The sequence below is a fragment of the Halolactibacillus alkaliphilus genome (genome assembly GCF_900115465.1).
GTDB lineage: Bacteria > Bacillota > Bacilli > Bacillales > Amphibacillaceae > Halolactibacillus > Halolactibacillus alkaliphilus.
In genome coordinates, this window is the sequence record NZ_FOWN01000015.1 from 1 (window position 1) to 57284 (window position 57284).

The 57284-nt window shown below is 40.0% G+C and carries 71 protein-coding genes, 1 pseudogene, 1 riboswitch and 1 other annotated feature (1 of these 74 running past the window's edge); of the genes and pseudogenes, 1 reads left to right on the top strand and 71 read right to left on the bottom strand.

The genetic code is table 11. The features are described 5' to 3' along the window. Together BM163_RS07440 and BM163_RS13770 are read right to left on the bottom strand one after the other, a co-directional pair. Positions 1-197 (bottom strand): hypothetical protein (locus BM163_RS07440; RefSeq protein WP_143088197.1); only part of this gene is annotated, 197 nt, incomplete at its 3' end. A 122-nt stretch (positions 198-319) separates the two neighbouring features. Further along, a complete protein-coding gene (locus tag BM163_RS13770; RefSeq protein WP_177200257.1) occupies positions 320-466 on the bottom strand; it encodes a hypothetical protein in 147 nt (48 codons plus the stop codon). Between the two features lie 239 nt (positions 467-705). On the opposite strand from BM163_RS13770, the gene BM163_RS07445 reads away from it, so the two are divergent. Then, positions 706-948 carry a hypothetical protein gene (locus tag BM163_RS07445; RefSeq protein ID WP_089801765.1) on the top strand — a complete coding sequence of 81 codons (243 nt, stop codon included), beginning with the start codon at positions 706-708 and terminating at the stop codon, positions 946-948. Between the two features lie 148 nt (positions 949-1096). Here the strand turns inward: BM163_RS07445 and BM163_RS13880 are convergent. From BM163_RS13880 to BM163_RS07785, 69 genes and pseudogenes are all read right to left on the bottom strand, one after another. Beyond that, positions 1097-1207 (bottom strand): annotated as a pseudogene (locus tag BM163_RS13880) (ATP-binding protein); the annotation flags it as partial. A gap of 232 nt (positions 1208-1439) precedes the next feature. Next, positions 1440-1832: a 30S ribosomal protein S9 gene (gene rpsI, locus BM163_RS07450; protein WP_089801767.1), complete on the bottom strand. Its 393-nt coding sequence runs from the start codon at positions 1830-1832 to the stop codon at positions 1440-1442. Positions 1833-1852: 20 nt separating this feature from the next. Beyond that, entirely contained in the window at positions 1853-2290 is a 438-nt protein-coding gene (gene rplM / locus BM163_RS07455; protein ID WP_089801769.1) for a 50S ribosomal protein L13, read from the bottom strand. Positions 2291-2486: 196 nt separating this feature from the next. Beyond that, positions 2487-3236, bottom strand: coding sequence for a tRNA pseudouridine(38-40) synthase TruA (gene truA / locus BM163_RS07460; RefSeq protein WP_089801772.1), 750 nt, complete (start codon positions 3234-3236; stop codon positions 2487-2489). Positions 3237-3255: 19 nt separating this feature from the next. Continuing rightward, a complete protein-coding gene (locus BM163_RS07465) occupies positions 3256-4041 on the bottom strand; it encodes an AAC(3) family N-acetyltransferase (RefSeq protein ID WP_170243684.1) in 786 nt (261 codons plus the stop codon). Positions 4042-4167: 126 nt separating this feature from the next. Next, positions 4168-4965, bottom strand: a complete 798-nt coding sequence (locus BM163_RS07470) for an energy-coupling factor transporter transmembrane component T family protein (RefSeq protein WP_089801776.1) — start codon at positions 4963-4965, stop codon at positions 4168-4170. Beyond that, positions 4965-5828 (bottom strand): energy-coupling factor ABC transporter ATP-binding protein, encoded by an 864-nt coding sequence (locus BM163_RS07475; RefSeq protein ID WP_089801778.1) that lies wholly within the window; start codon positions 5826-5828, stop codon positions 4965-4967. Before BM163_RS07475 ends, BM163_RS07470 begins: the two co-directional genes overlap by 1 nt. Beyond that, the gene (locus BM163_RS07480; RefSeq protein ID WP_089801780.1) at positions 5804-6640 is read right to left on the bottom strand and encodes an energy-coupling factor ABC transporter ATP-binding protein; all 837 of its coding nucleotides are present in this window, start codon (positions 6638-6640) and stop codon (positions 5804-5806) included. The genes BM163_RS07475 and BM163_RS07480 overlap by 25 nt, the downstream gene beginning before the upstream one ends. A 263-nt stretch (positions 6641-6903) precedes the next feature. Next, complete coding sequence (rplQ, locus tag BM163_RS07485; RefSeq protein WP_062321816.1) at positions 6904-7257, bottom strand: 50S ribosomal protein L17; 354 nt, start codon at positions 7255-7257, stop codon at positions 6904-6906. A 42-nt stretch (positions 7258-7299) separates the two neighbouring features. Then, positions 7300-8244, bottom strand: a complete 945-nt coding sequence (locus BM163_RS07490) for a DNA-directed RNA polymerase subunit alpha (RefSeq protein WP_089801781.1) — start codon at positions 8242-8244, stop codon at positions 7300-7302. A 221-nt stretch (positions 8245-8465) separates the two neighbouring features. Then, positions 8466-8855 (bottom strand): 30S ribosomal protein S11, encoded by a 390-nt coding sequence (gene rpsK, locus BM163_RS07495; protein ID WP_089801783.1) that lies wholly within the window; start codon positions 8853-8855, stop codon positions 8466-8468. Positions 8856-8880: 25 nt separating this feature from the next. Further along, positions 8881-9246, bottom strand: a complete 366-nt coding sequence (gene rpsM / locus BM163_RS07500; RefSeq protein ID WP_089801785.1) for a 30S ribosomal protein S13 — start codon at positions 9244-9246, stop codon at positions 8881-8883. Between the two features lie 24 nt (positions 9247-9270). Then, positions 9271-9384 (bottom strand): 50S ribosomal protein L36, encoded by a 114-nt coding sequence (rpmJ, locus tag BM163_RS07505; RefSeq protein ID WP_017473641.1) that lies wholly within the window; start codon positions 9382-9384, stop codon positions 9271-9273. 33 nt (positions 9385-9417) lie between these two features. Next, positions 9418-9636: a translation initiation factor IF-1 gene (gene infA, locus BM163_RS07510; RefSeq protein ID WP_062321807.1), complete on the bottom strand. Its 219-nt coding sequence runs from the start codon at positions 9634-9636 to the stop codon at positions 9418-9420. Next, entirely contained in the window at positions 9614-9949 is a 336-nt protein-coding gene (locus BM163_RS07515) for a KOW domain-containing RNA-binding protein (protein WP_089801787.1), read from the bottom strand. Before BM163_RS07515 ends, infA begins: the two co-directional genes overlap by 23 nt. A gap of 272 nt (positions 9950-10221) precedes the next feature. Continuing rightward, positions 10222-10872: an adenylate kinase gene (locus BM163_RS07520; RefSeq protein ID WP_089801789.1), complete on the bottom strand. Its 651-nt coding sequence runs from the start codon at positions 10870-10872 to the stop codon at positions 10222-10224. A 46-nt stretch (positions 10873-10918) separates the two neighbouring features. Next, positions 10919-12214: a preprotein translocase subunit SecY gene (gene secY, locus BM163_RS07525; RefSeq protein ID WP_089801791.1), complete on the bottom strand. Its 1296-nt coding sequence runs from the start codon at positions 12212-12214 to the stop codon at positions 10919-10921. Then, positions 12214-12651 (bottom strand): 50S ribosomal protein L15, encoded by a 438-nt coding sequence (gene rplO / locus BM163_RS07530; RefSeq protein ID WP_089801793.1) that lies wholly within the window; start codon positions 12649-12651, stop codon positions 12214-12216. Before rplO ends, secY begins: the two co-directional genes overlap by 1 nt. 25 nt (positions 12652-12676) lie before the next feature. Beyond that, entirely contained in the window at positions 12677-12862 is a 186-nt protein-coding gene (gene rpmD, locus BM163_RS07535) for a 50S ribosomal protein L30 (RefSeq protein ID WP_089801795.1), read from the bottom strand. A 13-nt stretch (positions 12863-12875) separates the two neighbouring features. Beyond that, positions 12876-13379 (bottom strand): 30S ribosomal protein S5, encoded by a 504-nt coding sequence (rpsE, locus tag BM163_RS07540; protein ID WP_089801796.1) that lies wholly within the window; start codon positions 13377-13379, stop codon positions 12876-12878. Between the two features lie 21 nt (positions 13380-13400). Continuing rightward, positions 13401-13763: a 50S ribosomal protein L18 gene (rplR, locus tag BM163_RS07545; protein WP_089801798.1), complete on the bottom strand. Its 363-nt coding sequence runs from the start codon at positions 13761-13763 to the stop codon at positions 13401-13403. A 65-nt stretch (positions 13764-13828) separates the two neighbouring features. Next, on the bottom strand, positions 13829-14365 hold the full coding sequence (gene rplF / locus BM163_RS07550; protein WP_089801800.1) for a 50S ribosomal protein L6: 537 nt from the start codon (positions 14363-14365) through the stop codon (positions 13829-13831). A 34-nt stretch (positions 14366-14399) separates the two neighbouring features. Next, complete coding sequence (gene rpsH / locus BM163_RS07555; protein WP_062321788.1) at positions 14400-14798, bottom strand: 30S ribosomal protein S8; 399 nt, start codon at positions 14796-14798, stop codon at positions 14400-14402. Positions 14799-14827: 29 nt separating this feature from the next. Beyond that, positions 14828-15013, bottom strand: coding sequence for a type Z 30S ribosomal protein S14 (locus tag BM163_RS07560; protein WP_089801802.1), 186 nt, complete (start codon positions 15011-15013; stop codon positions 14828-14830). 30 nt (positions 15014-15043) lie between these two features. Next, positions 15044-15583, bottom strand: coding sequence for a 50S ribosomal protein L5 (gene rplE / locus BM163_RS07565; protein ID WP_089801804.1), 540 nt, complete (start codon positions 15581-15583; stop codon positions 15044-15046). A gap of 26 nt (positions 15584-15609) precedes the next feature. After that, entirely contained in the window at positions 15610-15921 is a 312-nt protein-coding gene (gene rplX / locus BM163_RS07570; RefSeq protein WP_089801806.1) for a 50S ribosomal protein L24, read from the bottom strand. A gap of 63 nt (positions 15922-15984) precedes the next feature. Beyond that, on the bottom strand, positions 15985-16353 hold the full coding sequence (gene rplN / locus BM163_RS07575; protein ID WP_089801808.1) for a 50S ribosomal protein L14: 369 nt from the start codon (positions 16351-16353) through the stop codon (positions 15985-15987). Between the two features lie 46 nt (positions 16354-16399). Next, positions 16400-16663 carry a 30S ribosomal protein S17 gene (gene rpsQ / locus BM163_RS07580; protein WP_089801809.1) on the bottom strand — a complete coding sequence of 88 codons (264 nt, stop codon included), beginning with the start codon at positions 16661-16663 and terminating at the stop codon, positions 16400-16402. 26 nt (positions 16664-16689) lie between these two features. Next, positions 16690-16890, bottom strand: a complete 201-nt coding sequence (gene rpmC / locus BM163_RS07585) for a 50S ribosomal protein L29 (RefSeq protein ID WP_018934219.1) — start codon at positions 16888-16890, stop codon at positions 16690-16692. Beyond that, complete coding sequence (gene rplP / locus BM163_RS07590) at positions 16880-17314, bottom strand: 50S ribosomal protein L16 (RefSeq protein WP_089801812.1); 435 nt, start codon at positions 17312-17314, stop codon at positions 16880-16882. Before rplP ends, rpmC begins: the two co-directional genes overlap by 11 nt. Positions 17315-17331: 17 nt before the next feature. After that, positions 17332-17973, bottom strand: a complete 642-nt coding sequence (gene rpsC / locus BM163_RS07595; protein ID WP_089801814.1) for a 30S ribosomal protein S3 — start codon at positions 17971-17973, stop codon at positions 17332-17334. 3 nt (positions 17974-17976) lie between these two features. Further along, positions 17977-18318, bottom strand: a complete 342-nt coding sequence (rplV, locus tag BM163_RS07600; RefSeq protein WP_089801816.1) for a 50S ribosomal protein L22 — start codon at positions 18316-18318, stop codon at positions 17977-17979. A gap of 20 nt (positions 18319-18338) precedes the next feature. Continuing rightward, positions 18339-18617 (bottom strand): 30S ribosomal protein S19, encoded by a 279-nt coding sequence (gene rpsS / locus BM163_RS07605; protein ID WP_089801818.1) that lies wholly within the window; start codon positions 18615-18617, stop codon positions 18339-18341. A gap of 57 nt (positions 18618-18674) precedes the next feature. Then, complete coding sequence (gene rplB / locus BM163_RS07610; protein WP_089801820.1) at positions 18675-19505, bottom strand: 50S ribosomal protein L2; 831 nt, start codon at positions 19503-19505, stop codon at positions 18675-18677. Between the two features lie 31 nt (positions 19506-19536). Next, positions 19537-19830, bottom strand: a complete 294-nt coding sequence (gene rplW, locus BM163_RS07615) for a 50S ribosomal protein L23 (protein WP_089801822.1) — start codon at positions 19828-19830, stop codon at positions 19537-19539. Further along, positions 19830-20453 (bottom strand): 50S ribosomal protein L4, encoded by a 624-nt coding sequence (gene rplD, locus BM163_RS07620; protein WP_089801824.1) that lies wholly within the window; start codon positions 20451-20453, stop codon positions 19830-19832. Before rplD ends, rplW begins: the two co-directional genes overlap by 1 nt. Before the next feature lie 21 nt (positions 20454-20474). Beyond that, a complete protein-coding gene (rplC, locus tag BM163_RS07625) occupies positions 20475-21110 on the bottom strand; it encodes a 50S ribosomal protein L3 (RefSeq protein WP_089801826.1) in 636 nt (211 codons plus the stop codon). A 28-nt stretch (positions 21111-21138) separates the two neighbouring features. After that, positions 21139-21447, bottom strand: coding sequence for a 30S ribosomal protein S10 (rpsJ, locus tag BM163_RS07630; RefSeq protein WP_089801828.1), 309 nt, complete (start codon positions 21445-21447; stop codon positions 21139-21141). A gap of 1240 nt (positions 21448-22687) precedes the next feature. Further along, positions 22688-23878, bottom strand: a complete 1191-nt coding sequence (gene tuf / locus BM163_RS07635; RefSeq protein WP_089801830.1) for an elongation factor Tu — start codon at positions 23876-23878, stop codon at positions 22688-22690. A gap of 116 nt (positions 23879-23994) precedes the next feature. Continuing rightward, positions 23995-26073 (bottom strand): elongation factor G, encoded by a 2079-nt coding sequence (gene fusA, locus BM163_RS07640; RefSeq protein ID WP_089801832.1) that lies wholly within the window; start codon positions 26071-26073, stop codon positions 23995-23997. 84 nt (positions 26074-26157) lie between these two features. After that, the gene (gene rpsG / locus BM163_RS07645; protein WP_089801834.1) at positions 26158-26628 is read right to left on the bottom strand and encodes a 30S ribosomal protein S7; all 471 of its coding nucleotides are present in this window, start codon (positions 26626-26628) and stop codon (positions 26158-26160) included. 42 nt (positions 26629-26670) lie between these two features. Continuing rightward, a complete protein-coding gene (gene rpsL, locus BM163_RS07650; protein ID WP_062321752.1) occupies positions 26671-27090 on the bottom strand; it encodes a 30S ribosomal protein S12 in 420 nt (139 codons plus the stop codon). Positions 27091-27198: 108 nt separating this feature from the next. Further along, positions 27199-27450, bottom strand: a complete 252-nt coding sequence (locus BM163_RS07655) for a ribosomal L7Ae/L30e/S12e/Gadd45 family protein (RefSeq protein ID WP_089801835.1) — start codon at positions 27448-27450, stop codon at positions 27199-27201. A 161-nt stretch (positions 27451-27611) separates the two neighbouring features. After that, positions 27612-31232 carry a DNA-directed RNA polymerase subunit beta' gene (gene rpoC, locus BM163_RS07660; protein WP_089801837.1) on the bottom strand — a complete coding sequence of 1207 codons (3621 nt, stop codon included), beginning with the start codon at positions 31230-31232 and terminating at the stop codon, positions 27612-27614. A 71-nt stretch (positions 31233-31303) separates the two neighbouring features. Continuing rightward, positions 31304-34840, bottom strand: coding sequence for a DNA-directed RNA polymerase subunit beta (rpoB, locus tag BM163_RS07665; protein ID WP_089801839.1), 3537 nt, complete (start codon positions 34838-34840; stop codon positions 31304-31306). A gap of 102 nt (positions 34841-34942) precedes the next feature. Then, a complete protein-coding gene (locus BM163_RS07670) occupies positions 34943-35161 on the bottom strand; it encodes a hypothetical protein (protein ID WP_089801841.1) in 219 nt (72 codons plus the stop codon). A gap of 157 nt (positions 35162-35318) precedes the next feature. Then, positions 35319-35918: a class I SAM-dependent methyltransferase gene (locus BM163_RS07675; RefSeq protein WP_089801843.1), complete on the bottom strand. Its 600-nt coding sequence runs from the start codon at positions 35916-35918 to the stop codon at positions 35319-35321. Between the two features lie 134 nt (positions 35919-36052). After that, on the bottom strand, positions 36053-36415 hold the full coding sequence (gene rplL / locus BM163_RS07680; protein ID WP_089801845.1) for a 50S ribosomal protein L7/L12: 363 nt from the start codon (positions 36413-36415) through the stop codon (positions 36053-36055). A gap of 58 nt (positions 36416-36473) precedes the next feature. Next, entirely contained in the window at positions 36474-36974 is a 501-nt protein-coding gene (gene rplJ / locus BM163_RS07685; protein WP_089801847.1) for a 50S ribosomal protein L10, read from the bottom strand. Between the two features lie 51 nt (positions 36975-37025). Next, positions 37026-37173 (bottom strand) — a sequence feature (ribosomal protein L10 leader region). 40 nt (positions 37174-37213) lie between these two features. Beyond that, a complete protein-coding gene (gene rplA, locus BM163_RS07690; RefSeq protein ID WP_089801849.1) occupies positions 37214-37909 on the bottom strand; it encodes a 50S ribosomal protein L1 in 696 nt (231 codons plus the stop codon). Between the two features lie 177 nt (positions 37910-38086). Then, positions 38087-38512: a 50S ribosomal protein L11 gene (gene rplK / locus BM163_RS07695; RefSeq protein ID WP_062321740.1), complete on the bottom strand. Its 426-nt coding sequence runs from the start codon at positions 38510-38512 to the stop codon at positions 38087-38089. Positions 38513-38674: 162 nt separating this feature from the next. Then, positions 38675-39211 carry a transcription termination/antitermination protein NusG gene (nusG, locus tag BM163_RS07700; RefSeq protein ID WP_089801851.1) on the bottom strand — a complete coding sequence of 179 codons (537 nt, stop codon included), beginning with the start codon at positions 39209-39211 and terminating at the stop codon, positions 38675-38677. Between the two features lie 191 nt (positions 39212-39402). Then, positions 39403-39582 (bottom strand): preprotein translocase subunit SecE, encoded by a 180-nt coding sequence (gene secE / locus BM163_RS07705; RefSeq protein ID WP_089801853.1) that lies wholly within the window; start codon positions 39580-39582, stop codon positions 39403-39405. Positions 39583-39626: 44 nt separating this feature from the next. Beyond that, complete coding sequence (gene rpmG / locus BM163_RS07710; RefSeq protein WP_258390166.1) at positions 39627-39788, bottom strand: 50S ribosomal protein L33; 162 nt, start codon at positions 39786-39788, stop codon at positions 39627-39629. A gap of 69 nt (positions 39789-39857) precedes the next feature. Further along, a complete protein-coding gene (sigH, locus tag BM163_RS07715) occupies positions 39858-40517 on the bottom strand; it encodes an RNA polymerase sporulation sigma factor SigH (protein ID WP_258390167.1) in 660 nt (219 codons plus the stop codon). Between the two features lie 74 nt (positions 40518-40591). Continuing rightward, on the bottom strand, positions 40592-41101 hold the full coding sequence (locus tag BM163_RS07720) for an NYN domain-containing protein (RefSeq protein ID WP_089801858.1): 510 nt from the start codon (positions 41099-41101) through the stop codon (positions 40592-40594). Continuing rightward, on the bottom strand, positions 41101-41850 hold the full coding sequence (rlmB, locus tag BM163_RS07725; protein ID WP_089801860.1) for a 23S rRNA (guanosine(2251)-2'-O)-methyltransferase RlmB: 750 nt from the start codon (positions 41848-41850) through the stop codon (positions 41101-41103). Before rlmB ends, BM163_RS07720 begins: the two co-directional genes overlap by 1 nt. After that, positions 41847-42254, bottom strand: a complete 408-nt coding sequence (locus tag BM163_RS07730) for a Mini-ribonuclease 3 (RefSeq protein ID WP_089801862.1) — start codon at positions 42252-42254, stop codon at positions 41847-41849. Before BM163_RS07730 ends, rlmB begins: the two co-directional genes overlap by 4 nt. Before the next feature lie 3 nt (positions 42255-42257). Further along, complete coding sequence (gene cysS, locus BM163_RS07735; protein WP_089801864.1) at positions 42258-43649, bottom strand: cysteine--tRNA ligase; 1392 nt, start codon at positions 43647-43649, stop codon at positions 42258-42260. Further along, a complete protein-coding gene (cysE, locus tag BM163_RS07740; RefSeq protein WP_089801866.1) occupies positions 43630-44298 on the bottom strand; it encodes a serine O-acetyltransferase in 669 nt (222 codons plus the stop codon). Before cysE ends, cysS begins: the two co-directional genes overlap by 20 nt. Before the next feature lie 291 nt (positions 44299-44589). Next, positions 44590-46062: a glutamate--tRNA ligase gene (gene gltX, locus BM163_RS07745; protein ID WP_089801868.1), complete on the bottom strand. Its 1473-nt coding sequence runs from the start codon at positions 46060-46062 to the stop codon at positions 44590-44592. A gap of 162 nt (positions 46063-46224) precedes the next feature. Next, positions 46225-47325 (bottom strand): PIN/TRAM domain-containing protein, encoded by a 1101-nt coding sequence (locus tag BM163_RS07750; protein WP_089801870.1) that lies wholly within the window; start codon positions 47323-47325, stop codon positions 46225-46227. 112 nt (positions 47326-47437) lie between these two features. Beyond that, positions 47438-48805 (bottom strand): DNA repair protein RadA, encoded by a 1368-nt coding sequence (radA, locus tag BM163_RS07755; RefSeq protein ID WP_089801872.1) that lies wholly within the window; start codon positions 48803-48805, stop codon positions 47438-47440. A gap of 164 nt (positions 48806-48969) precedes the next feature. Beyond that, positions 48970-50604 (bottom strand): AMP-binding protein, encoded by a 1635-nt coding sequence (locus BM163_RS07760; RefSeq protein ID WP_307725327.1) that lies wholly within the window; start codon positions 50602-50604, stop codon positions 48970-48972. A 25-nt stretch (positions 50605-50629) separates the two neighbouring features. Further along, on the bottom strand, positions 50630-51352 hold the full coding sequence (locus BM163_RS07765; RefSeq protein ID WP_089801874.1) for an ABC transporter ATP-binding protein: 723 nt from the start codon (positions 51350-51352) through the stop codon (positions 50630-50632). Further along, the gene (locus tag BM163_RS07770) at positions 51349-52185 is read right to left on the bottom strand and encodes an ABC transporter permease (RefSeq protein WP_089801875.1); all 837 of its coding nucleotides are present in this window, start codon (positions 52183-52185) and stop codon (positions 51349-51351) included. The genes BM163_RS07765 and BM163_RS07770 overlap by 4 nt, the downstream gene beginning before the upstream one ends. Before the next feature lie 12 nt (positions 52186-52197). Further along, the gene (locus BM163_RS07775) at positions 52198-53172 is read right to left on the bottom strand and encodes an aliphatic sulfonate ABC transporter substrate-binding protein (RefSeq protein WP_089801877.1); all 975 of its coding nucleotides are present in this window, start codon (positions 53170-53172) and stop codon (positions 52198-52200) included. A 54-nt stretch (positions 53173-53226) separates the two neighbouring features. Further along, complete coding sequence (locus tag BM163_RS07780; protein WP_089801892.1) at positions 53227-55005, bottom strand: PLP-dependent aspartate aminotransferase family protein; 1779 nt, start codon at positions 55003-55005, stop codon at positions 53227-53229. Positions 55006-55105: 100 nt separating this feature from the next. After that, a riboswitch (SAM riboswitch) is annotated at positions 55106-55213 on the bottom strand. A gap of 159 nt (positions 55214-55372) precedes the next feature. Next, positions 55373-57284, bottom strand: partial view of an ATP-dependent Clp protease ATP-binding subunit gene (locus BM163_RS07785; RefSeq protein ID WP_089801879.1) — the 3' portion only. 518 nt of this gene lie beyond the right edge of the window; only the last 1912 of its 2430 coding nucleotides appear in the window; its start codon lies beyond the right edge, outside the window; the stop codon is at positions 55373-55375.

Consider the following 57284-nt stretch of genomic DNA (forward strand, 5'->3'; position numbering starts at 1 on the left):
TAGGCGCAGTAAAATAAGCGTGTGTAGCACTTATATGTCACAACAAAAAAGGCCCCTTTTTGTTGTTCAGGTGACGTCTTATTAAACGTCGGTGTTCCTTTGACAAAAGAGCCTTTTATTTTTTGAAGGGTCGTCAAGCGCGCCTTCGTCGCTTTTATTTTTTTAACGGCGCTGATTTGTTCTTTTTTATTACGCATGTGCATGTTCTTCAATTCATTTTGCGCGGATAAAAGGGCGCGTCCTTGTTGAACCGCACTGTTCGCATAATAATCATTTAATCCGTAACGTTGCTTTAACCGTTGATGGATGGAGACGGAGCTTAGCCCCTAAGCTCCCGGACCTCCGCTTGATAGCGAAAATGTTTGGCTTGATTAAACACCCGGAGGGTGTGATCCATGGACATAACAAAATCAGGATCAATTTTATGATTATATAAGCGATTTGAAAAAATAGCCTTCATGCCCATGATACCCACCCTCCATTTGTTTTCTGGCGGTCACTGTTGTTGCTTTAATTATAACGTGCAGAATATACGTTTTCCACTTCAAAAATATTCAAAATAAGCGATTCGTCACCCACCTAGTGCTAACGCACTTGAGGAAGGTGTCTTCTCGCTCTAAAACGGTAAAAACAAGTTTTTATTTCAAATATATTACAATTAGGGTATAGTCATAATATGTTCGAAAAATAGGAGGCGTTCTATCAATGAAAAAAGCAAGTTTAATTCCAACAAAAGCCACTATGTTACCTAATTTACGACTTGAAATAACATTTAACAATGGCGAAAAAAAATCCCTTTCAATTTATGACGAAAATATGGTTGCTGGCCCAATTGCCAACACTTGGATTGGTTCAAAGGTAGAGATAAATAAAGATGGCTCCATTCAAGTAAACGATACGCTATTTTCTCTTGAATACGTCCTAGAAAATACAACGACTGAAATCTAAAAATTAAAAACTAAACAAATTTAATTTATTAATAAATAACCTTACATACAACAAAAAACTCTAAATTAGAGTTTTTTGTTGTATGTAAGGTTATTGTCACTGCCAAATACTTTTGAACAATTTGCACTTATTAATTTTGAACAGTTTTTTAGTCACATAGGGGATCACGGTATTTCAAACGATGGCTCTTACCTTGGAATTGAATGGCCTCTGAACGACGGAAGAGTCGATCAAGGATTGCCATTGTAAAGCTTTGGTCACCTAATAAACGTACCTTTTCAAATAATTTATATTAATCGGGTAGGAAGTGGTGATTGGTTCACCTACCGACGCCTCACACCGCTTCTCCCTCACGGAAGACACCCTTGCCATTCGCAAACAGTTTCTATTACCAAGCCTGTAGTGGACCTTCACCACCAAGTTACTAATCATGCCGGGCGCACAAAAAAAGAACCTCTTCGAAAAGAGATTCTTTTGATATTCGCAAAATATTAACGTTTTGAGAATTGTGGTGCACGACGAGCGCCTTTAAGACCTGGCTTCTTACGCTCTTTCATACGAGCGTCACGTGTTAGGAATCCAGCACGCTTAAGCGTTGCACGGTATTCTGGATCTGCTTCTAATAATGCACGAGCTACACCATGACGGATTGCTCCAGCTTGACCTGTGAATCCACCACCATGTACGTTAACTAATACATCGTAAGTACCTTCTGTTTCAGTTGAAACTAAAGGTTGTTTAATGATTGTACGTAATGTCTCATATGGGAAATAGCTTTCCGCATCACGTTTATTTACTGTAATTTGACCAGTCCCAGGTACTAAACGTACGCGAGCTGTTGAACTTTTACGGCGTCCGGTACCGTAGTATTGTACTTGTGCCACTATTCGTTACCTCCTTTAAATTATCCGCGAAGTTCGTAAACTTCTGGTTTTTGTGCTGCATGATTGTGTTCTGCTCCACGGAATACGTGTAGCTTTTTAGCCATTTTACGACCTAATTTACCTTTAGGAAGCATACCTTTGATTGTTAATTCTAACATTTTCTCAGGTTTCTTCTCACGCATTTCACCTGCAGGTACACTTGTTAGACCACCTGGGTGATTTGAGTGACGGTGATACATTTTGTCTTGAAGTTTGTTACCAGTTAATTCGATTTTTTCTGCGTTGATGATAATTACGTGATCACCAGTGTCAACGTGTGGTGTGTAAGTTACTTTATGCTTACCACGTAGTAGTGCAGCTACTTCACTCGCTAAACGACCAAGTGTTTTGCCTTCAGCATCAACTACAAGCCATTTGCGTTCAATGTTAGTTTCATTTGCCATGAAAGTTGTGCGCATATTCATTACCCTCCTGTATATCATGTCTTTCGATGTTTTTGGTCCAATTATATTGGTTTGATCTTATATTCTACACAATTAACTTTCCGGGGCTAATCGTGGTATAGAAATAAAATGCCATAGACCATCTTATCTCAAATAACTTAGATTGTCAATAGCTGTTCGCCCGGTTCCGTTGTTTTTTTCAAAACTTTTTTTAGTTTTTATTGTAAACCACTTTTTTAAGGTATAAACCTTTAGCTGGCGCGGTTTTCCCGAGGGTATTTCTGTCAAGCGTTACAAGTGCTTCCTTTATCACAGTTGGCGATTTACGCCCGTAACCAATGTCAATTAAAGTGCCCACAATGATTCGAACCATATTATATAAAAAACCGTTACCACTCACGCTAAAAACAATCATATTATCTGCTGTTTTTTTACACGTCGCTTGATATATCGTCCGCACTTTAGAATCGGTCACATTGCTATTGGTCGCACAAAAAGCTGTAAAATCATGTGTGCCTACAAGGTATTCGCACGCTTTCTGCATCGCACCTATATTTAGAGGGTGTGATACATGGGCGCTATAATGCCGTTTAAACGGATCCGCTATAGCACTATTGTATATGTGATAGTCATACCATTTCTCCGCTACATCAAATCTGGCATGGAAGTCACCTGATACGCCTATGACACTTAAGACAACGATATCTTCCGGCAACTGCGCATTCAGTGCGCGCACCCAACGTATTTCCGGAATATCTAAATCACTATCAAAATGGAAGGCTTGTCCTAGCGCATGTACGCCCGCATCTGTCCGACCTGATGCGACTATTTTTATTGTTTGACCCTTATGCATCCGTTTAAGTACCGCTTCAACCTCTTGCTGAATCGTTCTCTGATCAGGTTGTATTTGATAACCATGATAATTTGTCCCATCATAACTCATTAGAGCCAAATAGCGCATCTTTCTCACCCTTTATACCTCAATGATTTTCCGTTTTTTTATACCAAGAAACAGGTATTGGTTCAAAATCATCCAACACATGGATGTCATTTTCTAAAAATCCTAACGTTAAATCGGCCATTTTAACAGCATCACCTACATAACAGTGCGCATCACCAAATTGACCTGTCTTCATACAACCAGTGTACAAAAAAGGATCCGTCATTTTAACGTACTTATCAGATATACCGCCTTTTAAATGACGGTAGGTAGCTGCATGTTGCTGAGCGCCGTTAGGTAATTTCACTTTAAACCGAACTGGCCTATCCGTTAGACGATCCGGAATATCCATCCATTCTTCAACGCTATGAAGAAAAGTATTCTTATCCATTCCAACACCGATAAAAAGAAGCTTCGCTTGATAATCATAAAGTTTGCCAAAACACCCATGACGATGACAAGGCGTTCCGTGTGTGTCATCTTTAAGGTACTTCACACTGTTCTCTCCAATAGCTGCGACCGAGTGCGTTGGATGAAGTGAACGACTAACGCCCTCCCGTTTTAAAAACAGATTAGGTAAAATACCCACACACGCTGGCTCATGAAGTGGATCAAAAATAAGTTTCTTCTCACCCATTTGTTCCCACGTATGGGTCGGAAAAATTAATAACCCTTCACTAAAGTAGTCTATAAGGACATCCAAGACCCCTTCAGCACCTGCTTCGACTTCACCTATACTCTTCATAGATGAATGCACTAACACCGTGTCAGACGGCTTAAAACCCATATCAGTTAATTGATTGCTAAGCATATCTTTCGTATACATAACATAGCTCCTTTTGAGTGACATTAAAATAGAAGGCGTCTCGATCTTTAAGTGCTCATAAAATCTAGCATTATCACATATGAGCATGCAATTCGCGTACTTAAAGTCATATTAAGTGTGTAGCTTTTAGCCTCTTAAAACAAACAATCCTGCAATAACAATGAAAAATAAGCAGAAAGCGATATAATCTCGGGAAACAATCGCAAGTTCTCTTAAACGCGTACGGCCCTCTCCACCACGGTAACCTCTCGCTTCCATGGCCATAGCTAACTCTTCCGCCCGTTTAAATGCACTCACAAACAACGGGACAAGTAGTGGAACAACTGCCTGAATCCGTTCTTTTAAAGGCCCCGTTTTAAAATCAACACCTCTAGAAGCTTGCGCTTTAGATATTTTTTCTGTTTCTTGCATTAAGGTTGGAATAAACCTTAAAGAAATAGACATCATTAAAGCTAATTCATGCACAGGAAATTTTATTTTTTTTAACGGATGAAGCAACGTTTCAATCGCATCCGTAATTTCTATTGGTGTTGTAGTCAGTGTTAATAATGACGTTACCAAAATCAATAGAAAGAAACGCAGCGATATTTGAAAGCCTTGAATAAGCGCGCCAGTATATACCGGGAAACCAAGTAAAGTTGTCAATACGTCTCCTTCACGTGTCACAAATAAATGCAATAAAAATGTAAAGACGATCAAGAACCACACCGGTTTTAAGCCCTTTAATAAAAAACGCGGTTTAATTTTTGTAAGCGTCGCTGCTCCTAGGCTAAATACAGTGAGCCATAAGTAACTGGGAGCATTATTCGCAAAAAAGACAATGATGACAAACGTAAATATCATCATAATTTTCGTCCGCGGATCTAATCGATGAACAACTGAGTCAGCCGGAACATACTGACCAATGATGAGTGAACTCGCCATTATTGTCCACCTCCTAATCGATGTTTAATAGTGTCTGCCAGATCATCGACAGATTGCTTCTCATAGTGAATAGTCATCCCTAAACGCTTTTCTAAATCCATTAAAAATTGAATTTCTTCAGGCACATCCAACTGCACCTGCTTTAAGCGTGCTTGTTGAACAAAAATATCTTCTGGTTTACCCTCTAAGTATTTCTTTCCTTGCTCTAATATAATGACATGGTCAGCATATTTTAAGGCATCCTCCATACTGTGGGTAACTAAAATAGTCGTTAAACCTTTTTCATGATGTAATTTATAAAACATATCCATAATTTCTTGTTGACCTCTAGGATCTAGTCCTGCTGTTGGCTCATCAAGTACAAGTACATCTGGTTCCATTGCTAACACACCCGCAATGGCTACCCGGCGCATCTGGCCACCACTCAAGTCAAATGGTGATCGATTAAGTAAAGCAACATCTAAATTAACTGCCTCAAGAATCTTCGGTATACGGGCCTGGATTGTTTCATCCGATGCCCCAAAGTTTTTCGGGCCAAAGGCAATATCTTTTTCAATGGTTTCTTCAAAGAGTTGATGCTCTGGATATTGAAATACAACACCAACTTTTTCACGTAATCCTTTAATATTCGCTGTTTTCTCATCAGCTTTTAAACGGTAATCACCAATGACAACTTCTCCCGATGTCGGTTTAAGTAGACCATTTAAATGCTGAATTAGCGTTGATTTTCCAGAACCTGTATGACCTACAATCGCGACAAATTGACCTGACTTAATATCAAAATCTAATGATTTTAATGCATGGTATTCAAAAGGGCTATTCACTTGATACGTATGACTTACTTGTTTGAATGAAATGTCCATAGTTGATCTAATAGCTCCTTTTGTGTTAATGGTTGTTGAGAAAACTCAAAATCAGTTTGTAAGCGATTCGCTAACTTGGCTGTAAAAGGGACATCTAACCCAATTTGACGTAAAGCCGTTTCTTGCTTAAACAGTTCCCGAGGTACCGTTTCGAGCCAAACCTCACCATCATTCATGACAATCACCCGGTCTGCGCCAGTAATTTCATTTAAATCATGCGTAATGCTCACAAGATTTACTTTCGTTTCACGTCTTAAATCATTGACGGTCGTCATAATTTCTTTTCTACCACGTGGGTCAAGCATTGCCGTAGCCTCATCTAAAATAATCAAGTTAGGCTGTATTGCTAGAACCCCCGCAATAGCGACCCGTTGCTTTTGCCCACCCGAAAGACGATGGGGTTCATGTAATAAGTAGTCGGTCATCCTCACACTTAATAAGCTTTCTTCGATCCGTTTAATCATGATGTTTCGATCAATACCTCTATTTTCTAATCCAAAAGCAACATCGTCTCTTACTGTGGTACCTACAAATTGATTATCAGGATTCTGAAAAACCATCCCCACTTTCTCACGTACATCCCATACTGTGTCTGGCGTTACTTTAATGCCGTGCACATATATTTCGCCCTCATCCGGGAAGAGTAAACCATTCATTAATTTAGCAATTGTTGATTTACCAGAACCGTTATGACCTAAAATAGCCACCCACTCATCTTGTTTAATCGAAAAATTAACATTTTTCAAGACCCATGGCTGATCTTCTGCGTATCGAAACGAGACATTATTGAATATTACTTGTTCTGTTGTCATCCTCATTCCCCCAATATCGACAAATTATTTCCTAGGAAATGATTTATCTTTCTCTATGGTTTAGACGTTCATTTTTTACTTCTTCAAGTGCTTATTTTATCACACTCTCTAAACAATTGCTTAAACAATAGCTAAATTAATCCATGGTTAACGCTCACTTAGGACACCAATAAATCGAAGCTTACTTAACTTATCCGGCTACAAAAAAAGGGCCTGGAGTCACCTCGTAAGAGGTCATCCTGCCCTTCATTCATCTTATTAAGTTAGACTAACTCAATAATCGCCATTTTAGCTCCGTCACCACGACGCTCTCCAAGTTTTAATACGCGAGTATATCCACCTTGGCGGTCTTCGTAACGTTTTGCGACATCATTAAATAACTTCTGTACAGCATCTTCAGTTTCACTTGCATCTTTACGATAAAGGAATGAAGCTGCTTGACGGCGAGCATGAAGGTCACCACGTTTACCTAATGTAATCATTTTCTCAACTACTGAACGTAGATCTTTAGCTTTCGCTTCAGTTGTTTCAATGCGTTCATGAATAATCAAGTCAGTTGCAAGGTTACGAAGTAATGCCATACGTGCATCAGTCGTTCTCCCTAGTTTTCTAGCCATCGATTATCCCTCCTTTTGTTTAAATCTCGATCAAGTTTAAGACTATTCTTCTTTACGAAGGCCAAGTCCTAAGTCTGTTAACTTATTCTTCACTTCTTCAAGTGATTTACGACCTAAGTTACGAACTTTCATCATATCGTCTTCAGATTTATCAGCAAGTTCTTGAACACTATTAATTCCTGCACGTTTTAAGCAGTTATAAGAGCGTACAGATAAATCTAATTCTTCGATTGTCATTTCTAGTACTTTTTCTTTTTGGTCTTCTTCTTTTTCGATCATGATTTCCGCATTTTGTGCTTCATCAGTTAAACCAACAAAAATGTTTAAGTGTTCTGTTAGAATCTTTGCCCCTAAAGACGTTGCTTCTTCAGGACGGATACTTCCATCAGTCCACACATCTAATGTTAATTTATCGAAATTAGTCATCTGACCTACACGTGTATTTTCAACTTGGAAAGTACAGCGTGTGACTGGAGTGAAGATCGAATCCACTGGAATAACTCCAATTGGCTGATCATCATGATTGTTGGCGTCTGCCGGACGGTAGCCACGGCCACGCTCTGCAGTCATTTTCATGCGTAAGTGCGCATTAGCACCTAAAGTGGCGATGTGCAATTCCGGATTAAGAATTTCCACATCACTATCATAAGTAATGTCTGCCGCTGTTACAACACCCTCACCTGATACATCAATTTCAAGCGTCTTCGTCTCTTCTGAGTAGATCTTAAGCGCAAGTTTTTTTAGGTTCAGAATGATAGCTGTAACATCTTCAACAACCCCATCGATTGTTGAGAATTCATGAAGGACGCCATCGACTTGGATAGATGTCACTGCAGCACCTGGTAGTGAGGATAATAGAATACGACGCAAGGAGTTTCCTAGTGTAGTCCCATATCCACGCTCTAGTGGTTCTACGACAAATTTTCCAAAAGTAGCATCATCACTGATTTCTACAATTTCTATTTTCGGTTTTTCGATCTCAATCATTTATAAAACCCTCCTTTGAACGTCGAAACCCCGGTTAGACGACGTCTAACCGAAATTCCTCAGGTAGGCAGTTCCCGTATCTGCACTATCTTTTATTCGTATTTTTCTGTCAGAACTTTTCTGCTTAATTAAAACTATTAAAGTTTTAAGTCTTTAATCTGTTTTACCGAAAGCATTTATCATCCATTATAGACAAGCTGACAAATCCTATACGGATAAAATTATACACGGCGACGTTTTGGTGGGCGACAACCATTGTGAGGAACTGGTGTTACGTCAACAATGGCAGTAACTTCGATACCTACAGCTTGAAGTGAACGAATTGCAGCTTCACGACCAGCACCAGGACCTTTTACAGTTACTTCTAATGATTTAATGCCATGCTCTTGAGCTGTTTTTGCTGCTGATTCTGCTGCCATTTGCGCTGCAAACGGCGTAGATTTACGTGAACCTTTGAAACCTAATGCACCAGCACTGCTCCAAGCAATCGCATTACCTTGAACATCAGTAATTGTGACAATAGTGTTGTTAAATGTTGAACGGATATGTGCAATACCCGTGTCAATATTCTTTTTCACACGCTTCTTACGTGTATTAGTTTTACGAGCCATTAGAATCATTAACCTCCTTTAGAGCTTATTTCTTTTTATTAGCGATTGTTCTACTTGGTCCTTTACGTGTACGTGCGTTGTTCTTAGTCTTTTGACCACGAACTGGCAACCCACGACGGTGGCGTAAACCACGGTATGAACCGATTTCGATTAGACGTTTAATGTTAAGTGAAACTTCACGACGAAGATCCCCTTCAGTATTAAACTTGTCTACTTCTGTACGAATACGTGTTAACTCATCTTCAGTTAAATCACGTACACGTGTATCTTCCGATACGTCAGCAGCTTTAAGGATTTCTTGAGCTGTTGTTTTTCCGATACCATAAATGTAAGTTAAAGAAATTACTACACGTTTCTCACGTGGAACATCAATACCTGCAATACGTGCCATACTATCATTGCACCTCCTTATTGATTAGCCTTGTTTTTGTTTATGCTTAGGGTTTTCGCAAATTACCATAACTTTGCCGTTACGACGAATAACCTTACATTTTTCGCATATTGGTTTTACAGATGGTCTTACCTTCATCACCCATACCTCCTCTATATTCGGAGCTTATCATTATTTATAACGGTACGTAATACGCCCTCTTGTTAAATCGTATGGAGAAAGTTCAACCGTTACTTTGTCACCAGGTAAAATTCGGATAAAGTGCATACGAATTTTACCTGAAACATGAGCTAGAACGGTGTGACCATTCTCTAATTCAACTTTGAACATTGCATTAGGTAGCGTGTCAACCACGGTACCTTCTACTTCAATTGCATCGTCTTTGGCCATTGAGTTGATCTCCCTTCTTCAAATCAGTCACTACTTCTTTGAGAAATTTTGATATAGCAAACCGTAGCTTACCATTCGTAACGCGACCTGTTTCTAGAAGGCTATTTTGAACCTCAGGAGAAATAAAATCCATCGGTACGATATGACTAAAGTTCTTCTTCTTTGGTCGATCATACTTCCGTTTCTCTCCGTCTGCAAGCAGCACAAAATGATCATCAACAATCTCGATGACGATGGCAAATTGACCTGCTTCTCGTCCTTTGAAGATTTGAACTACTTGACCGATCTTGGGACGCGACTCCGTATCATTCAAACATGATCACCTTCACTTAAGTTTTAGTTATAAAAGATAACGAACTTATTCATTGAAAACATGTTGATTCTCAAGCTTATATTCTACCATGTTTTTGTGCACACGTCCAACGATTAGAAAAATATCCGAACCAAGAACGGTGCTAAGTGTATCTTAATTTCATGAAGTACATCTGTGCTTCATGACCATCAGTTGATGGTTGCTATATCATTGGTGCAAATCGTACCACGAAATGGCGTGCATGTTCGTGGCAAATTTCGCACGATAACAGTTTATGCTAACGTTTGAAGTTTTTTATCTAAATCTTCAAACACAACATTAATGTCTTGATCACCGTTTATATTCATTAGGTAATTTTTGTCTTCATAAAAATCTAGTAATGGTTGCTGCTGTGCAATGTTCACTTCTAGACGTTTAGAAACTGTTTCTGGACGATCATCTTCCCGTTGAATAAGATCAGCTCCATCATGATCACATTTCCCCTCAACCTTAGGTGGGTTATAGAGAACATGATATGTTGCACCACATTCAGGACAGACGCGACGACCGGTTAAACGGTCAACAAGTTTCTCCTGTGGTACATCAACATGTAAAACAAAATCTAACGGTGAGTTAAGATCTTTTAATAAAGTTTCGAGCGCTTCTGCTTGTGCAATTGTGCGCGGAAAACCATCTAATAAATAACCTTTCTCACAGTCCGGTTTCTCTAATCGTTCTTTTACAATCCCAATTGTAACTTCATCAGGAACAAGTTCACCTTTATCCATAAACGACTTTGCTTTTTTACCAAGGTCAGTTCCTTCTTTAATTGCTGAACGGAACATATCTCCAGTCGAAATATGAGGGATCTGATATTTATCTACTATCTTTTCAGCTTGTGTGCCCTTACCGGCACCTGGAAGACCCATTAGAATTAAATTCACTGCAATTCCCCTCGCTCTCATTCATTAACATAGTAGTAGCGACTATTTATTTAATAAAGCCTTTATAATGGCGTTTTACTAATTGACTTTCTAGTTGTTTCATTGTTTGCAGTGCTACACCAACAACGATCAGCATACTTGTACCACCAATTTGGACAGACTGTGGAAGACCCGCAAGTCCACCTAAAATGATTGGTAACACAGCAACTGATGCTAAGAAAATCGCCCCTACAAAGGTTAAACGATATAAAACACGAGTAAGATACGTTTCTGTTTTCTTACCAGGACGGATTCCAGGAATGTAACCACCTTGTTTTTTCAAGTTCTCTGCCATTTGCTCAGGGTTAGACTGAACAAATGTGTAGAAATATGAAAAGGCAATGATAAGAACAACATAAATGACCATCCCAATAGGTTGAGTGTAATCAAAAATGCGTTCGATGGTACCAGCAAAACCGCCATCGAAGAAACTTGCAATCGTTCTTGGTGCCATAATAAATGACACAGCGAAGATAACAGGGATAACACCCGCTGTATTCACCTTAAGTGGCAAGTGTGTTGAATGACCACCAACTGGTGAACGATTGACTAAACGCTTTGCATATTGAATGGGAATTTTCCGTGTTGCTTGTTGGATGAAGATAACACCAACTGTAACACCTAATACAACTAACGCAATCAAGGCAACGATCACAACGTTAATGAATAACTCATCATCATTAGCACCTGCAAAATATTGCGTAAAGACTTGATTGATTGTATTCGGAATAGCAGCAACAATACCTGCAAAGATAATAATTGAAATGCCGTTCCCAACACCATATGCAGTAATTTGCTCGCCTAACCACATTAAGAAAGCTGTACCTGCTGTTAATACAAGCGCAATGACTAAGAATTTATCAATGCCTGGATCAGTAATTAAACCGCCACCAGCCATTGCATTAAATCCAACTGACATAGCAATTGCTTGAATGAATGCAAGTACAATCGTTGCATAACGTGTAACTTGAGCTAATTTACGTCGACCAACTTCACCTTGTTTTTTCCACTCAGCAAATTTTGGTACGACATCCATTTGTAATAACTGCATAATAATTGAAGCAGTGATATAAGGCATAATCCCCATAGCTAAGATGGAGAAGTTTTGTAATGCGCCGCCCCCAAATGTGTTTAGGAAACCAAACACATTTTGTTGGTCATTCATGAAACCAATCGCCGTGCGATCAGTGAAAGGTACCGGTATAAAGGTACCTAACCGAAACACAACCAACATCAACAATGTAAACAGAATCTTGTCTCTGATATCCTTCACCCGAAAGAAATTGGAGATAGTTTGGAACATTAGATCACCTCAGTTTGACCGCCCGCTGCCTCAATTGCTTCTTTTGCTGAAGCAGAGAACTTGTGAGCTTTTACAGTAAGTTTCTTTTCAATCGAACCGTTTCCAAGAACTTTAATGCCAGCTTTTAACTTGCTTACAAGACCTGTCTCAAGTAAAAGCTCAGGTGTTACTTCTGTACCTTCTTCAAATGTATTTAGTGCTGATAAGTTGATTACAGCATATTCTTTGCGATTGATATTTGTAAAACCGCGTTTTGGTAAACGTTGGAATAAAGGCATTTGGCCCCCTTCAAATCCTGGGCGAGTACCTCCGCCAGAACGAGAGTTTTGACCGCCATGTCCGCGACCTGAAGTCTTTCCGTTACCAGAGGACATTCCACGACCTACACGATTTCTACTCTTACGAGTTTGTGATGGCTTCAATTCATGAAGTTTCATGCGAGCACCTCCTCTTTGCGCTAAATTAATTTACTTCTTTCACCGTTACTAAGTGTGATACTTTATTGATGATACCTCTTACCGCAGGTGTATCTTCACGTACAACGGATTGATTGATTTTGTTTAAGCCTAAAGCTTTAACAGTTTGCTTTTGTGTTTCAGTTCTACCGATAACACTGCGCGTGAGGGTAATTTCTAACTTATTAGCCATTTATTTTCCCTCCTTATCCTAACAGTTCTTCTACTGATTTACCGCGTAATTTGGCGATTTGCTCTGCAGGTCTAAGTTCAGATAAACCTTTAACAGTCGCACGTACCATGTTAATTGGTGTGTTTGATCCTAATGACTTAGAAACGATATCACCAATACCAGCTAATTCAAGCACGGCACGAACAGGTCCACCAGCGATAACTCCAGTACCTTCTGGAGCTGGTTTAATTAAAATGCTTCCAGCACCAAAGCGTCCAGTAATCTCGTGAGGTGTTGTTGTACCTACACGTGGAACTTCGATTAAGTTTTTCTTAGCGTCATCAATTGCCTTTTTAATAGCATCTGGAACTTCTTGTGCTTTACCAGTACCAAAGCCAACGTGACCATTTTTATCTCCTACAACCACTAAAGCCGCAAAACGGAAACGACGTCCACCTTTTACTACTTTAGCTACACGGTTGATTGTAACAACGCGTTCTTCTAAATCTAAATTGTTTGGGTCGATATAGTTACGCAATGTATGTCCCTCCTTTTACTATTAAAATTCAAGACCTGCCTCACGGGCAGCATCTGCTAATGCTTGTACACGTCCGTGATAGAGGTAGCCTCCACGGTCAAATACCACGTTCTTGTGGCCTTTATCTAATGCGCGTGTCGCGATTAATGTTCCTACTTGTTTAGCTGCTTCAATGTTGCCAGTCGCTTCACCTTCGAATGCTTTGTCAACAGTTGATGCACTTGCTAATGTTACACCATTTACGTCATCAATTAATTGTGCGTAAATATTTTTGTTTGAACGATATACGTTTAAACGTGGGCGTTCAGGCGTTCCAAAAAGGTTTTTACGTACACGTAAATGTCTTTTCTTACGCACCATGTTTTTATCTGGCTTTGTGATCATCTAGGTCACTCCTTTCTGTTCCCTAACTAACCTAACGTGACATTAAGTTATCAGATTAAGCTGCCTTATTTAGCAGTTTTACCTTCTTTACGACGAACATATTCATCCACATAACGAATACCTTTACCTTTGTAAGGTTCTGGTTTACGTACGGCACGAATGTCAGCAGCTATAGCACCAACTAATTGCTTGTCAATACCTTTAACGATGACTTTTGTGTTCGCAGGTACTTCGATTTCAATACCTTCTGGTTGATCAATCTCAACTGGGTGAGAATAACCAGCGTTTAATACAAGTTTGTTACCTTGCTTAGCAGCACGGTAACCAACACCTTGGATTTCTAATGCTTTTTCAAATCCTTTGTGTACACCTTCAACCATATTTGCGATCAGGCTGCGAGTTGTACCGTGTAAAGATTTGTGTAATTTATTATCTGACGGTCTTGCAACCGTTAATTCATTACCATCGATGTTAATTGTCATATCTTCGTGAAGTTGACGAGTTAAAGTACCTTTAGGACCCTTAACTGTCACAAGGTTGTTTTCATTTTTGATCTCAACACCTTCAGGAATTTCGATAACTTTAAGACCTATACGTGACATCTACATGGCACCTCCTATCTTAATTAAAAACTACTTACCAAACGTATGCGAGAACCTCGCCACCAATAGCTTGCTCACGCGCTTCTTTATCTGTAAGAATACCTTTTGAAGTTGAAACGACTGCGATACCAAGTCCGTTAAGTACACGTGGAAGCTCATCAGCTTTAGCGTATACACGTAGACCAGGTTTAGAAATACGTTTCAATCCAGTAATTACACGTTCATCAGCTGCACCGTATTTCAAGAACATACGAAGTACACCTTGTTTATCATCTTTAATCACTTCGTAATCGCGAATAAAGCCCTCACGTTTTAAAATATCTGCAATCTGAGTTTTGATGTTTGATGCAGGAAGCTCAAGCTTCTCATGGCGGACCATATTAGCATTACGAATACGTGTTAACATATCTGCAATTGGATCTGACATTGTCATAAAATTTACCTCCTTCCCTAAATCGGGTTTTACCAGCTTGCTTTTTTGACACCAGGAATTTGACCTTTATAGGCAAGTTCTCGGAAACAAATACGGCAAAGTTTGAATTTACGATAAACTGAGTGTGGACGTCCACAACGCTCACAGCGGGTATATTCTTGTACTTTGTACTTAGGTGTCCGCTTTTGCTTTGCAACCATAGATTTTTTAGCCACTGTTTTCCCTCCTTGTTTTAGCCTGTTAGCTTATTTTTGGAAAGGCATGCCAAGTGAAGTTAATAGTTCACGTGCTTCTTCGTCAGTGTTAGCAGTTGTAACGATGACGATATCCATACCACGAACCTTGCTTACTTGATCATAATCTATTTCCGGGAAAATCAATTGTTCTTTAACACCTAGTGTGTAGTTCCCACGACCATCGAATGATTTGCTAGAAATACCTCGGAAGTCACGTACACGTGGAAGAGATACATCGATAAGTTTTTGTAGAAACTCATACATACGCTCACCACGAAGGGTTACTTTAGCCCCGATTGGCATACCCTCACGTAAACGGAATCCTGCAATTGATTTTTTAGCTTTAGTGATTAACGGTTGTTGACCTGAAAGCAGCTTTAACTCTTCTACAGCAGCATCAAGTGCTTTTGAGTTCTGTACTGCATCACCAACACCCATGTTGATTACGATTTTTTCTACTTTCGGTACTTGCATAACCGAATCATAGTTAAATTTTTCTGTTAGAGATGATACGATATCTTTTTGATATTTTGCTTTTAATGCGTTCATCTGAGTAGCCCTCCTTTCGTCGCTAATTATTTATCTAACGATTCACCAGATTTTTTAGCGATTCGAACTTTCTTTCCATCACGTACTTCATATCCGACACGAGTTGGCTCGCCTGATTTTGGATCGATTGGTAATACATTAGAAACATGGATCGGCGCTTCTTTTTCAAGAATACCGCCCTGTGGATTATCTTGTGAAGGTTTTTGGTGTTTCTTTACGATGTTCACACCTTCAACAAGTACACGTTCTTTTTTAGGGTAAGCTTCAAGGATTACACCTTGTTTACCTTTATCTTTACCAGATAACACTTGTACTTTATCACCTTTTTTTACATGCATGCTAGACGCACCTCCTTACAAGGCTTTTCATTAAAACGAGTATAGTTTACTTTTAAGTTGAACTTACAGTACCTCTGGAGCTAATGAAACGATTTTCATGAACTTCGCATCACGTAATTCACGTGCTACAGGACCAAAGATACGCGTTCCTCTTGGACTTTTATCATCACGGATGATAACCGCTGCATTTTCGTCAAACTTGATATAAGAACCGTCTTTACGACGCACACCAGACTTAGTGCGGACGATAACAGCTTTTACAACTTCACCTTTTTTGACAACGCCACCAGGTGTTGCTTGTTTCACCGTACAAACGATTACGTCACCGATATTAGCAGTTTTACGACCAGATCCGCCTAAAACTTTAATCGTTAAGACTTCACGTGCGCCAGAGTTGTCTGCTACTTTCAAACGAGATTCTTGTTGAATCATACTGTTGTTACCTCCCTTCGGAATCAATCCGAGCGATTCTTTTCAATTAAATAATTACGGCTTCTTCTACTACTTCTACTAGACGGAAACGTTTAGTTTTAGATAGTGGACGAGTTTCCATAATTGTTACGATATCATTCATTTTTGCTTGGTTGTTTTCATCATGTGCTTTGTACTTTTTAGAGTACTTTACACGCTTACCATATAATTTATGGAATTTATAAGTTTCTACTAATACTGTAATTGTTTTATCTGTTTTATCAGAAACAACACGGCCAGTATACACTTTACGATTATTACGTTCTGTCATTTGAGGCTAACCTCCTCTCAAGTTTACTAGTTATTTACGCTAAGCTCTCTTTCACGAACGACAGTTTTCATACGAGCAATTGACTTACGAACTTCACGAAGACGTGCAGTGTTTTCCAATTGACCTGTAGCTAACTGAAAGCGTAGGTTGAAGAGCTCTTCTTTTAATGACTTGATTTTTTGTTCAATTTCGGCAGTGGTTAGTTCTCTGATTTCATTAGCCTTCATTGATTTCACCACCAATTTCTTCACGTTTTACGAACTTAGTTTTAATTGGAAGTTTGTGTGCTGCTAGACGAAGTGCCTCTCTCGCAACTTCCTCTGAAACTCCCGCGATTTCAAACATAATCTTACCTGGTTTTACTACTGCTACCCATCCTTCAGGAGCACCTTTACCAGAACCCATACGAACTTCTAAAGGTTTTTTAGTGTAAGGCTTGTCTGGGAAAATCTTGATCCAAACTTTACCACCACGTTTCATGTAACGAGTCATCGCGATACGAGCAGACTCGATTTGACGACTTGTAATCCATGCAGCATCAACTGCTTGTAATCCGTATTCACCAAATGCTACTTCCGTACCACCTTTGGCTTTACCTTTTAAACTTGTACGATGTTGTCTACGATATTTAACACGTTTAGGCATTAACATAAGTTGTGCCCCCTTCCTTACTTATTATTTTTAGTTGGAAGGACTTCACCACGGTAGATCCACACTTTAACACCTAATTTACCATAAGTAGTGTCTGCTTCTGCAGTACCATAATCGATATCAGCACGAAGTGTGTGTAGTGGAACAGTTCCTTCACTGTAACTTTCCGCACGAGCCATATCTGCGCCACCAAGACGACCAGATACTTGAGTACGAATACCTTTAGCTCCCATACGCATAGCACGTTGAATAACTTGCTTTTGCGCACGACGGAATGATACACGGTTTTCTAATTGACGTGCAATGTTGTCAGCTACTAATTTAGCATCCATATCAGGTTTTTTGATTTCTACGATGTTGATGTGTACTCTCTTACCTGTTAATTCATTTAATGTTTTACGAAGTGCTTCAACTTCAGAACCACCCTTACCAATTACCATACCAGGCTTAGCAGTTGAAATTGAAATATTAACGCGATTCGCCGCACGCTCGATTTCTACTTTAGATACTGATGCATCTTGTAGACGAGTCTCTACGTAATCACGGATCTTAATATCTTCGTGTAATAAGTCTGCATAATCTTTGTCAGCATACCATTTTGAATCCCAGTCACGGATAATGCCAACACGAAGTCCTATCGGATTAACTTTTTGACCCACTGATTAGCCCTCCTTCTTTTCTGATACAACCACTGTAATGTGGCTTGTTCTCTTATTGATTGCACTTGCACGGCCTTGTGCACGTGGACGGAAACGTTTAAGGGTTACCCCTTCGTTTACGAATGCTTCAGAAACGTAAAGGTTTTCTACGTTCATATCATAATTATGTTCTGCATTTGCGATCGCAGAGTTTAATACTTTTTCTACAACTGGGCTTGCGCCACGTTGTGTGTTTTTTAATATTGCAATTGCTTCTCCAACATTTTTGCCTCGAATTAAATCAATGACTAAACGAACCTTGCGAGGAGCAATTCTAACAGTTTTTGCAACAGCTTTTGCTTGCATCAAGAGCGCCTCCTCTCCAATTAGCGTTTTGTTTTCTTGTCATCGCCCGCATGTCCTTTGAACGTGCGTGTTGGTGCGAATTCACCTAATTTATGTCCAACCATATCTTCTGTTACGTAAACCGGTACGTGTTTGCGACCGTCATAAACAGCGATAGTATGTCCTACAAAGTTAGGGAAAATAGTAGAACGACGAGACCAAGATTTTACAACTTGCTTCTTGTTGTCTTCGTTCAATTTTTCAATCTTTTTCATCAAATGGTCATCTACGAAAGGTCCCTTTTTTAAGCTACGACCCATACATAAACCTCCCTTCGTGATTGTCGGACGGGTGTAAATGCCCGCCTTTCAACCCCGTTATTTTTTGCGTTTACGAACGATAAATTTATCTGATTGCTTATTACGCTTACGCGTTTTCTTACCAAGAGTTGGTTTACCCCATGGTGACATTGGTGATTTACGACCGATTGGTGCGCGTCCTTCACCACCACCGTGCGGGTGATCGTTAGGGTTCATTACAGAACCACGAACTGTTGGGCGGATACCTTTCCAACGTGAACGACCTGCTTTACCGATACGGATAAGTTCGTGTTCAACATTACCTACTTGACCTACAGTAGCGCGGCAAGTACCTAATACTAAACGAACCTCACCTGAAGCTAAACGTACAAGTACGTATTTTTCTTCACGACCTAGGATTTGTGCTTCAGCACCAGCTGAACGCGCCAATTGTCCTCCACGGCCTGGTTTTAATTCGATATTATGGATAACCGTACCCACTGGAATACTCATAAGTGGTAGAGCATTACCTACTTTAATATCTGCATCTTCTCCTGAGAAGATTTGTTGTCCTACTTCAATACCTTTCGGAGCTAAGATATAACGTTTTTCACCATCTGCATAGTTAATTAACGCAATGTTAGCTGAACGGTTTGGATCGTACTCGATAGTAGCAACGCGACCTGGTATACCATCTTTGTCACGTTTAAAATCGATGACACGGTATTGACGCTTATGGCCACCACCTTGATGACGAACCGTTAATTTACCTTGGTTGTTACGACCACCACGTTTTGAAAGTGGTTGTAATAGTGATTTTTCCGGCTTATCAGTCGTGATTTCTGCGAAATCAGACGTTGACATGTTACGTCTACCGTTAGAAGTTGCTTTATACTTCTTAATCGCCATCTTTTTTCCCTCCTTCTCTAACTAATTGAAATTATTCTACTGATTCAAAGAAATCTAGTTCTTTGCTGTCCTCAGATAATTGAACAACAGCTTTTTTACGATTTGGACGGTAACCTCCGTGGCGACCCATGCGCTTGAATTTACCTTTAATGTTAGAAGTATTAACTTTAACAACCTTCACACCAAAGATTTCTTCAACAGCATCTTTGATTTGATTTTTGTTAGCTTTTGTACTTACTTCAAAAGTATATTTCTTATCAACCATTTGGTCGGCAGAGTGTTCCGTAATAATCGGGCGCTTAATGATATCTCGTGCATCTCTCATTATGCAAGCACCTCCCCTGCTTTTTCCGCTGCATCTTTAGTAATGATCAGCTTGTCATGTGTAAGTAAATCAAGAACGTTTAGTCCACTTACAGTTAATACTTTCGCATTTGGTAAGTTATTTGCACTTTTAGCTACAACATCATCTTTATCAGCTGTAACGATTAATACTTTTTCACTTACTTTTAGTGCGTCTAGTACCTTCACAACTTCTTTTGTTTTAGGTGCATCAAATGCTAATCCTTCTAAAACAACTAGGCTGTCTTCTTTCACTTTAGATGAAAGTGCTGATTGAAGTGCTAATCGGCGAACTTTCTTCGGTAATTTATAGCTATAGCTGCGTGGTGTTGGGCCAAATACGACGCCACCGCCAACCCATTGTGGTGAACGGATTGAACCTTGACGGGCACGACCTGTACCTTTTTGACGCCATGGTTTACGACCTCCGCCTGCTACTGCTGAACGATTTTTAACAGCGTGTGTCCCTTGGCGACGTGATGCTTGTTGCATAACGACCGCATCGTGTAACACATGCTCGTTTGGTTCAATACCAAACACGCTATCGTTTAATTCTACATCCCCTACTTGCGAACCGCTTTGGTTATATAGTGCTACTTTAGGCATGACATATCCTCCCTTCGGTTATTATTTGCTAGCCTTTATTGCACTCGTAATTTTCACGAATGATTTTTTAGGTCCAGGAACGTTACCTTTAATTAATAGAAGATTACGTTCTGCATCTACTTTTACTACTTCAAGATTTTGAAGAGTTGTTACAACGCTACCCATGTGTCCAGGTAATTTTTTACCCTTCATAACACGTGCTGGCTCTGCTGCCGCTCCCATTGAACCTGGTCCTCTATGATAATGCGAACCGTGACTCATCGGACCACGTTGTTGATTGTGGCGCTTAATCGCACCTTGGAAACCTTTACCTTTTGATGTACCTGTTACATCGATAATATCTCCAGCCTGGAATGCCTCTACGCTAATTTCTTGACCAATTTCATATGCATCAAGACTAACGTTACGGAATTCACGAATGAAGCGCTTAGGATTAGTGCTCGCTTTTGCAGCATGTCCTGTAGCTGGTTTGTTTGCATTAACCGGTTTTTGGTCTGCAAAACCAACTTGAATCGCTTCATAGCCGTCGTTTTCTAAAGTTCTTTTTTGCAATACCACGTTAGGTTCTGCTTGAACTACTGTTACTGGAATTAATTCGCCATCTTCACTAAAGATCTGTGTCATGCCGACTTTACGACCTAAGATTCCTTTCGTCATCCGTTACACCTCCTATAAATTGTATAAATTATAATTTGATTTCGATATCCACACCAGACGGTAAGTCTAAACGCATAAGCGCATCAACTGTCTGTGGCGTTGGATTAACAATATCAATTAAACGCTTGTGAGTACGCATCTCAAATTGCTCACGAGAATCTTTGTACTTGTGTACCGCACGAATAATTGTATAAAGTGATTTTTCAGTTGGCAACGGGATTGGACCCGATACACCAGCACCCGAACGCTTTGCAGTGCTTACGATTTTTTCAGCTGACTGATCAAGAATACGGTGATCATAAGCTTTTAAACGAATTCTGATTTTTTCATTTGCCATTATTTTCCCTCCTTTTCGCCCATTTTAATAATAGACATTCTCCGCGGAAATTTCTTGGCACCCTTCCCATGGCAAAGGGGCCGGGCGTGCCGACAACCTTCCGCATCATCGCCTTTAATGACCAACATTGTTCATTATATAGAATAACAACATAGATTGCAAGAGAAAATAATAAATATCCGAAATTTTTTTCACCAATATTTGAGGGGGGCGCTTTTATTGCTATATCAACGTTTTTTTATCCTATTTATGCAATGCGAGGTTAAATATAGGGGGTATTTTCAGTCGAATTTAATCTATTAAAAAGGAAAACACGCACCACGAATGTTGAAAGTAACACATAGATATCACTGCATCAAAAAACGTAGGGATTCATTCCGGAGTATGTATAGAAGAAATTATACAACGCCCGATGAGTTAGCGACGAATCTTGCTAACAATCAAGCTATCGATACGATCCGCTAGTAACAATGAAAAACGCGCTATTTCTAAGACTTAAGCCGATTGCAGTTCATCTATTAAATATTGAGGCTACAATTATTAAAGATAGGTATATAACATAAGCGGAACTTAACTTCAATTATTTTTGCGCGTGTGTATAATATTCGGTGTTGGTGAATGAAATTTTCTGAAAATGATAAAAATACTAAGTGCTCACGGTAGCCCTTTTACCAAAATCAATACCACTATTACTACCTCCATCATTTGCTGAATTTTGAGAGACTTCTATATTGAAATTGAACTACCCATCTCAATCTCGCAACCGATAGCAGGCTTTTTGTAATGATGATGGATGCACTTTTAAATGAATCCAAAGACTTTAAACCTCTTGTTCTTCTATCCCTTATCCCATTGAGTTTAGAGAGCTCATCACTAATCTTAGTGGCATCATTACCATAAGTAACAGAAAAAGGTCTGTTAATATCTCGTTCTATCTCTTTATAAATTATTTTGTTACTAATGACTGTCGTTTCCAAAAGAGCATGAGATGGCTCTTTATAATGAGAAGAGCTAAAATCACTGCCCTATGCAGATGAAATCAACGAAAAAAGAGTAATACAGCAAAAATAAGGGGCCGACAAGACTAACATCTTGATCTTTATACCATATGTGAGATTACTATCTAAGATGCAAACAACCTCCACTTCATTAAAAACTTTTCTTCAACACCAAATATTATGCAACCAAAAAAAGGGTAGCACCGAAGCGCTACCCTTTTCTTTATTAAAGTAAGTTTAACTTACTTAGTGATTGTTGCTACAACACCAGCGCCTACAGTACGGCCACCCTCACGGATAGAGAACTTAGTACCTTCTTCAATAGCGATTGGTGAAATTAAGTCTACTGTCATTTCTACGTTGTCACCAGGCATAACCATTTCAACGCCTTCTGGAAGACGGATGATACCAGTTACGTCAGTTGTACGGAAGTAGAACTGTGGACGGTAGTTATCGAAGAATGGCGTATGACGGCCACCTTCTTCTTTTGATAATACATAAACTTCCGCTTGGAAAGTTGTATGTGGAGTGATTGTACCTGGTTTAGCAAGTACTTGACCACGGCTGATATCTTCACGAGACACACCACGTAGCAACGCACCGATGTTGTCACCAGCTTCAGCGTAATCTAGAAGCTTACGGAACATTTCAACACCTGTTACAGTTGTTTTAGATGGCTCTTCAGCAAGACCGATAATCTCGATTTCATCACCAACTTTAACTACACCACGCTCAACACGTCCTGTAGCTACAGTACCACGACCAGTGATTGAGAATACATCCTCAACTGGCATCATGAATGGCTTTTCAATGTCACGGTCTGGACGAGGGATATACTCATCAACTGCATCCATTAATTCGTAAATTGCATTTACATATTGCTCTTCGCCTTCAAGCGCTTTAAGAGCTGAACCTTTGATTACTGGTACATCATCACCAGGGAAGTCATACTCAGATAATAGGTCACGAACTTCCATTTCTACTAATTCAAGAAGTTCTTCATCGTCTACCATGTCACATTTGTTTAGGAATACAACAATTGCAGGTACACCTACTTGACGTGAAAGTAAGATGTGCTCACGAGTTTGTGGCATTGGACCATCAGCAGCAGATACTACTAAGATCGCACCATCCATTTGTGCAGCACCAGTGATCATGTTTTTAACATAGTCAGCGTGACCTGGGCAGTCTACGTGTGCATAGTGACGTGTATCAGTTTCGTACTCAACGTGTGCAGTTGAGATTGTGATACCACGCTCACGCTCTTCAGGCGCACCATCGATTTGATCGTAAGCCATTGCTGTACCAAAACCAGATTTGTTGTGTAGTACAGTAGAGATTGCTGCAGTTAAAGTTGTTTTACCATGGTCAACGTGTCCAATTGTACCAACGTTAACGTGGTCTTTTGAACGGTCAAATTTTTCTTTACCCATTATATAATTCCTCCTAAAAATAAATTGTTTTATTATTTACTTGCTTGTCCACTTCATTACCTAGAGGTAATGAAGTCTACAATACAAGTTATACTTTAAATTGATAAAAAAATCAATTATTGTCCAGTGTTTTTCTTGATAATTTCTTCAGAAATACTCTTTGGTACTTCTTCGTAATGATCAAATGACATCGTGTAAGTACCACGACCTTGTGTGTTTGAACGTAATGCTGTTGCATATCCGAACATTTCTGATAATGGAACAAACGCTTTAACAACTTGTGCTGTACCACGTGCTTCCATACCATCCACACGACCACGACGTGATGTAACATCACCCATGATATCACCCATGTACTCCTCAGGAATCACAATTTCAACACGCATTAATGGTTCAAGAATGACAGGGTTACATTTGTTTTTCGCATTTTTAAGCGCCATAGAAGCCGCTACTCTAAATGCTGTTTCGTTAGAGTCGACATCGTGGTAAGAACCATCGTATAATGTCGCTTTAACATCAATCAATGGATAGCCAGCTAATACACCGTTTTCCAGTGATTCTTTAATACCCGCCTCAACTGAAGGAATGTATTCACGAGGAACAACACCACCAACAATGTTATTAACGAATTCAAATCCAGCACCTTCTTCGTTTGGCTCGAATTTAACCCAAACGTGACCGTACTGTCCACGACCACCTGATTGGCGGACGAACTTACCTTCAACTTCCGCAGATCCACGGAATGTTTCACGGTAAGATACTTGAGGAGCACCAACATTAGCTTCAACTTTGAATTCACGTCTCATACGATCAACGATGATATCAAGGTGTAATTCACCCATACCAGAAATGATTGTTTGACCCGTTTCAACATTTGTTTCAGTTCTAAATGTAGGATCTTCTTCAGCTAACTTACCTAAAGCAACAGACATTTTGTCTTGGTCAGCTTTAGATTTTGGTTCAATCGCAACAGAGATAACAGGCTCTGGGAATTCCATTGATTCTAGAATAACAAGATTCTTTTCATCACATAAAGTATCCCCTGTACTTGTATCTTTTAAACCTACCGCACCAGCGATATCCCCTGCGTATACTTCTGAAATCTCTTCACGAGAGTTCGCGTGCATTTGTAGGATACGTCCTACACGCTCACGCTTACCTTTAGATGAGTTTTGTACATAAGAACCAGCCTTTAATGTACCAGAGTAAACACGGAAGAAAGTAAGTTTACCAACGAATGGATCCGTCGCTACTTTAAACGCAAGTGCTGAGAATGGTTCTGAGTCATCTGCATGACGCTGAATTTCTTCATTCGTCTCAGGCACAGTACCTTCAATTGCTTCAATGTCAAGTGGTGATGGTAAGTAATCTACAACACCATCAATCATTAATTGAACACCTTTATTTTTAAAGGCTGAACCTACGAACACTGGATAGAACTCAACTGAAAGCGTTGCTTTACGCACCGCAGCTTTGATTTCTTCTACAGTGAACTCTTCACCTTCTAAATAACGCATCATCATGTCTTCATCTAGTTCAGCTACCGCTTCGATTAGACCTTGGTGAAGTTCTTCAGCTTGATCTTTTAATTCTTCAGGAATTTCTGTCGCTTCAGCGCGCGTACCTAAGTCATCTTCATAGAAGTAAGCTTCCATTGTAACTAGATCAATAATTCCTTCAAATGCATCTTCAGCACCAATTGGATATTGAACTGGGTGAGCGTTAGCTCCTAAACGGTCTTTTAATGTACCCACTGAGTACAAGAAGTCCGCACCTGTTTTATCCATTTTGTTAATGAATACAATACGAGGTACCCCGTATGTAGTCGCTTGACGCCAAACTGTTTCTGTTTGTGGTTCTACACCTGATTGTGCATCAAGTACAGTTACCGCACCATCAAGTACACGAAGTGAACGTTCTACTTCTACAGTGAAGTCTACGTGTCCTGGTGTATCGATAATGTTGATACGGTGACCTTTCCACTGAGCAGTTGTTGCAGCTGAGGTAATTGTAATACCACGCTCTTGCTCTTGCTCCATCCAGTCCATTTGTGAAGCACCTTCGTGTGTTTCACCAATCTTATGGATACGACCTGTGTAGAATAAAATACGCTCAGTAGTTGTTGTTTTACCGGCATCGATATGGGCCATGATCCCGATATTACGCGTATTCTCCAAGGAGAATTCTCTAGGCATATGTGTTTCTCCTTCCTATATTTCAGTCTAGTTTTGTTAGAATGAACCTAAGCTGGTTTGTTCCAAGGAACAAACCAAATCAGATTACCAACGATAGTGAGCAAATGCTTTATTTGCTTCAGCCATTTTATGCATGTCTTCACGTTTCTTAACTGCTGCACCAGTATTGTTTGATGCATCAAGAATTTCGTTAGCTAGGCGTTCTTCCATTGTTTTTTCTCCGCGTAGGCGAGAGTAGTTCACAATATAACGAAGACCTAATGCTTGACGACGTTCCGGACGTACTTCAACTGGTACTTGGTAGTTAGAACCACCAACACGGCGAGCACGTACTTCAAGTACAGGCATAACATTTTTCATTGCTTGTTCGAATACTTCAATTGCAGGTTGACCACTACGTTCTTGTACAAGATCAAATGCTGCATAAAGAATTTTTTGTGACTTACCTCTTTTACCGTCAACCATCATTTGGTTGATTAAACGAGTAACAAGTTTCGAGTTATATAACGGATCAGGTAAGACATCACGTTTAGCTACAGGACCTTTACGTGGCATAGTCTAACCTCCTTTCATCTAATGTTTTATCATTAAGTTAAATTATTTTTTCTCTTTCGGACGCTTCGTTCCATATTTAGAACGACCTTGCATACGGCCATCAACACCAGCAGTATCTAACGCACCACGAACAATATGGTAACGCACACCAGGTAAATCCTTCACACGGCCCCCACGGATAAGAACAACACTGTGCTCTTGTAGGTTGTGACCAATACCAGGGATATACGCTGTAACTTCAATACCGTTAGTCAAACGAACACGTGCATACTTACGTAGGGCAGAGTTCGGTTTCTTAGGCGTTAATGTACCTACACGTGTACAAACACCACGCTTTTGTGGAGATGATTGGTTAGTCAGTGACTTTTTGAAACTGTTATAACCTTTATTTAAAGCTGGTGAGTCAGATTTTTTAGACTTAGACACACGACCTTTACGTACTAATTGATTAATAGTTGGCATAACTTTTTCCTCCTCTCATTACTTTTTGTAATACCACACATCCAGGTGGTTCATTTATAAGCAAAAAACAAAGTTTTCATGAATCAAACAAGTCAATTCACCAAAACCCTATTGCTTTATCGCTACGGCTGCTGTTCCCACTTCAATTCCACAGGCCTTTCCAAGTTTAACCTTAGAATCAACAACTGTATAAGGAATATCCATTTTCTTTACTAGCTGTAGAAGTTTATCCACCATGAACGGATCAATATCCGATGCAATGATAACCTCTTCTACGTTCCCGCTTTTGATTGCTTTAATTGTTTGTTTTGTACCAACAATTAAGCGATCTTTTGCTTGGGTAACTTTTTCATAAGACATTTACATATCCTCCAAAGTTTTAAAAGGTAACAGAAGCACCTTGAATATAGTACCACGTATGAAAAGTAAATGTCAACTCAAAATATAAAAGTTAGACAACTATTTTTCCATTAAACGCAGGACATCTTCAAGGAGCTTCTTTCATATACCTTTATGACATTTTATTCTGCTGTTTCTTCAGTTTTCGTTGAATCTTCTTCAACAACATTCACAACTGGCATTGCCGTTTGCGCTTCAATCTTGCGGTAACGTTGCATACCCGTACCTGCAGGTACAAGTTTACCAATAATAACATTCTCTTTAAGTCCGAGAAGTTCATCACGTTTACCTTTGATTGCCGCATCCGTTAATACACGTGTTGTTTCTTGGAATGATGCTGCAGATAAGAATGAGTCAGTTTCAAGTGACGCTTTTGTAATACCTAGTAATACTGGGCGCCCAACAGCTGGCTCTTCATTATTCATCAACGCTTTTTTATTAGCTGCTTTGAATTGATGGATTTCTAATAAGGCACCCGGTAAGACATCTGTGTTTCCAGATTCTGTTACGCGAACTTTACGTAACATTTGTCGTACCATTACTTCAACGTGCTTATCACCAATCTCTACCCCTTGCATGCGGTAAACTTTTTGTACCTCTTTAAGGAGATAAGATTGTACACCATCAACACCTTGATATTTAAGCAGTTCTTTCGGATCGATTGACCCTTCAGTCAAGGCCTCACCCGCAACAACTTCATCGCCAACTGCTACACGAACACGCGCGCCGTAAGGCACTGTATATGTGCGTGGTTCGATTGCTCCTTGGACAACAATTTCTTGTTTATCTTTGACTTCAGTAATGTCTGTGACTGTACCTACAATCTCGCTGATTAATGCTTGACCTTTCGGATTACGCGCTTCAAAGATCTCTTGGATACGCGGTAAACCTTGAGTGATATCACTACCTGCTACACCACCGGTGTGGAATGTACGCATCGTTAACTGCGTTCCAGGCTCACCAATTGATTGGGCCGCAATAATACCTACAGCTTCACCAACTTCAACTTCTTGACCAGTCGCAAGGTTACGACCATAACATTTCTTACATGCCCCGTGTTTCGTATTACATGTAAAGACCGTACGGATAAGCACTTCTTCAATGCCAGCTTCATCAATATGACGAGCCGTATCTTCGTTAATGACTTCATTCTTTTCAATCAAGACCGCGCCTGTTTCAGGGTGTTTGACTGTTTCAAATGCTGTACGACCGATTAAACGATCTATTAACGGTTCAATAATTTCCGTACCTTCCTTAATCGCATGTACTGCTAAACCACGATCAGTATGACAATCATCCTCACGAATGATAACATCTTGAGCTACATCAACAAGACGACGTGTTAAGTAACCTGAATCGGCCGTCTTAAGCGCGGTATCGGCAAGACCTTTACGCGCACCGTGCGTAGAAATAAAGTACTCTAAGACCGTTAAGCCTTCACGGAAACTTGACTTGATTGGTAACTCAATGATACGACCAGCCGGGTTGGCCATAAGACCACGCATACCCGCTAACTGCGTAAAGTTTGAGGCGTTACCACGCGCGCCAGAATCACTCATCATAAAGATTGGGTTACGGTGACTAAGTGACTGCATCAATTTATCTTGAATAACATCTTTTGCTTGAGACCAGATCGAAATAACGCGCTCATAACGCTCATCTTCTGTGATTAAACCACGTCGGAATTGCTTCATGACTTTATCTACTTTCGTCTGCGCTTCTTCTAGAATAACTTTCTTCTCTTCTAGTACAACGATGTCGGCAACACCAACTGTAATACCAGCTTTTGTCGAATGTTTAAATCCTAGATCTTTCATACGGTCAAGCATCTTAGATGTTTCACTAATCTTGAATTTCTTAAAGACTTCCGCAATGATGTCCCCTAAAATACCTTTTTTAAATGGTAAGATACGTTCGCGTTTTTGAATTTCTTCTTTTACATTTGTACCTTTTGATACAAAGTAATGCGCAGGCGTTTCTACCTCTAAGTTGTATGCTGTCGGTTCATTCATATATGGGAATGATGGTGGCAAGATTGAGTTAAAGATCAATTTACCAACAGTCGTTAATAATAACTGACTGTTTTGTTCTTCAGAGAACCTTGGGTTATTGAGCGATGATGCCTGAACAGCAATTCTAGTGTGCAAGTGCACATAGCCATTCTGATAGGCAGTCATAGCTTCATCAATGTCTTTAACAACTAATCCTTCACCAATTGCACCTTCACGCTCTAATGTTAAGTAGTAGTTTCCTAATACCATATCCTGTGATGGTGTAACAACTGGCTTACCGTCTTTCGGGTTAAGAATATTTTGTGCCGCCAGCATTAAAATACGAGCTTCTGCTTGTGCCTCTGCTGATAAAGGTACGTGAACAGCCATCTGGTCACCATCAAAGTCAGCGTTATAAGCTGTACATACCAATGGGTGGAGACGGATCGCACGACCTTCAACTAGTGTTGGTTCAAATGCTTGAATACCTAGACGGTGCAATGTTGGCGCACGGTTTAAAAGTACCGGGTGCTCTCTAATAACATCTTCTAGCACTTCCCAAATTTCATCGTGCAGTCGCTCGATTTTACGCTTAGCAGATTTAATGTTATGCGCTAATCCACGGCCAACTAGTTCTTTCATAATAAATGGCTTGAATAATTCAACGGCCATTTCTTTCGGCAAACCACATTGATACATCTTTAAGTTAGGTCCTACAACGATAACCGAACGGCCAGAGTAGTCAACACGTTTACCAAGTAAGTTCTGACGGAAACGACCTTGCTTACCTTTAAGCATATGCGAAAGGGATTTTAACGGGCGATTACCCGGTCCTGTTACAGGACGTCCACGACGTCCATTATCTATAAGCGCATCAACAGCTTCTTGAAGCATACGCTTTTCGTTTTGAACAATAATCGTTGGTGCACCTAAATCTAATAGCCGCTTGAGGCGATTATTACGATTAATCACACGACGATATAAATCATTTAAATCAGATGTAGCGAAACGACCACCATCAAGTTGGACCATCGGACGTAATTCCGGTGGAATGATTGGTAAGACATCTAGAATCATCCATGAAGGATCATTACCTGAATGTCTGAACGCTTCAATTACTTCCAGACGCTTAATCGCACGCGTACGACGCTGGCCTTGGGCTGACTTTAACTCTTCACGAAGCATTTCTGCTTCTTTTTCTAAGTCCAAGTCTTGTAAGATTTTTTTGATAGCTTCTGCACCCATTTGCGCTTGGAAGCTTTGACCATACTTGTCACGGTAGGCACGATATTCTCTTTCAGAGAGCAATTGTTTCTTTTCAAGTGCTGTATCCCCAGCATCTGTCACAATATAAGCAGCAAAGTAAATAACTTCTTCAAGTGCACGCGGTGACATATCGAGCGCAAGACCCATACGACTTGGAATACCTTTAAAGTACCAAATATGCGATACTGGTGCTGCAAGTTCAATATGCCCCATACGTTCGCGACGTACTTTCGCTTTTGTAACCTCTACGCCACATCGGTCACAAACAACGCCCTTATAACGCACACGCTTATACTTTCCACAGTGACATTCCCAGTCCTTAGTAGGACCAAAAATTCTTTCACAGAATAAACCATCTTTTTCTGGTTTTAATGTACGATAGTTAATCGTTTCTGGCTTTTTAACTTCCCCAAATGACCATGACCGAATTTTGTCTGGTGATGCCAAACCTATTTTCATAAATTCGAAATTATTTACATCTAGCAAGGGGTCTACCTCCCTTTTAGTATGTGGTAGGCCTAGTTTTCACTAGGCCCTTGAACAGTATCTAAACGACCTTACTTTTCTTCAAACTCTAAATTAAATTGATCTTGTGAGGTATCGTCCTCATCTTCCATATCACGCAGCTCAATTTCTTCTTCATCTGCCGATAACATTTTAACGTCCATACCTAAACTTTGTAACTCTTTAATCAATACTTTAAATGATTCTGGAATACCAGGTTCAGGAATGTTTTCACCTTTAACGATCGCTTCATATGTTTTCACACGACCAACAACATCATCCGATTTAACCGTTAAGATCTCTTGTAAAGTATACGCAGCACCATATGCTTCAAGTGCCCATACTTCCATCTCACCAAAACGCTGTCCACCAAACTGTGCTTTACCACCAAGTGGTTGTTGAGTAACAAGTGAATACGGACCTGTTGAACGGGCGTGTAGTTTATCGTCAACCATGTGAGCCAGTTTAATCATATACATGACACCCACAGACACACGGTTATCGAACGCTTCACCTGAACGTCCATCATAAAGAATCGTTTTCGCATCACGCGACATACCAGCTTCTTCAATTGTTTCCCAAACATCTTCCTCCGTTGCCCCATCAAATACTGGTGTAGCTACATGAATACCGAGCTTACGCGCAGCCATACCTAAGTGCAACTCAAGAACCTGTCCGATATTCATCCGAGAAGGTACCCCTAATGGGTTAAGCATGATATCAACTGGTGTACCATCAGGTAAGTAAGGCATGTCTTCCTCAGGTAAAATACGTGAAATAACACCCTTATTACCGTGACGACCTGCCATCTTATCACCTTCGTGAATCTTACGTTTTTGTACAATGTAAACACGTACTAATTGGTTGACACCAGGTGGCAACTCATCGCCATCTTCACGATTAAAGATTTTTACATCAAGAACAATACCACCAGCTCCGTGCGGAACACGAAGAGATGTATCACGTACTTCACGTGCTTTTTCACCGAAAATAGCGTGAAGTAAACGTTCTTCTGCTGAAAGTTCCGTTACACCTTTTGGCGTTACTTTACCTACTAATAAATCGCCATCTTCAACCTCAGCTCCGATACGAATAATTCCTCTTTCATCTAGGTCACGTAGCGCATCTTCACCAACGTTAGGAATATCACGAGTGATTTCTTCTGGACCTAATTTCGTATCACGCGCTTCTGATTCATACTCTTCGATATGAATTGACGTGTATACATCATCTTTCACGAGGCGCTCACTCATAATAATCGCATCCTCGTAGTTATAACCATCCCATGTCATGAAAGCAACAAGGACGTTTTGTCCTAAGGCAAGCTCGCCATCTTCCATTGATGGACCATCAGCTAAAATTTCACCCTTAGTCACACGGTCACCAACACGAACAATCGGACGTTGATTATAGCAAGTTCCTTGGTTAGAACGAATGAATTTTTGTAATTTATAGCGATCCACATCGCCTTTTACTTCTTTACCGTCAACAACAGAGATACGTCTTATGCGTACTTCTTTCGCTTCTACACGTTCGACAATGCCTTCATAGCTCGCCACAACAGCCGCACCGGAATCTTTACCCGATACATATTCCATACCTGTACCTACGATTGGGGAACGGGGTTGAATAAGTGGAACCGCTTGACGCTGCATGTTCGCACCCATTAGCGCACGGTTCGAGTCATCATTTTCCAAGAACGGAATACAAGCTGTCGCCGCAGATACAACCTGCTTTGGCGATACATCCATATAATCAATCTTATCACGAGCGACACTCTTGTTTTCCCCGCGGAAACGTGAAATAACTTCTTCATCTAAGAAACTTCCATCTTCACCGAGTCGGGCGTTCGCCTGAGCAACAACATAATTGTCTTCTTCATCAGCTGTTAAGTAATCATATTCTTCAGTGACTTTTCCTGTTTCGGTATCCACACGGCGATACGGTGTTTCAATAAAGCCAAATTTGTTTACTTTCGCAAAAGAGGACAGAGAGTTAATCAGTCCGATATTCGGGCCTTCTGGTGTTTCAATCGGACACATACGACCATAGTGAGAGTAGTGAACGTCACGCACTTCAAATCCTGCGCGCTCTCTCGTCAAACCACCTGGTCCAAGCGCTGATAGACGGCGCTTGTGCGTTAATTCAGCGAGTGGATTGGTTTGATCCATAAACTGAGATAACTGTGAGCTACCAAAGAACTCTTTAATTGATGCAATAACCGGGCGGATATTAATCAATTGTTGTGGCGTAATTGCCGATGTATCTTGAATCGACATTCTCTCACGTACAACACGCTCCATACGAGATAAACCAATTCGGAATTGGTTTTGTAGTAATTCCCCAACGTTACGTAGACGACGGTTTCCTAAATGGTCAATGTCATCTGTCGAGCCAACGGTGTGCAGGATATTAAAGAAGTAATTAATAGCTGCTAAAATATCCGCTGGAGCAATATGTTTAACATCATCTGATACAATCGCGTTGCCGATAACGTTTAACGTGCGCTCACCTTCAGCGTCTGTTGGATCAATAATTTTAATTTGTTGGAGACGAACATCTCCCTCAATCACGCCTTCTTCTGGCGTAACATACATATCACCTAAACGATCTTCATCTCGTTCAAGTAAAGGCATTAATTTATTTAATAAACGACGATCGATTGTCGCGCCCTTCTCAGCGATAATTTCGCCTGTTTCAGGATCGGCAACTGTCTCAGCTAACGTTTGATTAAAGAGACGGTTTTTAATATGCAATTTCTTGTTCATCTTGTAGCGACCCACATGCGCTAAGTCGTAGCGTTTTGGATCAAAGAAACGAGAAACAAGTAAACTTTTAGCGTTTTCTACTGTTGGCGGTTCACCAGGGCGAAGACGCTCATAAATTTCCAATAGCGCTTTTTCTGTTGTCTCTGTATTGTCTTTTTCTAATGTGTTACGTAAATACTCATTATCCCCGATCAAATCAATGATTTCTTGATCTGTGCCAAAACCTAATGCACGTAATAAAACAGTAATTGGGAGTTTACGTGTACGGTCGATACGAACATGCACAACATCTTTTGCGTCCGTTTCAAACTCAAGCCATGCCCCACGGTTAGGAATAACTGTTGCCCCATAGCCACGCTTACCATTCTTATCAATTTTAGCGTGGTAGTACACACTTGGCGAACGAACAAGCTGAGAAACAATAACGCGTTCCGCTCCGTTAACAATAAATGTACCAGTGTCTGTCATGAGCGGGAAATCACCCATAAAGACTTCTTGTTCTTTCACTTCACCTGTTTCGTTGTTTAACAATCGGACTTTCACACGAAGTGGCGCATTATACGTCACATCTCGCTCTTTTGATTCATCGACCGAATACTTTGGTTCACCCAAACTATAATCGACAAACTCTAATGATAGATTTCCTTGGAAATCCTCAATTGGAGAAATATCTTTAAACATTTCTCGTAAACCTTCGTCTAAGAACCATTGGTAAGAAGCTGTTTGAATCTCAATTAGATTCGGTAATTCAAGTACCTCATGAATTCGTGCGTAGCTTCTGCGCTGGCGGTGTCGTCCATACTGAACTAGTTGACCTGTCAACTGCTTCACCCCTCAAATCAAGAATAAAAAACAAAAAAGCTTAATCAAGAAAAATTTTGTTAAGCCCTATACCGCAAACTCATCTAGCTGTCAACTATTGACTTATAGAATGAAATCGGTATAATTTAAGTCAGATAATACGTTCGGAATCTTATCAGAACGTCTATCCGTTAAATATTTATAGTAAACATGATGAAACGACCCTAATAAGCGTCGAAACTTAGCATGTTTAGCGACTATACAACGATAGATTTCTGAGCATATAAAAATAAGGATTAGTTCTTGATTACGTTCATCAACGATTGTTAATCCTTGTTCCATCATTAGCCCCATATCTTCTCTATATCCCTGCCTTTATTAGCATTATTTCCGCATCTCCAGCTAAAAAAACTGCTTCTCCACAGAAAAAACGTGCTATTGGCATTTTTCTATATTATCACAATGGCAAGAGATAGTCAATTTATTTACACACTTTCCTCTAAAGCTTTACCGCGCGAATAATATAATACCCTTTATTTTTCAACACGACAGACACATCCTCAGATAGGCTCTCTAACAACTTTACTGCCGATGGCGCCCCTTGCTTTTTCTGAATCACAACCCATAGCTCCCCACCAGGCAATAGATGTTCAAAGCTTTCTTCAAGCATGAGATGGACAGTTTTTTTACCTGCGCGAATTGGCGGGTTTGTTAAAATGGCCGCAAAGGCTTGATTCACATTTTCAAAACGATCACTCGAATAAATCTCAACATTCTCAATCTGATTCACCCGGGCATTTTCTTTCGCTAAAGCAATCGCTCTTTCATTGACATCAACCAAGTGACAGCGACGCCCTCGATCAGCTTTAGCCAAACTCAACCCAATCGGTCCATAACCGCAACCTAAATCCAAGTAGTCCCCTTCAATATCAGGCGCACAAAACGCCTCTATTAACGTTCTCGAACCAAAGTCCACTTCATTTTTTGAAAACACACCAATATCACTTGTAAACTTGAACCGATGACCTTTCAGCATAAATTCCCATTTTTTCGGATCACTTTTGGCTTGAGGCTTATGTGTAAAGTATTGTTCTGACATTTAATCACCTGCTTTTACAGTTCACTATTTTCATCCTATAACCCTTAAGACTTTTTTGTCATTCTAGCCATAATTAACGAAAAATAAAAGCCCGCCTATAAAGACGAGCCTTCATTATTCAGATAGTCAATTGACTATTTTAAATTTACGCTTGCGCCTGCTTCTTCAAGCTTAGCTTTCATTTCTTCAGCTTCTTCTTTAGAAACGCCTTCTTTAATAGCGCCAGGAGCGTTATCTACTAAATCTTTAGCATCTTTAAGACCAAGACCAGTGATTTCGCGTACCGCTTTAACAACTTTAATCTTAGAAGCGCCAGCGCTTTCTAATACTACGTCAAATTCAGTTTGCTCTTCAGCAGCTTCGCCACCTGCAGCACCCGCTACTGCTACTGGAGCAGCTGCAGTTACACCAAATTCTTCTTCAATTGCTTTTACTAAATCGTTTAATTCAAGAACAGTCATTGCTTTGATTGCTTCGATAATTTGTTCGTGTGACATGTTTATTTCCTCCTAGAATTGTTTTATTTTTTAAGCCATATTTAGGCTACGATGCTCATTAAGCACCTTGTTCTTCTTTTTGCTCTGCAACAGCTTTTGCTGCATAAGCGAAGTTGCGCATTGGCGCTTGTAGTACGCTGAGTACCATTGAAAGTAAACCTTCGTAACTTGGTAAGTCTGCAAGTTCTTTAATTTGCTCAACTGATGCAACGTTACCTTGGATGACGCCACCTTTGATTTCCAATGCTTCATGCTTTTTCGCAAAATCATTTAACACTTTAGCTGGCGCTACGACATCTTCATTACTGAAGGCGATCGCAGTAGGTCCTACTAACACTTCATTTAATTCTGAAAGTTCAGCTTCTTCAGCAGCGCGACGAGACATTGTGTTTTTGTACACTTTGAATTCTACGCCAGCTTCACGAAGTTGCTTACGTAATTCAGTAACTTCCGCTACATCAAGACCACGATAGTCAACTAAGATCGTTGATTCACTTTCACGAAGTTTTGTTGCGATTTCAGAAACAACCTGTTTCTTTTTCTCGATAACTTTTGACATTGTTCCACCTCCTACCAGAATTAAACATCATACCGATCCGCGTTCTTTTATTGAAATCAATAAAAAACCTCACGCCGATAGTAGACGTGAGGGGAAATTGCGTGAATAGATAAGAGAACGACGTTCTCTTTATTCAACACCTCGGCAGGCTGATTAAGCATAAAGCCCCTGCTGTCTACGGTATAACGTATTATTTTAACCTTGTCGATTATAGCTAAACAATCGATTAAAGTCAAGTATTATTTTGCGAAGTTTGCTGGGTCAACTTTGACACCAGGGCCCATTGTTGATGTTACTGACACATTCTTCATGTAGATACCTTTAGAAGATTGCGGCTTAGCTTTTACGATTGTGTTAGCAAGCGCATTAAAGTTTTCAACCAGTTTCTCTAAATCAAATGAAGCTTTACCAATTGGTACATGCACGTTTGATTGACGATCAACACGGTATTCAACTTTACCTGCTTTAATTTCGTTAACAGCTTTTTCAACATCGAATGTTACTGTACCTGTTTTAGGGTTCGGCATAAGACCTTTAGGTCCTAATACACGTCCAAGTTTACCAACTTCAGCCATCATGTCTGGCGTTGCAACGATAACGTCGAATTCAAACCATCCTTGGTTGATTTTATTGATAAGATCTTGATCACCTACGTAATCTGCTCCAGCTGCTTCAGCTTCTTTAGCTTTATCACCTTTTGCAAATACTAAAACAGTTTGTGTTTTACCAGTACCGTGTGGAAGAACCATCGCGCTACGGATTTGTTGGTCAGCTTTCTTAGGGTCAACCCCTAAGCGGAATGCAGCTTCAACTGTTTCGTCGAACTTAGCTGTTGCATTTTCTTTTACTAATTTAAGCGCCTCTTCAACACCATACAATTTTGTACGATCTACTGTTTCTAAAGCAGCTTGTTGCTTTTTAGTTTTTTTAGCCATTTTCATTTCCTCCTTGAATGTGGTTTTAACGGTTAAACCTCCCACTTAAAAAAGCGGATCTTGCGCACGAATGCGCAAGCACTAGTTGACTATGCCCCTAGCTTATCTGCCTACAAAAAGGTTGCGAAATGACGGACGTCATAAACGCAACCTTCTTCACAAATCTACACACGTATATTAGTCTTCGATAACGATACCCATACTACGTGCAGTACCTTCAACCATACGCATAGCTGCTTCAACATCAGCTGCGTTTAAATCAGGCATTTTTGTTTCAGCGATTTCTTTTACTTGATCGCGCTTCAACGTTGCAACTTTGTTGCGGTTTGGTTCACCTGATGCAGTTTCGATACCCGCTGCTTTCTTAAGCAATACAGCAGCCGGCGGAGTTTTTGTGATGAATGTAAATGAACGGTCTTCAAATACCGTAATTTCTACCGGAATAATCAATCCAGCTTGCTCTTGCGTACGAGCGTTAAATTCTTTACAGAATCCCATGATGTTAACACCTGCTTGACCTAATGCTGGTCCAACTGGTGGTGCCGGGTTTGCTTTGCCCGCTGGAATTTGAAGTTTTACTACTTTGATTACTTTTTTAGCCACGAGACACACCTCCTTAAGTCCGTGATGTGGTCACAGGGTTTTACCCCTCCCACTCAATTTCATATTCTATCTAACCTTATACTCGAGGCATATAAGAACATTAGAATTTTATCATGCTCTTTGAAATAATGCAAGGGTCGAGTACATAAAAAAATAAAAAACTTAATCCATATGCTTTATTTGTTTAAAATCTAACTCTACTGGTGTTTCACGTCCAAAGAGATCAATTAGCACTTTCGCTTTCTGGTGGTCAAGGTCTAATTCCTGAACAACTGCTTCACGACCTTCAAATGATCCATCAGTCACCGTTACTTGGTCACCGACATTAAAGTTAAAGTCGATAACCGTTTCCTTCATACCCATCCGTTTAAGAATAGTTTCAGCCTCTTCCGGTAATAACGGTGTCGGCTTTGAGCCTGATCCGGTTGAACCAACGAAACCTGTCACTCCCGGCGTATTTCTTACGACATACCATGAATCATCTGTCATAATCATCTCAGCCAGTACATAACCCGGAAAGACTTTCTTCATTGCTACTTTCTTTTTACCATCTTTTACTTCCGTCTCTTCATCTTCTGGCACGAGGATGCGGAAGATTTTATCCTCCATTCCCATTGATGCTAGACGTTTTTCTAAGTTGGTTTTTACTTTGTTCTCATAACCTGAATACGTATGCACAACAAACCACTGCTTCTCCATCGTTTTCCCTCCTTTTCAATTTTAAAATTAATATAATCTTTAAAGCACTCATGAACATTCTAACAGGTCAATCATTCATTAAAGATATGTTTTTCCCCAATTTAAAAAACCCGCAATAAGTGGACGGGTTTTCTGACAGGTCAACATAAATCTTACTTAGTTGATACTAGTATAACATAAAACTCTCTCTTCTACTCGAATAAAAGATTTAAAAGTTGTGTAATACCCAAATCAACAACGACAAAGAATAAAGCAACAAAAGCAACTGTCGCAACAACTGTAATTGTCGAATTCGTTAATTCTTTCCGTCGTGGCCAAGATACCTTTTTCATTTCACGTGAGACGTTTTTAAAAAATGATACAATCTTCACTAGTCGTTCCTCCAAACTCGATTGAATTGTTCTTCACAACGCGGTTATTTTGTTTCGCGATGTACGGTGTGTTTATTACACTTTTTACAGAACTTTTTCAATTCTAATCGTTCTGTTTGTTGTGTATGTTTATCTGAGTGATAATTTCGACTCAGGCATTCTGCACAAGCGAGTACAATCTTCTTTTTCATCTTGTTCACCCTCATAGATTACTATCTTACCTAATGTAGCACCTTCACCTATTTGTGTCAACGCTATCAGTAGAAAAAATCCAACTAAAGCAGGATAACAACTTCTTCTAAATAACGCTCGAATTTCTTTTTAATACGCTGAAGCGCGTTATCAATCGCTTTAACATGGCGATTAAGCAATTCTGAAATCTCTTGGTAACTACGTCCATCAAGATACAACATCAAGACTTCTCGTTCTAATTCACTAAGGACCGCGCCGAGCTTTTCTTCTACGACCTGATACCTTTCACGGCTAATTAAAAGCGCCTCCGGGTCAATAACATCTTGCTCATTCGCAATTATGTCAATTAACGTACGTTCGGAATCCTCATCAAAAACCGGTTTATCCAATGAAACATACGAATTCAACGGCCCGTGCTTCATTCTTGTAGCTGATTTAATCGCCGTAATAATTTGTCTTGTGACACACACCTCGGCAAATGCCTTAAACGACGCGTCTTTATCTTGTTTGAAATCTCTAATGGCTTTGTATAACCCAATCATTCCTTCTTGGATAAGATCATCATAATCTGCACCTACTAAAAAATATGTACTTGCTTTCGCTCGAACAAACCCGCGATATTTACGAATTAAGTAATCTAAGGCAGAAGAATCCCCATTTTGAACAGCATCAATTAACCGGACATCATCCATCTTCTTATACGCTTCCTGTTGACTGTTAATCGTGTAATGAGACTCGTTCAAAAGACTTCCCTCCTGCAGCAAACACATAATAGAAATATTATACAGTAAGCGCTTCACTTAAGTCAATGACTAGATTAACGTTTCCCGCGTCGCATTTTTTCAAGCACTTCCCACGTTGCCTGGTCAATAATCGGATGACGCGCTTGTTGTTTGTTTTGATAGTCTTGTAAATCTTGTAATATTTCCCCTTGAATATGATTAACTTCTAACTTCAATTCGCGGGCACTCTTACGGTAAGCCCCTTGTTGAAAGATTGTTCGTTGTTCAGCAAAATCAGAAGTTGCTACATAGACCTTTGTCTTCACATTTTTCAAAGACTTAACTAACCTCTCAATACATTCATCCGCTGTTTCTTTTTCCTTTGTATAAATAACTTCAACACCAAAGTTTTCTTCAAGTGACCCTAAGCCTTTGACTTCATAAGCATCAAATACAACAATGACACGGTAGCCTCGGTAAGCTTTGTATTCCGCCATCTTCTCAATCAACAGTTTCCGTGCTTGGTCAAGGTCTTTATCACGCAAGCGACTGAGTTCATCCCAGTCGCCAATGATATTATAGCCATCGACTAATAAAACATCCATTAGGCCTCACCTAGAGGATTTCTTTTCCTGAATATCTCATACATCAGTAAACTGCCGGCAACAGACGCGTTAAGCGATGACACGTTTCCTTTCATTCCAAGCTTGACCGTCCAGTCACATTTTTCTCTAACTAAACGACTCATGCCTTTTCCTTCATTACCAATAACAAGCGCAAGCGGTAAGTCGCCCTCTAGTTCGCGGTAGTCTTTATCAGCTTCCGCTTCAGTCCCTACCACCCAAACATGACGCTCTTTTAGTTCATCAATTGTTTTTGCAATGTTGGTTACTCGGACAACTGGCACGTACTCAATCGCACCGGCAGATGTTTTAGCTACCGTTGCAGTGAGCCCCACGGCCCGTCGCTTTGGAATAATGACACCGTGACACCCGCTAGCATCGGCTGTACGTAAAATAGAACCCAAATTATGCGGGTCTTCAATCTCATCAAGAATAATAAAGAACGGGTCTTCCTCGCGCTCTTTTGCACGATTAAATAAGTCATCCAACTCGAAATACTTATACGCTGCAACACTCGCAACAATCCCTTGATGCTGTGCACCATCCACTAGTTGATCCAGTTTCTGTTTAGGTACTTTTTTTACAATTACACCTGCTTCTTTAGCAAGACCCGCAAGTTGTTGTTGGGTTTTAGGATTTAATTGATCGTGAATAAATAACTTATTTATAGATCGGCCACTTCTTAGAGCTTCAGTGACAGGGTTCTTTCCAATAATCCACTCTTCATTCATGTGGTTTCACTTCCTTTTTCAATATAATTAATTGCTTGGTTAATAAGTTCCATAAGTCGATCATTATTTTCAATGAAATAATGATAACCCAATAATGCCTCAAAAGCGGTTGAATAACGGTACGTCATCACATCTGTGTTCTTTGGTACTGAGCCTGATTTCGCATTACGTCCTCGCTTTACGACACCCGCTTCTTCTTCATCTAACAAAGCTTCCTCTATCCAGTAACGCAACACTTTTGCCTGTTGCTTTGCCTGAACGAATCTAACAGCTGACTTGTGCAATTTGTTAACATTAACTTTTCCTTGGCGAATTAAGTAATCTCGCACATAGTACTCGTAAACAACATCCCCCATATAAGCAAGGGCTAAACTCTTCATCTGTAATACATGTATTTTTTCCATCGTTTAGCCCCGCCGCCAACGCGTACCATTGGCCGTATCTTCTAAAATAATATTTTCTGCTTTTAATTGATCACGAATCTCATCCGCTCGGTTGAAATCACGATTTTTGCGTGCTTCTTCTCGCTCAACTAACAGTTGATCAATCTCTACGTCAAGCAGTTCTTCCTCTGCTTCTATCTCTAACCCTAATACCTCAAAGAATCTTTTAAACATAACCGTATAAGCCTCTAAATCAGATAAGAGAACAACTTGCTTCCCTAAATACGTATTCACCACTTTAACCGCATCAAAAATCACCGCGATAGCGTTGGCTGTATTAAAGTCATCATCCATAGCCGTTTCAAAGCGTTCAATGAGAACGTCAATATCACCACGCACCGTCTCCGGACCCTCTTCAGCGTCAATAAGACGTTCATTTAAAGATTTTACGACATTTTCAATTCGCTTTAAACCTTGCTCCGATTGTTTAATTAAGTCATGGCTAAAGTTAATCGGACTACGATAATGGACGCTCAACATAAAAAATCGCAGCAATAAACCTGAATACTGATCAAGTAAATCTCTCGCTAATACGGTATTACCAATCGATTTCGACATTTTTTCATTATCAATATTAATATAACCATTATGCAACCAATAGTTGCTAAAGGTATGGCCGTTGCATGCTTCTGACTGAGCGATTTCATTTTCATGGTGCGGAAACGTCAAGTCTTGACCGCCCGCATGAATATCAATCGTCTCGCCTAAATGCTCTTTGGCCATTGCAGAGCATTCAATATGCCAGCCTGGCCGCCCTTGGCCCCACGGGCTTTCCCAATACATTTCATTAGGCTTGGCCTTTTTCCATAAGGCAAAGTCAATCGGATCTTCTTTCCTACCATCCACTTCAACACGCGCTCCACTCTGTAAATCGTCAAGTGACTGGTGGCTAAGCTTACCGTACTCTTTAAACTTACGGGCTCGAAAATACACATCACCATCCGATTGGTAAGCGAATTTTTTGTCAATGAGGGTGTTAATAAACGTAATGATTTCAGTCATAGACTCTGTCACGCGTGGATATACGGTCGCTTCTTTAACACCTAGACGCGCGACATCTTCTCGATATGCAGCAATATACTTATCACTTAACTTTTTTAAATCAATACCTTCTTCTTGTGCAGCACGAATAATTTTATCATCCACATCCGTAAAATTTAAAACATATGTCACATCATAGCCACGGTACCCTAAGTATCGTCTCACCGTATCAAATACAATCGCCGGCCTCGCATTACCAATATGAATATAATTATAGACCGTTGGACCACAGACATACATCCGCACCTTATTTTCTTCAATAGGTTTAAACACCTCTTTTTGACGCGTTAACGTATTATACATTCGAATCGTCATTGGCATTCGCCTCCCTTATCTCTTCTAGCGCTTGTTTTAATGACCGAATCTCACCCTTTAATTGTTCTAAGCAATCATCGACTGGATCTGGTAATTTATTATGTTGTAAGTCACGTTTAATTTTCTTTCCATTTTGCATCACGACATGGCCAGGAATCCCAACTACAGTTGAATAGTCAGGGACATCTTTCAAAACAACCGAACCAGCACCAATTTTAGATTCTTCACCAATCGTAATAGCGCCTAATACCTTTGCCCCAGACGCTACAAGAACATTGTTTTTTAACGTTGGATGCCGTTTGCCTTTTTCTTTACCCGTACCACCCAACGTGACTCCTTGATAAATTGTCACATTATCACCAATTTCGCACGTTTCTCCTATAACGACACCCATACCATGGTCAATAAAAAAGCGCCGACCAATCTTAGCACCTGGGTGTATTTCAACACCCGTAAAGAAACGACTGATTTGTGAGATGACCCGCGCAATAAAGAAGAACTTCTTCCGGTAAAACACATGCGCTAAACGATGTGACCACACCGCATGCAAGCCAGCATATGTTAAAATAACCTCTACATAAGACCGTGCTGCAGGATCTTGATCAAAAATCACATCCACGTCTTCTTTTAATTGTTTAAAGAAACGCATCTATTCTCACCTCTTTTTCTTATCAGAAATTAAAAACGCCTCTGCGACAAAATAGGCACAGAGACGCTCTCGTGGCGTGGTTCCACTCTGTTTAGGTTAAAACCCCAAACTCTTTGGTTGATAACGGTCAACCTGACCGCTTTAGACTACTAGTATTTTCACCTAAAGACTCCGAGGGGCAACGTCAGACAAAAGCAAACCATCACTTCCAGCCTAGGTGATGTTCTCTAGTGATTGCTTCATTTACCTGATGATTCCTCATCTACGCTATTGCTCTATTCTTTATACGTTCTATTTTTCTACATCTTGATGCAAAACTTGACGTAAACGTGTTGACACAACATCTAGCCCTAACAGCTCAATTGCTTGTGGTAGTTCTGGCCCGTGCATTTGACCTGTCGTTGCGACACGAATTGGCATAAACAAGCCCTTGCCTTTCACACCAGTTGCCTTTTGAGTATGCTTGATAGCTTTTTTGATTTCAGCCGCTTCAAATGATTCTAATGCGACAAGTTCAGTTAAGAAGTGGCTTAGAACGATGGATACATCATCATTTGAAAGAATCTCTTCTTCTTTTTCACCATAAGCAATTTCTTCTTGGAAAAATAATTCTGTGAGTTCAACAATCTCTTGACCGTAGCTTAGTTGATCTTTATACAGTAAAATCACCGCTTCTGCCCAGCTTCTTTCATCAGCTGTCATATCTTCACTTAGTTTACCGGATTCTATTAAGTGCGGCATTGCTAAGTCAATCACTTCTTGTTCTGATAGTTGTTTAATGTATTGATTGTTCATCCACTTTAATTTGACTGGGTCAAAGATTGCAGGGGACGTTGATAACCGATTGGCATCAAACATCTCAATAAATTGTGCTTGAGTAAAGATTTCTTCTTCCCCAACCGGCGACCAGCCAAGTAGGGAGATAAAGTTAAACATCGCCTCAGGTAAATAACCTAAGTTTTTATACTGCTCGATAAATTGTAAAATATGTTGGTCTCGCTTTGATAATTTCTTACGCTCTTCGTTTAGAATTAATGTCATATGACCATAACGTGGCGCTGTCCATCCAAAAGCATCAAAAATCATCATCTGTTTTGGTGTATTTGAAATATGTTCTTCTCCGCGAAGAACATGAGAAATAGCCATTAAATGGTCATCAATAACAACCGCAAAATTATACGTTGGTACACCGTCTTTTTTCACGATAACCCAATCACCGAAGTCGCTTGACTGGAAGGTAATATCACCACGTACTAAGTCATTAAATATATACGTTGCATCTTTAGGTACACGGAATCGAATACTATATGAACGCCCTTCAGCTTCAAATGCTTTCACTTGCTCATCCGTTAAATTACTGTGCGCACCTGAATACTTCGGTACTTCACCGTTCGCTTTTTGCGCTTCTCGTTCTGCTTCTAATTCTTCTTCTGTCATATAACATTTATATGCTAGATTACGATCAAGTAGGTCCTCTACATATTTATTATATAAATCTAACCGTTCCATTTGACGATAAGGGCCGTATTCTCCGCCGATGTCTGCCCCTTCATCCCATGTAAGGCCTAACCATTTTAGGTAGTTTAACTGACTTTCTTCTCCACCTTCAACATTACGCTTTTGGTCAGTATCTTCGGTACGGATAATAAATTTCCCACCTTGATTTTTTGTGAATAAGTAATTAAATAGTGCCGTTCTTGCATTCCCAATGTGTAAATGCCCTGTTGGACTTGGAGCATAACGTACACGCACGTCGTTTGTCATTTTTGTATGTTCCCCTTTCGTCGTTTCCACATATCTTTTTTTATTTTATCACTTTTTCTTATCAATTGCCTTAAATATGCGTGATTTCTCTTAATTTATGGCCACAAAGAAAAAGTGATAACGCTCGTTATCACTTCACTCTTCTTTATTGTTATACCTCTTTTATTGAACTTTTTCAAGTGCTTTTGGCTTAGCAAAAATCATCCGACCTGCTGATGTTTGTAAGACGCTCGTAATTAAGACATCAATTGTTTGATGAATATAATTACGTCCTTCTTCCACAACAATCATCGTTCCGTCATCTAAGTACGCGACGCCTTGATTTTGCTCTTTTCCATCTTTAATTACTTGCACGACCAATTCTTCACCTGGTAACACGACCGGTTTGACCGCATTCGCTAAGTCATTAATATTTAAGACAGGCACATTTTGAAACTCACAAACTTTATTTAAATTAAAGTCATTCGTCACCACGATACCGTCCATAACTTTTGCTAGTTTGACGAGCTTACTATCGACTTCTTGAATCTCTTCAAAGTCCCCATCATACATCTCAACATCGACACCAATCTCTTTTTGAAGACGGTTTAAAACGTCTAATCCTCGACGACCACGGTTCCTTTTTAGCGCATCAGATGAATCTGCAATATGTTGAAGTTCTTCTAATACGAACATAGGAATAATAAGCGTACCTTCTAAAAAGGCTGTCTGACAAATGTCGGCAATCCTACCATCAATAATAACAGATGTATCCAACAACTTAGGTTTAACACTTGGTTTGTCGTTCGTTACATCATCTGTTACTTTTTGTTCTTTATCCTTTCTCTGAATCAAGAATAAAAATTCATCCCGGCGCTTAAATCCTACCTGGAATCCAAGATAACCGAGTAACGCTGTTACAAATAACGGCCCCACTTGTGAAATAACTAGGATATCAAACTCTTGAATAGGTCGGGAAATCATAAAAGCTACCACGAGACCGACAATCAAACCAAAACTTCCAAAAAACAAGTTCGTTAACGGTGCCTTCATCAGCACCTCCTCTAGCCATTGAATAAACTCTACAATGTGGTCAACAAACCAAAAAGATAATAAATATAAAATAAGTGCACCTAGCACAAGACCTACATAAGGAGCAATATACACCCGGTCAATAAAGCTACCACTTAAGAAACTCACCGCTTTCACTAACGCTGGAAAGTACAAAAATCCAATCGTTCCCCCAGTGACAAGTATAAACAATTGCACAAATCTTTTTAGCACCACATTCACCCCCTTATACATTTTCTCTGACAGTTACAGTGTTGTCAGCTTTTCACTATTTTAATCATATAGTTATGAGAAAAATCACTTTTTAGTATCGATACGAACACGCTCAGTCACTTAATGTCGCCTTTAGTGCTTGTTGAATAGACTCAACCCCAATGACTTCAATATCACCTTTAATAACTAAGTCATCCGCATTTCGTTTGGGAATAATCGCCCGCTTAAACCCTAACTTTGCCGCTTCTTGCACGCGTTGCTCCATTCGTGAAACGCGACGTATTTCACCCGTTAATCCAACTTCACCAATTAACACATCGTGCGCACGACACGGTTTGTTTTTGAAGCTGGAAGCGATACTGATTGCTACAGCTAAATCAATGGCTGGTTCATCAAGTTTGACGCCACCCGCCACTTTAACATACGCATCTTGATTTTGCATCATTAAACCGACCCGTTTTTCTAATACCGCCATTAACAATGGCACCCGGTTATGATCGATCCCTGTTGCCATCCGACGAGGATTACCAAAGCTCGTTGGCGAGATAAGTGATTGAATTTCAACGAGGACAGGACGAGTACCTTCCATCGAAGCGACAACACAAGACCCTGCCACACCTTCAGAACGTTCTTCTAAGAAGATTTCCGATGGATTCAGCACTTCTTTTAGTCCTTCTTCTTTCATTTCAAAAATACCCATTTCATTGGTGCTACCGAAACGATTTTTTACCCCGCGTAAAATTCGAAAACTATGATGCCGCTCACCCTCAAAATATAAAACGACATCAACCATATGTTCAAGCATACGCGGACCCGCAATTGCCCCTTCTTTTGTCACATGACCTACAATGAAAATTGGGACATGCTTTGTTTTAGCGATCCGCATCAATTCACTCGTACACTCTCTTACTTGAGAGACGCTACCAGGTGCACTCGTCACTTCATCTTTAAAAATCGTTTGAATCGAGTCAATCACGATAAAGTCTGGTGATAACTGTTCGATTTGTGCCTTAATTAAATTTAAATTCGTTTCAGATAGCACATATAGTTCATCACTCATCGCCCCGAGACGATCAGCTCTTAACTTCGTTTGGCGAGTGGATTCTTCACCTGAAATATATAGAACAGTAACCTTCTTATCTGCAAGTTGTTGCGAAATTTGCAAGAGCAAAGTTGATTTACCAATCCCAGGATCCCCACCAATTAAGACGAGTGAACCCGGCACTACACCCCCACCTAACACACGGTTAAACTCTGGCATTTGCGTTAAAATTCTTGTCTCTTCTTTCGTTTCTATCGAGGTGATTTTTTCAGGTTTTTGACTCGTATTCGAGCCAATTCCCGTATGTTTTGGTGATGAAGTCATCACCATTTCCTCAACTAATGTATTCCATTGTTGGCAACTTGGACATTTCCCCATCCATTTTGCACTTTCATATCCACATTCTTGACAGACAAATCGCGTCTTTGACTTTGCCATACACTCACCTCTTATTTGCTATTATACATGATTTCCAACTGCTCATGGTTACAAACGAATAAATTAATTGTGTAAAAAAGATGGAATTTTCGAGACTCTTCTTCAAAGAAACTAATTTAAACAGACAAAAAGACACCTTTAAGCAAAAGGTGCCTCTACCACATTTATAGGGTCATTAACCGTTCACGCTGTTTCAATTCCCGGCGAAGTATTTTTCCACTAATTTGTGTTTTTGGTAATTCTCTTAGTACTTCTATTTCCTTAGGTGCACTATGAAACGATAACTGATGCTTCACAAAGGTTTTAATATCGTCAATTAATGCTTCATTGTCTACTGCATGATCATTTAAAGTAATAAACGCTTTGACAATCTCACCACTGATAGGGTCTGGCTTGCCTATCACACCCGCTTCTTTAACAGCGGGGTGCTTTATTAAGGCGCTTTCCACCTCAAAAGGCCCAATTCTTTCCCCACGCGCATTAATCATATCATCCACACGACCTGAAAAGAAAACATAGTCCTCATCATCTTGATAACATAAATCACCAGATAAATAATACCCAGATGCATTAAAATAACTGTTATACTTCTCTTCATTCTGCCAAATTGTATGCATCAGTCCCGGCCATGGTGCTTTTACTGCAAGCTCACCAACTTCACCACGAGGCACTTCTTTGCCACTCTCGTCAAGAATTTTTACAGTAATCCCAGGAAACGGACGACCCATTGAACCGGGTTTGATTTTCGCAGACGGTAAGTTCACAACAATATGACCGCCGGTTTCTGTCATCCACCATGTGTCATGAATTCGCACATGTAAGGATTTATTCGCCCATTCAATTACCTCTGGATTAAGTGGTTCGCCAACACTTAAGATGTGTCTTAGTGAATCTAGTTGATACGACTCAAACAGTCTACCTTCTGCTTTTAATAATCGAAAAGCCGTCGGAGCACTATAAAGAATCGTCACTTTAAGTCGTTCGATAATCGCGTACCATTCATGCGCACTAAATCGGCCTTCTTGAACGACGACCGTCGCTGCATTGAGCCACGGGGCGAATAAGCCATAAACACTCCCAGTTACCCATCCTGGATGCGAGGTACACCAATAAACATCCTCCGACTTAATATCCAACACCCAACGACCAGATAATTGATGATGAATATACGCTCGATGTGCATGAATAACCCCTTTGGGTTGGCCAGTTGAACCGCTAGTGTAATGCATTAAAAATGGCGTCTCGGGAGTAGCCCAGTATACATACTCATCTGCTTGATTTAAATCGGCAAAGTCCTCTCCATAAAAAACGTGTTTTATTGATGGAATAGTTGGATAGTCAATCCGTTTTTCAAATGCTTTTGTCGTAATAAGTACCGCGCCAGCACTATCATTGATACGCTCGTGGATAGCATCCATCATAAATCCTTCAAACAGAGGTACTACAATGGCTCCAACTCTAATGGCGGCCAACATCGCAAAATAGTTTTCAGGATTTTTAGGTAAAAATACATACACCCGCTCACCAACTTTTACTTGATGCTTTCTCAACAGATAAACGATGCGGTCAATTTTTCCTTTCACCTCAGAAAATGTATATGAAACGACCTGTCCAGCCTCTACATGATGTAACGCTATCTTTTCTCCTAATCCTTGTGCGACATGTTGATCGACGCAGTAATAAGCTACATTCACTTTTTCTTTTTGATGTTTTTTTTGGTAGTCAGTAAAACTAAATGTACTGTAGGTCGTTTCGTAATGAGATAAATGATAATCTCCAGGTTTATTTAATAAGACCATTTCCATCCCCCCATTCATTGGTCGGTCATTCTACATGTAGTGTTTTTAAAATCTTTTCTTTAAGCCCCTTTAAACCATCACTGGTTCGCGTTCGAGGTCGCGGCTGAGTTACTTCCACTATTTGTTGAATCGTCCCTGGTTGACTTGATAGAACCACAATGCGATCAGCAAGATAGAGTGCTTCATCAATATCGTGTGTGACCATCACCATCGTGGTTTTATACTTCGCTTGAATCTTCAGTAATAAGTCTTGTAACTCGAGTTTAGTAAAGTGATCCAGTGCACTAAACGGTTCATCTAACAACAATACTTCTGGATCACAGACGAGCGCCCGTGCAATGGCCGCTCGCTGACTCATACCACCTGAGAGTGCTTTAGGATAAATATATTCTTTTCCTTTTAATCCAACATACTGGATAAAGCGATGTACCCGCTGCGACGTCTGTTCATCGTTTTGTTTCAAACCAAATTGAATATTGTCTATCACATTAAGCCAAGGCAACAACCGGGGTTCTTGAAAAATAAAACCAATTTCCTCTCGCACACCTGTCAGCGGGGTCCCCTCAAAGTAAATCTTTCCACTATATTCCTGGTCCAATCCAGATAATGTCCGCAGTAACGTACTTTTACCACAACCGCTTTTACCCAGCAGACAGATGACTTCACCCTTTTTAATCGTTAAATTAATCTGTTTAATGGCGGTAACTGTCTGAAACGACCTAGAAACATTTTCTAATGTTAGTGTCATTTACTTTGCCCCCTCTCTAATGTGTCCTGCCAATGAAGTAGTTTGGTTTCTAAGGATTTTAATGTGCCATCAGTAAATTTACCGATGACAGCAAACAAGATAATACTTACTAAAATCGTATCCGGCTGCAATGTATTTTGACCTAAGATAAGTAAATAACCGAGACCTTCACTCGCACCCATCAGTTCTGATGCAACAACGAACATAAAACCAAGACCAAGGCCTGTTCGTATCCCTGTGAAAAAAGCTGGCAAGATAGCTGGAAGAATTATTTTCGTTATTTGATACCGTTTGGATAATCCAAAGATTTGTCCCACTTCAAGCCACTTACGATCAACTGACACAATACCTGAAAGTAAATTTAAGTACACTGGGAAGAATACCCCTACCGCGATCATCGTTATCTTCGATGATTCACCAATACCCATCCATAAAATAAAGAGTGGCACCCACGCAAGTGATGGAATTTGTCTTAATGCTTGAATGGTTGGGTCAATTAGTTTTTCTAATAGTGGCCAAAAGCCAACGAGAATACTAATGAAAACAGCGACGGATGTCCCAAGTAAAAACCCCATAAATACTCGAAGAATTGTTGCCATAATATGCGGAACCAACATCCCACTTTGAAAAAGATCTATACCTTTTAAAGCTACTGCTGTTGGTGCTGGAAGCTGATAACTTTCAAACACGCCTATACGACTAAGACTCTCCCACAATATTAAAATACCTAATGGAAAAACTGCACCGATGACTAATTTCTTTAACATAATCACAAAGTTTACTTTTTCGACCTTAATAGTAGGATATAATGTGTGATGAATGTCTTTTTCCATAAAATCTCCTCTTTATTCAATAATATTTCTAGCAATTTCAGGGTTGATCAAACGGTTTACTACTTCTTCTAAATCATGGTCTTTTCCTATCACTTCGCCTTCTTGGAGTACTTTGCCCGCTTCAATAATATGATCGATGTGAATTAGGCTAGGCACTGGATTCGAAAAGTCATTACGCTCAAGCTGTTTTTCAGCAACGTCTTTTGATATTTCTGCCTTTTGACTAATAAGCGCCACTGCTTCTGTTGGATTATCAATAATCCATTGTCTTGCTTGCTCATACAAGCCGATGACCTCTTCTACATACTCTGGGTATTGTGCTAAAAAATCACTCCGAACATTTAAAAACCCATACGTATTATAATCCGGTTCTCTAAAGAATAACTCGGCTTGTTGATCAAGTTCTAATTTAGCCATGTGCGGGTCTAATCCAGCCCATGCATCCACTTGATTTTGAGTTAAACTGACCGCGCCATCACCATGTTGTAAATTAACAAGCTCTATATCATCTGCAGATAAACCATGAGCATCAAGAGCACGGAGTAAAAATATATAAGGATCCGTTCCAATCGTTGCAGCGACACGTTTGCCTTTTAAATCTTCTACCGACTGTATCTCACTGGACGCGTTGGTCACGAGGGCTGTCCATTCTGGTTTAGAAAAAATGTAGACTGTTTCAATAGGTGAACCATTCGTTTTTGATATGAGGGCAGCAGCTCCAGCAGTGGAACCAAAATCAACACTGTTAGAGTTTAAAAACTCTAAGGCTTTGTTGCTGCCTTGACTAAATGCCCACTCTACGTCAATACCTTTTTCTTTAAATAAAGCTTCTACCCAACCAAATTCATGCAACACAAGACTTGTCGGTGAATAATGAGCATAATCTAACCGAATCTTCTCTGGCTTTCCTTCCTCTGCTTCTGATTGGTTACAACCTGCTAGTAATATCGCGACCAAGATAATGGCTAATACAACTATTTTTTTCATGTGATTTAATCCCCTTTGTTTAGTTTTTATTCAGACAATGCACAGCTTGCGCCTTTAGATCTCACATTGATACGTCACAACACTTCCTCTTAGGCGCTGTGCTTCTTTAAATGTACAGCGATTATGGACAACATCTAGTCCCGCTTCTATTGCCAACCGACAGGCTTCATCATTGATCACACCTTCTTGTAACCAAAATACTTTAGGTTTTACCGGAATCGCTTCTTGCGCTACACTTACGGCAGCTTCTGGTGCACGAAATACTTGGACAATATCTATTGGCTCAGTCACACTTTCCAAGTCCGGATAAGATATTTCACCTAATATTTCAGTTTCTCTCGGGTTAACTGGAATGATTTTGTAACCGAGGCGCTGCATTTTTAACGCTAACCGATAACTAGGTCGCCCTTTTTTACCACTTAGCCCAACAACCGCAATCGTCTTAGGTTTTACTACACCATCTTCTGTCTTATGACTCGAGGCAAGCGACCACCGAATGACAGCTTCATCATTAATTTTAATTGAACGAGGCCCTTCTAACGCGATTCCTGTCGCAACCGTGAGTGCACGGTCTAAATCATGAATCAAATCATCAATATGTTCAAGCCCTACAGAGAGTCTAATAAGATCTTCTGTCACACCCGTTTCTTTTAACGCCTCTTTTGATAGTTGCTGGTGTGTCGTTGATGCCGGATGGATAATGAGTGATTTTGCATCCCCAACATTCGCAACGTGTGACCATAAGCTGACTGCATCAATTACCTTTTTCCCTTCATCTCTTCCACCTTTTATTCCAAAAGTAATAATTGAACCGAAACCATTATTTAAGCGTTGTTTCGCTTTTATATGGGATGGGTGTGAAGAGAGGCCCGGATAATTCACCCAACTAATTGCCGGGTGTTTGTCTAAATAGGTTGCTAGCCTTAACGCATTTTCATTATGGCGCTCCACACGTAAATGTAATGTTTCTAAACCTTGTAGTAAGCGAAAAGCTGAATCGGCACTTAAGCAGGCACCAAAATCACGTAACAGTTGAACACGTAACTTAACTGAAAAAGCAAGGCCACCAAATTCATTCGCATAACGAATATTGTTATAACTTGGGTCTGGTTCAGTAAACGCTGTAAAATTTCCTTTTTGCCAATTAAATCGGCCGCCATCAACGACGATTCCACCGATGGTTGTTCCGTGTCCTCCTATCCATTTTGTCGCCGAATGAATGACAATATCTGCACCTTTTTCGATTGGCCTAATTAAATAAGGTGTAGCGAATGTATTGTCAATAATCAGTGGAATATGATGACGCTTCGCAATCTCACTTACGCCCTCCACATCGAACACATCTAAGTTCGGGTTGCCAATAATTTCACCAAAGATGGCTTTAGTTTTATCGGTTATCGCTGATTCGAACGATGGTAAATCATTTGGGTCAACGAAGTGGACTGTGATGCCATAACGTTTTAATGTTGTTTTAAATAAGTTATACGTGCCGCCATATAAGTTAATGGCTGCCACAATCTCGTCACCTGTCTCACATAAGTTAAGGATAGACAGTGTAATAGCAGCCATACCTGAAGCTGTAGCAACTGCGGCAACGCCGCCTTCAAGTAAGGCGACTCTTTTCTCAAAAGCATCGACGGTTGGGTTACCAATACGAGAATAAATATTACCTGTTTCTTCTAAACTAAATAGTTTTTCAGCATGCGTCGTATCTTGAAAAACAAATGAAGTTGATTGATAAATAGGAATGGCTCGTGCGCCTGTTGTCGCATCAGGTGCTGTGCCCCCGTGTAGCGATAATGTGTCAAGTTGGTATGAGTCATGTGTCGTCATTGTCATTCTCCTTTTCCTCTTCTTTTTTCTGTTGAATTAGTCATTTTAAAAATAAAAATGTCCTTTAAGCACCTTGGATGCTTAAAGGACATAATGTCACAGTTTATCATCCAAAGTACATTGTACTTTGCTGGTAGGGGCACCTTAGCTAAAAGCCAGGTTGCCGTGAAGTCGTTGAGCCAGATCTCTCGTTCACTCTTGATAATTATTTATAAAATTTTGAATAAACTGATTATAGCATAAAATACCGACATGTCTAGTGTGTTTTAAAAAGTTTTTTTAGTTTTTAAATAAAATGAAGACCCTCTGACAAAAAAAGAACTTAACCCCTGCTTTAAGCAAATGGTTAAGCTCTAGTGTTAGTTATTTAATTTAAGATAATAAATTTACCTTTACTATTAAGGCCGATGCGCGTTGTCTCACCTTTTTTGATTTCATCACGAAGCAACGCTTCTGAGAGCAAATCTTCAATATTTTTTTGGATAGATCGACGAAGCGGTCTTGCCCCGTATTCTGGGTCAAAGCCTTCTTCAGCAATTTTTTCAACCGCTTTATCCGACATAGTAAAATCTAAATCTTGTTCGTTTAAGCGTTTCTTCAGCTGTTCTAACATTAATGTGACAATATCTTTCATATGTTGTTTCTCAAGTGAGTGGAAGACAATCGTTTCATCAATCCGATTTAAGAATTCTGGCCGGAAAGCTTTTTTCAATGCTTCGGTCACTTTTGATTTCATATCTCGATAATCACGCGTTTCATCTTCTAAGTTAAAACCAACATATTTATTTTGTTTTAACTCACTTGCCCCCACATTTGATGTCATAATGAGTACGGTATTTCTAAAATCAATCAGGCGTCCTTTAGAATCCGTTAATCGACCATCTTCTAATACTTGAAGTAAAATATTAAAGACTTCCGGGTGAGCCTTCTCAATCTCATCAAGTAACACAACCGAGTAGGGTTTACGACGAACTTTCTCCGTTAATTGACCGCCCTCTTCATAACCGACATACCCTGGAGGTGAACCTACCAGGCGTGATGTATTGTGTTTTTCCATATATTCACTCATATCAATGCGAATCATCGCATCTTCATCCCCAAACATCGCTTCTGCTAAAGCGCGGGCTAGTTCTGTTTTTCCAACACCAGTTGGTCCGAGGAAGATAAATGATCCAATAGGACGCTTAGGATCTTTTAATCCTGCTCGTGCGCGACGAATCGCTTTAGAGACCGCATCTACCGCTTCTGCTTGGCCAATAACGCGGCCGTGTAGTGTTTCTTCTAACTGTAATAAACGATTACTTTCATCTTTGGTTAAAGACTTAACAGGGACACCTGTCCAAGTTGAGACGACTGTTGCAATATCATCTGGGACAACTTCTGAATCAACTTGGCCCTGTTTTTCTTTCCACTTGCCTTTAGTTTCTTCTAATTCTTGGCGCAACTTTTGTTCCGCATCTCTAAATGATGCAGCTTTTTCAAATTCTTGGCTTTGAACAGCGGCATCTTTTTCTTTTTTAGCTTCTTCAAGGCGTTGTTCTAGCTCTTTTAAGTTAGGTGGTGCGGTATAAGAGCGTAAGCGCACCCGGGAACCCGCTTCATCAATTAAGTCAATCGCCTTATCTGGTAAGAATCTATCGGTAATATAGCGATTTGATAAGTTTACCGCAGCCTCAATGGATTCATCAGTAATGGTTACACGGTGGTGAGCTTCGTATCGATCACGCAAACCTTTTAAGATTTGAATGGATTCTTCTGGTGTCGGCTCATCTACTTGAATTGGTTGGAAACGACGTTCTAAGGCTGCATCTTTCTCAATATGTTTACGATACTCATCTAATGTTGTTGCACCAATACATTGTAGTTCTCCACGCGCGAGCGAAGGTTTAAGAATGTTTGATGCATCAATGGCACCTTCTGCACCTCCAGCACCGACTAAAGTGTGTAATTCATCGATAAATAAAAGTACATTCCCTGCTTGGCGAATCTCTTCCATCACTTTTTTAAGACGGTCCTCGAATTCCCCACGATACTTTGTCCCGGCAACAACTGTCCCCATGTCAAGCGTCATGACACGCTTGTCGCGCAATAATTCAGGTACATCATTGGCCACAATTTTTTGTGCCAATCCTTCTGCAATCGCTGTTTTTCCAACACCAGGTTCACCAATTAGTACGGGATTGTTTTTGGTCCGTCGACTAAGTACTTGAATGACGCGCTCAATTTCTTTCTCACGACCAATAACCGGGTCAATATTCCCCTCTTTGGCAATAACTGTT

Excerpts from the sequence above, each read along its gene's own strand:
- truA (WP_089801772.1), bottom strand. The coding sequence starts at position 3,236 with ATGCGCTATTTGGCTCTAATGAGTTATGATGGGACAAATTATCATGGT.
- gltX (WP_089801868.1), bottom strand. The coding sequence starts at position 46,062 with ATGACAAACGACGTGCGTGTACGTTATGCTCCAAGTCCAACAGGGCAT.
- rpsG (WP_089801834.1), bottom strand. The coding sequence starts at position 26,628 with ATGCCACGTAAAGGTCCTGTAGCTAAACGTGATGTCTTACCTGATCCG.
- fusA (WP_089801832.1), bottom strand. The coding sequence starts at position 26,073 with ATGCCTAGAGAATTCTCCTTGGAGAATACGCGTAATATCGGGATCATG.
- radA (WP_089801872.1), bottom strand. The coding sequence starts at position 48,805 with ATGGCAAAGTCAAAGACGCGATTTGTCTGTCAAGAATGTGGATATGAA.
- rpsK (WP_089801783.1), bottom strand. The coding sequence starts at position 8,855 with ATGGCTCGTAAAACTAATACACGTAAGAAGCGTGTGAAAAAGAATATT.
- BM163_RS07670 (WP_089801841.1), bottom strand. The coding sequence starts at position 35,161 with ATGGAACAAGGATTAACAATCGTTGATGAACGTAATCAAGAACTAATC.
- rplE (WP_089801804.1), bottom strand. The coding sequence starts at position 15,583 with ATGAACGCATTAAAAGCAAAATATCAAAAAGATATCGTATCATCTCTA.
- cysS (WP_089801864.1), bottom strand. The coding sequence starts at position 43,649 with ATGACGATTCGAATGTATAATACGTTAACGCGTCAAAAAGAGGTGTTT.
- BM163_RS07765 (WP_089801874.1), bottom strand. The coding sequence starts at position 51,352 with ATGACACTAACATTAGAAAATGTTTCTAGGTCGTTTCAGACAGTTACC.
- nusG (WP_089801851.1), bottom strand. The coding sequence starts at position 39,211 with ATGGAGAAGCAGTGGTTTGTTGTGCATACGTATTCAGGTTATGAGAAC.
- BM163_RS07760 (WP_307725327.1), bottom strand. The coding sequence starts at position 50,604 with ATGGTCTTATTAAATAAACCTGGAGATTATCATTTATCTCATTACGAA.
- rpmJ (WP_017473641.1), bottom strand. The coding sequence starts at position 9,384 with ATGAAGGTAAGACCATCTGTAAAACCAATATGCGAAAAATGTAAGGTT.
- rplL (WP_089801845.1), bottom strand. The coding sequence starts at position 36,415 with ATGTCACACGAACAAATTATCGAAGCAATCAAAGCAATGACTGTTCTT.
- rpsS (WP_089801818.1), bottom strand. The coding sequence starts at position 18,617 with ATGGGTCGTAGCTTAAAAAAGGGACCTTTCGTAGATGACCATTTGATG.
- rpsJ (WP_089801828.1), bottom strand. The coding sequence starts at position 21,447 with ATGGCAAATGAAAAAATCAGAATTCGTTTAAAAGCTTATGATCACCGT.
- BM163_RS07720 (WP_089801858.1), bottom strand. The coding sequence starts at position 41,101 with ATGGATGTTTTATTAGTCGATGGCTATAATATCATTGGCGACTGGGAT.
- rplD (WP_089801824.1), bottom strand. The coding sequence starts at position 20,453 with ATGCCTAAAGTAGCACTATATAACCAAAGCGGTTCGCAAGTAGGGGAT.
- BM163_RS07445 (WP_089801765.1), top strand. The coding sequence starts at position 706 with ATGAAAAAAGCAAGTTTAATTCCAACAAAAGCCACTATGTTACCTAAT.
- secY (WP_089801791.1), bottom strand. The coding sequence starts at position 12,214 with ATGTTCCAAACTATCTCCAATTTCTTTCGGGTGAAGGATATCAGAGAC.
- rplX (WP_089801806.1), bottom strand. The coding sequence starts at position 15,921 with ATGCATGTAAAAAAAGGTGATAAAGTACAAGTGTTATCTGGTAAAGAT.
- BM163_RS07465 (WP_170243684.1), bottom strand. The coding sequence starts at position 4,041 with ATGTATACGAAAGATATGCTTAGCAATCAATTAACTGATATGGGTTTT.
- tuf (WP_089801830.1), bottom strand. The coding sequence starts at position 23,878 with ATGGGTAAAGAAAAATTTGACCGTTCAAAAGACCACGTTAACGTTGGT.
- rlmB (WP_089801860.1), bottom strand. The coding sequence starts at position 41,850 with ATGAATGAAGAGTGGATTATTGGAAAGAACCCTGTCACTGAAGCTCTA.
- BM163_RS07780 (WP_089801892.1), bottom strand. The coding sequence starts at position 55,005 with ATGACGACACATGACTCATACCAACTTGACACATTATCGCTACACGGG.
- BM163_RS07730 (WP_089801862.1), bottom strand. The coding sequence starts at position 42,254 with ATGGAAAAAATACATGTATTACAGATGAAGAGTTTAGCCCTTGCTTAT.
- rplQ (WP_062321816.1), bottom strand. The coding sequence starts at position 7,257 with ATGGCTAGAAAACTAGGGAGAACGACTGATGCACGTATGGCATTACTT.
- rplB (WP_089801820.1), bottom strand. The coding sequence starts at position 19,505 with ATGGCGATTAAGAAGTATAAAGCAACTTCTAACGGTAGACGTAACATG.
- rpmD (WP_089801795.1), bottom strand. The coding sequence starts at position 12,862 with ATGGCTAATAAGTTAGAAATTACCCTCACGCGCAGTGTTATCGGTAGA.
- rplO (WP_089801793.1), bottom strand. The coding sequence starts at position 12,651 with ATGAAACTTCATGAATTGAAGCCATCACAAACTCGTAAGAGTAGAAAT.
- rplF (WP_089801800.1), bottom strand. The coding sequence starts at position 14,365 with ATGTCACGTATAGGTCTTAAAGTTATCGAAATTCCTGAAGGTGTTGAG.
- rplJ (WP_089801847.1), bottom strand. The coding sequence starts at position 36,974 with ATGTCAAAAGTTATCGAGAAAAAGAAACAGGTTGTTTCTGAAATCGCA.
- BM163_RS07475 (WP_089801778.1), bottom strand. The coding sequence starts at position 5,828 with ATGGACATTTCATTCAAACAAGTAAGTCATACGTATCAAGTGAATAGC.
- rplP (WP_089801812.1), bottom strand. The coding sequence starts at position 17,314 with ATGTTAATGCCTAAACGTGTTAAATATCGTAGACAACATCGTACAAGT.
- rpsL (WP_062321752.1), bottom strand. The coding sequence starts at position 27,090 with ATGCCAACTATTAATCAATTAGTACGTAAAGGTCGTGTGTCTAAGTCT.
- rplW (WP_089801822.1), bottom strand. The coding sequence starts at position 19,830 with ATGAGAGATGCACGAGATATCATTAAGCGCCCGATTATTACGGAACAC.
- rpsM (WP_089801785.1), bottom strand. The coding sequence starts at position 9,246 with ATGGCACGTATTGCAGGTATTGATGTTCCACGTGAGAAACGTGTAGTA.
- rplR (WP_089801798.1), bottom strand. The coding sequence starts at position 13,763 with ATGATCACAAAGCCAGATAAAAACATGGTGCGTAAGAAAAGACATTTA.
- BM163_RS07470 (WP_089801776.1), bottom strand. The coding sequence starts at position 4,965 with ATGGCGAGTTCACTCATCATTGGTCAGTATGTTCCGGCTGACTCAGTT.
- rplN (WP_089801808.1), bottom strand. The coding sequence starts at position 16,353 with ATGATTCAACAAGAATCTCGTTTGAAAGTAGCAGACAACTCTGGCGCA.
- BM163_RS07775 (WP_089801877.1), bottom strand. The coding sequence starts at position 53,172 with ATGAAAAAAATAGTTGTATTAGCCATTATCTTGGTCGCGATATTACTA.
- rplC (WP_089801826.1), bottom strand. The coding sequence starts at position 21,110 with ATGACGAAAGGAATCTTAGGTCGTAAAGTCGGCATGACACAGATCTTT.
- rpmG (WP_258390166.1), bottom strand. The coding sequence starts at position 39,788 with ATGAGGGTGAACAAGATGAAAAAGAAGATTGTACTCGCTTGTGCAGAA.
- BM163_RS07480 (WP_089801780.1), bottom strand. The coding sequence starts at position 6,640 with ATGACAACAGAACAAGTAATATTCAATAATGTCTCGTTTCGATACGCA.
- BM163_RS07490 (WP_089801781.1), bottom strand. The coding sequence starts at position 8,244 with ATGATTGAGATCGAAAAACCGAAAATAGAAATTGTAGAAATCAGTGAT.
- BM163_RS07675 (WP_089801843.1), bottom strand. The coding sequence starts at position 35,918 with ATGTCAGAACAATACTTTACACATAAGCCTCAAGCCAAAAGTGATCCG.
- rplV (WP_089801816.1), bottom strand. The coding sequence starts at position 18,318 with ATGCAAGCAAAAGCTGTTGCAAAAACTGTTAGAATTGCTCCTCGCAAG.
- rplA (WP_089801849.1), bottom strand. The coding sequence starts at position 37,909 with ATGGCTAAAAAAACTAAAAAGCAACAAGCTGCTTTAGAAACAGTAGAT.
- BM163_RS07770 (WP_089801875.1), bottom strand. The coding sequence starts at position 52,185 with ATGGAAAAAGACATTCATCACACATTATATCCTACTATTAAGGTCGAA.
- rplM (WP_089801769.1), bottom strand. The coding sequence starts at position 2,290 with ATGCGCACAACTTTCATGGCAAATGAAACTAACATTGAACGCAAATGG.
- infA (WP_062321807.1), bottom strand. The coding sequence starts at position 9,636 with ATGGCCAAAGACGATGCAATTGAAGTAGAAGGTACCGTGGTTGACACG.
- cysE (WP_089801866.1), bottom strand. The coding sequence starts at position 44,298 with ATGCGTTTCTTTAAACAATTAAAAGAAGACGTGGATGTGATTTTTGAT.
- rpmC (WP_018934219.1), bottom strand. The coding sequence starts at position 16,890 with ATGAAGGCTAATGAAATCAGAGAACTAACCACTGCCGAAATTGAACAA.
- BM163_RS07655 (WP_089801835.1), bottom strand. The coding sequence starts at position 27,450 with ATGTCTTATGAAAAAGTTACCCAAGCAAAAGATCGCTTAATTGTTGGT.
- rpsH (WP_062321788.1), bottom strand. The coding sequence starts at position 14,798 with ATGACAATGTCAGATCCAATTGCAGATATGTTAACACGTATTCGTAAT.
- BM163_RS13770 (WP_177200257.1), bottom strand. The coding sequence starts at position 466 with ATGGGCATGAAGGCTATTTTTTCAAATCGCTTATATAATCATAAAATT.
- rpsQ (WP_089801809.1), bottom strand. The coding sequence starts at position 16,663 with ATGACAGAACGTAATAATCGTAAAGTGTATACTGGCCGTGTTGTTTCT.